Source organism: Vreelandella sedimenti (assembly GCF_013416325.1).
Classification (GTDB): domain Bacteria; phylum Pseudomonadota; class Gammaproteobacteria; order Pseudomonadales; family Halomonadaceae; genus Vreelandella; species Vreelandella sedimenti.
The window spans coordinates 227773-285443 of record NZ_JACCGK010000005.1 but is presented as its reverse complement, the minus strand read 5'-3'; the positions used below and the strand labels follow the sequence as shown (position 1 = coordinate 285443).

General features: G+C 52.8%; 54 protein-coding genes and 3 tRNA genes (1 of these 57 running past the window's edge). 14 read left to right on the top strand and 43 right to left on the bottom strand.

Going from position 1 to position 57671, the window contains the following annotated elements; genetic code table 11:
- From HZU72_RS07725 to HZU72_RS07685, 9 genes are all read right to left on the bottom strand, one after another.
- On the bottom strand, positions 1-1253 hold the 5' portion of the coding sequence (locus HZU72_RS07725) for an ABC transporter ATP-binding protein (RefSeq protein ID WP_180091244.1). Its footprint begins 577 nt before the window's first position; only the first 1253 of its 1830 coding nucleotides appear in the window; the start codon lies at positions 1251-1253; the stop codon falls past the left edge of the window.
- Positions 1253-2209, bottom strand: coding sequence for a hypothetical protein (locus tag HZU72_RS07720; protein ID WP_235976028.1), 957 nt, complete (start codon positions 2207-2209; stop codon positions 1253-1255). The genes HZU72_RS07725 and HZU72_RS07720 overlap by 1 nt, the downstream gene beginning before the upstream one ends.
- A 55-nt stretch (positions 2210-2264) precedes the next feature.
- Positions 2265-5285 carry a UDP-N-acetylmuramoyl-tripeptide--D-alanyl-D-alanine ligase gene (locus tag HZU72_RS07715; RefSeq protein ID WP_235976027.1) on the bottom strand — a complete coding sequence of 1007 codons (3021 nt, stop codon included), beginning with the start codon at positions 5283-5285 and terminating at the stop codon, positions 2265-2267.
- Between the two features lie 266 nt (positions 5286-5551).
- Entirely contained in the window at positions 5552-6184 is a 633-nt protein-coding gene (locus tag HZU72_RS07710) for a response regulator transcription factor (RefSeq protein WP_180091241.1), read from the bottom strand.
- Positions 6184-7614 carry an HlyD family type I secretion periplasmic adaptor subunit gene (locus HZU72_RS07705; protein ID WP_180091240.1) on the bottom strand — a complete coding sequence of 477 codons (1431 nt, stop codon included), beginning with the start codon at positions 7612-7614 and terminating at the stop codon, positions 6184-6186. The genes HZU72_RS07710 and HZU72_RS07705 overlap by 1 nt, the downstream gene beginning before the upstream one ends.
- Entirely contained in the window at positions 7614-9791 is a 2178-nt protein-coding gene (locus HZU72_RS07700; RefSeq protein ID WP_180091239.1) for a type I secretion system permease/ATPase, read from the bottom strand. The genes HZU72_RS07705 and HZU72_RS07700 overlap by 1 nt, the downstream gene beginning before the upstream one ends.
- Positions 9792-9915: 124 nt before the next feature.
- Complete coding sequence (locus HZU72_RS07695) at positions 9916-11436, bottom strand: TolC family outer membrane protein (protein ID WP_491385557.1); 1521 nt, start codon at positions 11434-11436, stop codon at positions 9916-9918.
- A gap of 355 nt (positions 11437-11791) precedes the next feature.
- The gene (locus HZU72_RS07690; RefSeq protein ID WP_180091237.1) at positions 11792-12664 is read right to left on the bottom strand and encodes a DMT family transporter; all 873 of its coding nucleotides are present in this window, start codon (positions 12662-12664) and stop codon (positions 11792-11794) included.
- Positions 12661-12930 carry an Rdx family protein gene (locus HZU72_RS07685; protein WP_180091236.1) on the bottom strand — a complete coding sequence of 90 codons (270 nt, stop codon included), beginning with the start codon at positions 12928-12930 and terminating at the stop codon, positions 12661-12663. Before HZU72_RS07685 ends, HZU72_RS07690 begins: the two co-directional genes overlap by 4 nt.
- Positions 12931-13065: 135 nt before the next feature.
- Here HZU72_RS07685 and HZU72_RS07680 point away from each other — a divergent pair, with 135 nt between their 5' ends.
- From HZU72_RS07680 to ettA, 4 genes are all read left to right on the top strand, one after another.
- Positions 13066-14379: an MFS transporter gene (locus HZU72_RS07680; RefSeq protein WP_180091235.1), complete on the top strand. Its 1314-nt coding sequence runs from the start codon at positions 13066-13068 to the stop codon at positions 14377-14379.
- Between the two features lie 234 nt (positions 14380-14613).
- A complete protein-coding gene (locus HZU72_RS07675) occupies positions 14614-15048 on the top strand; it encodes a PAS domain S-box protein (protein ID WP_180091234.1) in 435 nt (144 codons plus the stop codon).
- Positions 15049-15230: 182 nt separating this feature from the next.
- Positions 15231-15458 (top strand): PA3496 family putative envelope integrity protein, encoded by a 228-nt coding sequence (locus HZU72_RS07670; protein WP_180091233.1) that lies wholly within the window; start codon positions 15231-15233, stop codon positions 15456-15458.
- Positions 15459-15626: 168 nt separating this feature from the next.
- Entirely contained in the window at positions 15627-17288 is a 1662-nt protein-coding gene (gene ettA / locus HZU72_RS07665) for an energy-dependent translational throttle protein EttA (protein WP_009287680.1), read from the top strand.
- 95 nt (positions 17289-17383) lie between these two features.
- On the opposite strand, the gene HZU72_RS07660 is transcribed toward ettA, so the two are convergent.
- From HZU72_RS07660 to phaR, 7 genes are all read right to left on the bottom strand, one after another.
- On the bottom strand, positions 17384-17542 hold the full coding sequence (locus HZU72_RS07660) for a DUF1328 domain-containing protein (protein WP_180091232.1): 159 nt from the start codon (positions 17540-17542) through the stop codon (positions 17384-17386).
- 71 nt (positions 17543-17613) lie between these two features.
- Positions 17614-18255, bottom strand: a complete 642-nt coding sequence (coq7, locus tag HZU72_RS07655) for a 2-polyprenyl-3-methyl-6-methoxy-1,4-benzoquinone monooxygenase (RefSeq protein ID WP_180091231.1) — start codon at positions 18253-18255, stop codon at positions 17614-17616.
- 39 nt (positions 18256-18294) lie between these two features.
- Positions 18295-18636, bottom strand: a complete 342-nt coding sequence (locus HZU72_RS07650) for a histidine triad nucleotide-binding protein (protein WP_180091230.1) — start codon at positions 18634-18636, stop codon at positions 18295-18297.
- Between the two features lie 110 nt (positions 18637-18746).
- The gene (locus HZU72_RS07645; RefSeq protein WP_133730200.1) at positions 18747-19619 is read right to left on the bottom strand and encodes a phosphoribulokinase; all 873 of its coding nucleotides are present in this window, start codon (positions 19617-19619) and stop codon (positions 18747-18749) included.
- Positions 19619-20056 carry an acyl-CoA thioesterase gene (locus HZU72_RS07640; protein ID WP_180091229.1) on the bottom strand — a complete coding sequence of 146 codons (438 nt, stop codon included), beginning with the start codon at positions 20054-20056 and terminating at the stop codon, positions 19619-19621. The genes HZU72_RS07645 and HZU72_RS07640 overlap by 1 nt, the downstream gene beginning before the upstream one ends.
- A 40-nt stretch (positions 20057-20096) precedes the next feature.
- Positions 20097-21383: a phosphoribosylamine--glycine ligase gene (gene purD / locus HZU72_RS07635; RefSeq protein WP_180091228.1), complete on the bottom strand. Its 1287-nt coding sequence runs from the start codon at positions 21381-21383 to the stop codon at positions 20097-20099.
- A gap of 67 nt (positions 21384-21450) precedes the next feature.
- Positions 21451-21957, bottom strand: coding sequence for a polyhydroxyalkanoate synthesis repressor PhaR (gene phaR / locus HZU72_RS07630; RefSeq protein ID WP_180091227.1), 507 nt, complete (start codon positions 21955-21957; stop codon positions 21451-21453).
- Between the two features lie 136 nt (positions 21958-22093).
- Between phaR and HZU72_RS07625 the strand changes: the two genes are divergently transcribed.
- Entirely contained in the window at positions 22094-22807 is a 714-nt protein-coding gene (locus HZU72_RS07625) for a 16S rRNA (uracil(1498)-N(3))-methyltransferase (RefSeq protein WP_180091226.1), read from the top strand.
- Between the two features lie 19 nt (positions 22808-22826).
- Here the strand turns inward: HZU72_RS07625 and rloA3 are convergent, their stop codons facing one another.
- From rloA3 to hemH, 12 genes are all read right to left on the bottom strand, one after another.
- Positions 22827-23396, bottom strand: coding sequence for a retropepsin-like aspartic peptidase RloA3 (rloA3, locus tag HZU72_RS07620; protein WP_180091225.1), 570 nt, complete (start codon positions 23394-23396; stop codon positions 22827-22829).
- 41 nt (positions 23397-23437) lie between these two features.
- Entirely contained in the window at positions 23438-24706 is a 1269-nt protein-coding gene (locus HZU72_RS07615) for a lytic murein transglycosylase (RefSeq protein WP_180091224.1), read from the bottom strand.
- Between the two features lie 86 nt (positions 24707-24792).
- Complete coding sequence (locus HZU72_RS07610) at positions 24793-26238, bottom strand: DASH family cryptochrome (protein ID WP_180091223.1); 1446 nt, start codon at positions 26236-26238, stop codon at positions 24793-24795.
- A 71-nt stretch (positions 26239-26309) separates the two neighbouring features.
- Entirely contained in the window at positions 26310-26444 is a 135-nt protein-coding gene (locus HZU72_RS07605; protein ID WP_180091222.1) for a DUF2256 domain-containing protein, read from the bottom strand.
- A gap of 196 nt (positions 26445-26640) precedes the next feature.
- Positions 26641-27045 carry a monovalent cation/H(+) antiporter subunit G gene (gene mnhG, locus HZU72_RS07600; RefSeq protein WP_007113321.1) on the bottom strand — a complete coding sequence of 135 codons (405 nt, stop codon included), beginning with the start codon at positions 27043-27045 and terminating at the stop codon, positions 26641-26643.
- On the bottom strand, positions 27038-27307 hold the full coding sequence (locus HZU72_RS07595; protein WP_022522735.1) for an MrpF/PhaF family protein: 270 nt from the start codon (positions 27305-27307) through the stop codon (positions 27038-27040). Before HZU72_RS07595 ends, mnhG begins: the two co-directional genes overlap by 8 nt.
- Positions 27307-27780, bottom strand: a complete 474-nt coding sequence (locus HZU72_RS07590) for a Na+/H+ antiporter subunit E (RefSeq protein WP_180091221.1) — start codon at positions 27778-27780, stop codon at positions 27307-27309. Before HZU72_RS07590 ends, HZU72_RS07595 begins: the two co-directional genes overlap by 1 nt.
- Positions 27777-29378: a Na+/H+ antiporter subunit D gene (locus tag HZU72_RS07585; RefSeq protein WP_180091220.1), complete on the bottom strand. Its 1602-nt coding sequence runs from the start codon at positions 29376-29378 to the stop codon at positions 27777-27779. Before HZU72_RS07585 ends, HZU72_RS07590 begins: the two co-directional genes overlap by 4 nt.
- Positions 29375-29722 carry a Na+/H+ antiporter subunit C gene (locus HZU72_RS07580; RefSeq protein ID WP_007113325.1) on the bottom strand — a complete coding sequence of 116 codons (348 nt, stop codon included), beginning with the start codon at positions 29720-29722 and terminating at the stop codon, positions 29375-29377. Before HZU72_RS07580 ends, HZU72_RS07585 begins: the two co-directional genes overlap by 4 nt.
- Before the next feature lie 18 nt (positions 29723-29740).
- Positions 29741-30172, bottom strand: coding sequence for a Na+/H+ antiporter subunit B (locus tag HZU72_RS07575; protein WP_180091219.1), 432 nt, complete (start codon positions 30170-30172; stop codon positions 29741-29743).
- A complete protein-coding gene (locus tag HZU72_RS07570; RefSeq protein WP_180091259.1) occupies positions 30165-32531 on the bottom strand; it encodes a putative monovalent cation/H+ antiporter subunit A in 2367 nt (788 codons plus the stop codon). The genes HZU72_RS07575 and HZU72_RS07570 overlap by 8 nt, the downstream gene beginning before the upstream one ends.
- Positions 32532-32759: 228 nt before the next feature.
- Positions 32760-33839 carry a ferrochelatase gene (hemH, locus tag HZU72_RS07565; RefSeq protein ID WP_180091218.1) on the bottom strand — a complete coding sequence of 360 codons (1080 nt, stop codon included), beginning with the start codon at positions 33837-33839 and terminating at the stop codon, positions 32760-32762.
- Between the two features lie 134 nt (positions 33840-33973).
- Here hemH and HZU72_RS07560 point away from each other — a divergent pair, with 134 nt between their 5' ends.
- Positions 33974-35572 (top strand): cryptochrome/photolyase family protein, encoded by a 1599-nt coding sequence (locus HZU72_RS07560; RefSeq protein ID WP_180091217.1) that lies wholly within the window; start codon positions 33974-33976, stop codon positions 35570-35572.
- Positions 35573-35620: 48 nt separating this feature from the next.
- Entirely contained in the window at positions 35621-35968 is a 348-nt protein-coding gene (locus HZU72_RS07555; protein WP_328736620.1) for a thiol-disulfide oxidoreductase DCC family protein, read from the top strand.
- Positions 35969-35983: 15 nt separating this feature from the next.
- Here the strand turns inward: HZU72_RS07555 and HZU72_RS07550 are convergent, their stop codons facing one another.
- The 9 genes from HZU72_RS07550 to rnr all read right to left on the bottom strand — a co-directional run bounded on the left by HZU72_RS07550 (position 35984) and on the right by rnr (position 43928).
- Complete coding sequence (locus HZU72_RS07550) at positions 35984-36286, bottom strand: DUF6482 family protein (RefSeq protein ID WP_180091216.1); 303 nt, start codon at positions 36284-36286, stop codon at positions 35984-35986.
- Between the two features lie 185 nt (positions 36287-36471).
- Positions 36472-36765, bottom strand: a complete 294-nt coding sequence (locus tag HZU72_RS07545) for a hypothetical protein (protein WP_022522725.1) — start codon at positions 36763-36765, stop codon at positions 36472-36474.
- Between the two features lie 121 nt (positions 36766-36886).
- Entirely contained in the window at positions 36887-38275 is a 1389-nt protein-coding gene (gene dnaB / locus HZU72_RS07540; protein WP_009287667.1) for a replicative DNA helicase, read from the bottom strand.
- A gap of 260 nt (positions 38276-38535) precedes the next feature.
- Positions 38536-38982 carry a 50S ribosomal protein L9 gene (gene rplI / locus HZU72_RS07535; RefSeq protein WP_133730184.1) on the bottom strand — a complete coding sequence of 149 codons (447 nt, stop codon included), beginning with the start codon at positions 38980-38982 and terminating at the stop codon, positions 38536-38538.
- A 15-nt stretch (positions 38983-38997) separates the two neighbouring features.
- Positions 38998-39849: a hypothetical protein gene (locus HZU72_RS07530; protein ID WP_133730237.1), complete on the bottom strand. Its 852-nt coding sequence runs from the start codon at positions 39847-39849 to the stop codon at positions 38998-39000.
- 12 nt (positions 39850-39861) lie between these two features.
- Positions 39862-40089: a 30S ribosomal protein S18 gene (gene rpsR / locus HZU72_RS07525; protein ID WP_008958980.1), complete on the bottom strand. Its 228-nt coding sequence runs from the start codon at positions 40087-40089 to the stop codon at positions 39862-39864.
- A 33-nt stretch (positions 40090-40122) separates the two neighbouring features.
- Complete coding sequence (rpsF, locus tag HZU72_RS07520; RefSeq protein ID WP_007113338.1) at positions 40123-40500, bottom strand: 30S ribosomal protein S6; 378 nt, start codon at positions 40498-40500, stop codon at positions 40123-40125.
- Positions 40501-40719: 219 nt separating this feature from the next.
- On the bottom strand, positions 40720-41505 hold the full coding sequence (rlmB, locus tag HZU72_RS07515; protein ID WP_180091215.1) for a 23S rRNA (guanosine(2251)-2'-O)-methyltransferase RlmB: 786 nt from the start codon (positions 41503-41505) through the stop codon (positions 40720-40722).
- A gap of 2 nt (positions 41506-41507) precedes the next feature.
- Complete coding sequence (gene rnr, locus HZU72_RS07510; RefSeq protein WP_180091214.1) at positions 41508-43928, bottom strand: ribonuclease R; 2421 nt, start codon at positions 43926-43928, stop codon at positions 41508-41510.
- Between the two features lie 249 nt (positions 43929-44177).
- On the opposite strand from rnr, the gene HZU72_RS07505 reads away from it, so the two are divergent.
- The 6 genes from HZU72_RS07505 (at position 44178) to HZU72_RS07480 (ending at position 49440) form a co-directional block, all read left to right on the top strand.
- Positions 44178-44264: transfer RNA gene (locus HZU72_RS07505), tRNA-Leu, on the top strand.
- Between the two features lie 79 nt (positions 44265-44343).
- Positions 44344-44430: transfer RNA gene (locus tag HZU72_RS07500), tRNA-Leu, on the top strand.
- 45 nt (positions 44431-44475) lie between these two features.
- Positions 44476-44562, top strand: a tRNA-Leu gene (locus HZU72_RS07495).
- A gap of 318 nt (positions 44563-44880) precedes the next feature.
- Positions 44881-46431 (top strand): BCCT family transporter, encoded by a 1551-nt coding sequence (locus HZU72_RS07490; protein WP_235976026.1) that lies wholly within the window; start codon positions 44881-44883, stop codon positions 46429-46431.
- Positions 46428-48452, top strand: a complete 2025-nt coding sequence (locus HZU72_RS07485; RefSeq protein ID WP_180091213.1) for a CocE/NonD family hydrolase — start codon at positions 46428-46430, stop codon at positions 48450-48452. Before HZU72_RS07490 ends, HZU72_RS07485 begins: the two co-directional genes overlap by 4 nt.
- 82 nt (positions 48453-48534) lie before the next feature.
- Positions 48535-49440 (top strand): LysR substrate-binding domain-containing protein, encoded by a 906-nt coding sequence (locus HZU72_RS07480; RefSeq protein ID WP_180091212.1) that lies wholly within the window; start codon positions 48535-48537, stop codon positions 49438-49440.
- 35 nt (positions 49441-49475) lie between these two features.
- On the opposite strand, the gene HZU72_RS07475 is transcribed toward HZU72_RS07480, so the two are convergent.
- Positions 49476-50336, bottom strand: coding sequence for a DNA/RNA non-specific endonuclease (locus tag HZU72_RS07475; RefSeq protein WP_180091257.1), 861 nt, complete (start codon positions 50334-50336; stop codon positions 49476-49478).
- Positions 50337-50433: 97 nt separating this feature from the next.
- On the bottom strand, positions 50434-50709 hold the full coding sequence (locus tag HZU72_RS07470) for an Lrp/AsnC family transcriptional regulator (protein WP_008958975.1): 276 nt from the start codon (positions 50707-50709) through the stop codon (positions 50434-50436).
- 348 nt (positions 50710-51057) lie between these two features.
- Between HZU72_RS07470 and HZU72_RS07465 the strand changes: the two genes are divergently transcribed.
- Positions 51058-51372: a high-potential iron-sulfur protein gene (locus HZU72_RS07465; protein WP_180091211.1), complete on the top strand. Its 315-nt coding sequence runs from the start codon at positions 51058-51060 to the stop codon at positions 51370-51372.
- A 78-nt stretch (positions 51373-51450) separates the two neighbouring features.
- Here the strand turns inward: HZU72_RS07465 and HZU72_RS07460 are convergent, their stop codons facing one another.
- From HZU72_RS07460 to HZU72_RS07445, 4 genes are all read right to left on the bottom strand, one after another.
- Complete coding sequence (locus tag HZU72_RS07460; RefSeq protein WP_180091210.1) at positions 51451-53019, bottom strand: SpoVR family protein; 1569 nt, start codon at positions 53017-53019, stop codon at positions 51451-51453.
- Positions 53020-53063: 44 nt separating this feature from the next.
- A complete protein-coding gene (locus HZU72_RS07455) occupies positions 53064-54350 on the bottom strand; it encodes a YeaH/YhbH family protein (RefSeq protein WP_180091209.1) in 1287 nt (428 codons plus the stop codon).
- Positions 54351-54388: 38 nt separating this feature from the next.
- Complete coding sequence (locus HZU72_RS07450) at positions 54389-56311, bottom strand: PrkA family serine protein kinase (RefSeq protein ID WP_180091208.1); 1923 nt, start codon at positions 56309-56311, stop codon at positions 54389-54391.
- A gap of 292 nt (positions 56312-56603) precedes the next feature.
- Positions 56604-57650, bottom strand: a complete 1047-nt coding sequence (locus HZU72_RS07445) for a threonine aldolase family protein (RefSeq protein ID WP_180091207.1) — start codon at positions 57648-57650, stop codon at positions 56604-56606.
- Positions 57651-57671 lie beyond the last annotated feature (21 nt).

The window sequence follows — 57671 nt, the reverse complement described above, 5'->3', positions numbered from 1 at the left end:
AAAGGGACATAAAGCAGGCATTGACGCAGCTCACTCATCCAGGGTTTTCGTTCTTCTGAGTTTTTCCACTGAGGAAGTTGGTCGCCTATCTCCAACAATACAAAAGAGCACCACGGCAAACTACCACTCTCCAGCAAAATAGGCACAGTGGGAATAACGCCATGGTAATAGCCATTTACTTCGCTCAACAGCGCAGTTTCATGCAGGGCTTCATTTTCTCGCGCAGAGACATAACACTTGAGCAACAAATAACTTGAGACGCCGTTGATATCAGTATCACGAATCAATACTTGCGCTATTGCTCGCCCATGAATCAGGCGGCACTGTAAAATCTCAATGTCGCTGTTACAGTGGTTACGTTCAACCAGCCACGGTAACAACCACTGTTTGAGCTTCCCTTGTTCAAAGCGTTGAACAAAATCCGTGGTTGAAAAGAGGGATATTTGTTGAGAGCGCGGCAAAAGCAGCATGTTAATCTGCTGGAAAAACTTGATAATGCTCAAAAAACTTACTAGCCCATTAACACTCGCTGCCATTAATTGGCGCATACCCAGCAGCAATATAAATAGCGTCAACAGCGGCCGCATAGTGCCATTAAGATAATCCAGCACGATGATCAGAAAACCTAGGACAAAACTGATATTGATCACTGTGAGAACGTTGCCTTGCAACATATCCTGGATTTTTTGCACCCTTTCAAACCGGTAGTAAAAGGCAACCACCAACACCAACCCAAGCACACATAAAACAGCCAATAGTGCTAGCAGAGGATGTAGAAGAGCGATCATCAGACAGAACAGTATGGCAATCACAGCTGATGATAAGGCGCCTAACACAACACCCAGTACACGTTTACCAAGTAATCGATGGTTGGCAACTAACCGAGTTTTATTCAAGCGCTGCAGTATTGAAGCGGAAAAGCTGGCAATGGCTTTTTTAACCAGCCATTTGAGCAAGGCATAGGCGCAAAAACAGAGGACTGCCAATGCGATCAGAACCGCTATTTTTTCACTGTTAGCATCCGCTCCGGGGATCCATCCGTCGATGCGACTACGGCCGGTTATCAACATTTGGAGCAGTTGCCAGGGGAGCACTAGGCTTGCCAACAGCATGACTTGAGTGGCGATCTGCATCAAGAGGATAGTGGCCACCCGCCACCGAAATGGCCACAGCACCTCACGGGCCAGCGCCATCATTAAGTCACGAACCTGATCGCCATGGATCTCATTCGTTTCAGTCACCAAATTGCTCATCAATCAGTCATTGGCTCGATAAGTTGCATGAATACGCGTAACTCTTCCGGCTGATCTGCTACCGGCATATACGTTGAAACTGCATGATGCACTGCAGATAGGATGACCTCATTGTGGCGCAGACTGCTCTGCTCTGCCTCTGCCCAGCCGTACACTGGCCATTGTTCTTGTTTCGCAAGGGCCTCCCCGGTCTCGTTTAGTGAAGAGAATAGCAGTGGCAGAAAGGCGCTCCCATAAAACTTGGTCACTGCCACTACCTGGCTACCATCGTGATAGCGTTTACCTCGAAGCACATCAGGGATGGATACATTTGCTTGAGGATCAAGCAGGTAAAACAGTCGCTGCCAAAATGGCGCTGCGCCATAGCTCTCTTGCATCACCCTCTCAAGCGCCTCGTCACTCGCGGGCAAGGGAGACCCTTCTTGCACGTTCCCTCTCAATAGCGATTCCGACCAGCGAGCTAACCCTTCATGCACCCAACCTTGCTTGAACATCATGTGTGCGTTTTGGTATAGATGAAACAGTTCATGTGCAGGCGTTAAGCTCCGTGCTGCATTCACATGCCCACCCAGAGCCATGCGAATATGACAATCTGGCGAGGCAGCGCTGCGTACAACTTCGTCATAAGCCTGCCCGCCACGTGTATGGACAGCTCGTAAAATCACCATAATGAAGTGCGCACGCTGATAGCGTGGCATGAGCAAAGGTGGTGTGAGCCCCAGCACGTCGCGATAAAGCGCATCGGCAGCCGCCAACTGAAGCTCCAAGTCTTCAAGTTGCACGGCGTTAAGCGCCTCACTCTGGTCAGGGCTCTCGACAAAGAAGTGAATGCCATCAACACCCTTCGCAGGATTCGGATCATTTGCTAACTCCTCAAGCGATCCATCACGTTGCAGGTAGTAGCATTCACCAGCTTCGGGCTGCGGCTGAGCAACAGCAAGCGTTAGCTTCCCCATCGTTGCACAAAGCAATAGCAGAGCGCCCCACCAGTGCCGGATTGGCGATAAGTGTTTATCCACGGGTCAGGTGTGAAAAAAGCGTGTGTAACCCAATACCATGAGATGCCTTAACAAGTACACGATCCTGCGACATCAGATGGTCAGACAATGCTGCTTCAAGCGCTTTGACATCCGAGAAATGAAACACTCCGGCGGCCACCCCTCCCAATAGTGGCGCTAACGCTTGGCAATGTTGTCCGCACAGCAGTATTCGCCTGGCCGATAGCGCGGCAAGTATGGGAACAAGCTCCAGGTGCAACGCCTCTGATTCTGAGCCAAGCTCCAGCATATCGCCGATAATCAATAGTTTGTGCTCCACATCTACAGGTAGAGCGGAGAAAGCTTCCAGTGCCATACGCATCGATAGCGGATTGGCATTATAGGCTTCATCGTACACAGTGATCGCCACTCCGTGGTAATCAATGGCTCGCACCTCTCCCCGCCCTGCCACAGCCTGAAAAGAGGCTAGGCGGGCCATAACGGTGTCTAAAGGGAGGTTATCGTGCCTGGCCACTGCCAGCACGGCCACGGCGTTAAGCAGCATATGGCGCCCAGCGGCGCCCATGTATACTTCATACGAAGCGCCATCAAACGTAATGCGTCCACTATTGCCTGCAAACTCAAGTATGCGTATGTCAGCGTCAGCATGCTCGCCAAAGCTGACTACTTTTAGGTGGTAGCTCCTTGCTTGCTCCGCAAGATAAGCATACTGCGGCATATCACGATAGAGAATGGCAACCCCATTGGGTGGCATGCCTTGAAAAATAAGCGCTTTCTTGCGGGCAATTTCGTCCAATGAGTGGTGATATTCCAGGTGCGACGCAGCGATATTCGTAACGATGGCGATATCAGGGCGAACAATATCCGTATTCCGGGTCATGGAGCCGATGGCCATTTCGACAACCCAGTACGGCGCTTCTTGCGGCATTGAAGCGATATTCCAGGCAATACCAATCGGCAGGTTGGCACTGCCTTGCGTTTGCCCTACTGAACCGGTGTAGCTAAGCGCATGGGCTAGCATCGCCACTGCTGTTGTTTTGCCTGCGCTTCCGGTAATACCAATGACGCGACCAGCATAGCAACGCCGTTGCCACTGCCCTATGGCCAGTGTTGCTGCACGAATATCATGTACCTTTAACACGGGCACGCCGATATCACGATATACCTCGCCATCATCACAAAGCACTGCTGAAGCACCTTTAGCCACCAGTGATTTCACTGCCGCGAATGGCAAAAAACCTTTACTCATGCTCTTTCCCCGAGCGACAACCACTTGCCCAGGTTGAAAGGATTTCGGCCAGCAGCATAACCCACCCGCCAGCCATTCATCAGGCGGTACTACTATCCATGCTCCTCCAGTTGTCGAAGCCATAGCCTCAGCATCAAGCTTATTTTCTAACGGTGGCTTGATACTGGGATATTTACCCTTACACAAAAGTTGCTGATAGGCCACCAGCCCTGAAAGGTAGTGCTCTACATCGTCAATCCTTACGCGAAAACCGTGATGGCGAATAAAAAAACCATCCACGACAGTAGCAGGTGCCTTAAAGTACATTGCGACTTCCGGCCAGAAAAAACCATTCAAAAGATAGTTCGCTCTAGTGTGCAGTGCCTGATAAAACGCATTGACATCGAAACCGTTCAGCACATCGGCTAAATCAGGTCGGGTCTCCAACTTGAGCAGTGTCTTGTGAAACGCCATTGACAGTTCAAGCAGCGTTGGAAAAGTGGTCACCCGGTCGCGAATAAAATCGACATAGCCCGCGATATTGCGCACCGCAAACGCGAAATATTGTCGCTCTGGACAATGCATCACTAATTCATTTGAGCAATAAGCAAGCCAATGGTCATGGGCCTTTTCGTGCCCGTTGGCGATAAAATAGTCAAACGCTTTGACCACGCAATCCAGCCAGAGACTATTGCGGGTATGGTCGTAAAGCCGCATCAGAGCAAAGGCGGCTTCACCATCGTAATAAATTATCCGTGTCTTTTCCTTAACCGACAAATCCGCAGCATTGAGTACATGCACGAAGCTACCGTCGACTTCCTGCATTCTTAAAATCCCTAGCGCCAGCGCGTCCACCAAATCAGCATAACGATCATCCCCCATGACTTGGTGATACTTCAGCAACGCAAGAATGGCGACCGCATTGGCCCCCAACTTAATGATATCGCCCATGTCCACCACATAGGCTGCCCCTTGGCGATGAACAACAAACTCGGAACATAAACCCGAAAGCGCCCAAGATATCTGTTGGCGCACCAGTTCAAGCTGCTCATCACTTAAAAGCAGTTGATCTGCACAAGCCTCATACCCCTCCAATAAAGCATAAGTACTGCTGGCGTGGCGTAACACATTGTAAGTATCAATGCGGCGGTCAAAACAAGGAAAATAGCCATATACATAGCGACCATCCTGGCCAACCTGTTTGCCTAAAAAGCGTGTCGAACGGGCTATCAGCTCCCCAGTGGAAGCCACTGTCAGCGGTGGCACCTCCCGCCTACCCCAGCGCCTAGGTCGGGTATCCAGCGCATGTACACTTGCTGTCTCAGCGCTAACATCCACAAATATGCCGGTAGTGGAAAAACTCCACACCGGCATATTATCGGCGAAGTCAGGCATCTGGCTTGAGCCATGACGGGCCTTTATGTAGCACTCAAGGTGATGTTGGTTAACTTCAGCATGCTCAACGTGCCCGCCTGCGTATAAACAGGCATTGGCGTTTAGCTCCATCTCAGACAACAAAAGATGCGGGGATCTTTTACCAATAAATGCTAGGCCGCTGCGAAAATAGCTGCGTTTATAGCGCTTCATCTCCTGTTTTAACGTCTGCCACTGCCACTCTCGTACGGCAAAAGGCCATTCCAAACGACACCACACCAAAGGATGGGAGAACTTTCGCTCCAGTCGTGACAATGCTTGCTTCAAAGTGGGTAATAACGCCGCCCAGTTGCCTTCCTGCAAGCTGCTCAAATCAAGTAGCACAGACGTGACTTGGGCACGTTCATAGCCATCGCTTACTGAAATCAACATTACTTGCGAAAATTCCGCAAGCTGGGTGTGTCTGGCCAACCACATAGGCATCACAGTGTCGCCCAGGCTTTCCAATACATGGGAGATTTCAACCGCTCGGGCAGAATGTTCAGCACTCGGCTTACTTGATGGAGGCGAGCAATGCAGTGAAGAATCTTTAATACCCGGCATTAAGTTGCTCAGTAAAGAAGGCTAATATTGGGGCAGAAATTAAACGAATAAGTGCTGAAACACAGCGAGGCACCGCTCGCGCTAAGCTATAAACATTAAAAGCGTTCTGGAACACGTTCCACAATCGATGCTAGCTTCAAAATAAGCTGTAAGCGGTCTCGAACAGCCAACTTTTTGAAAATAGCGCTAAGATGCGCTTTTACTGTCCGTTCAGTAATATCTAACTGACGCGCGACTTCTTTATTTGTAGCGCCGCGCACCACAGCCAGTGCAACGCCACGCTCGCGGTCGGTTAAGCCCTCAAGCGGCGCTGTATTGACAGTATCGCCACCTTCAGCCCTTTGCTGAAGCGCTTTAAAAGAGCCTCCAAGCACTTTAGCAAGCAGCTCTTGCCCAACCCACACGCCTTGGTTAGTAACCACCAATGCCACCTGCTTAAGCACCTCGGGCGCAGCAAGCGTATGAACATATCCCCGCGCCCCCAGATCCAGTGACCTTAACGCTTCACGGTCATCCGGCGAATAACTTAGCACAACGACAATAGCTCCCTTGGAAGTTACAGCACCGATAAGCTCTGACCACCCTTCCACCGTCGTAGACAGCCAAATCACATCATCTGGTTGTGTTTTACCAACAAATACATCAGGTTTGGAGGCTACCATTTCGGGAAACGCTTTTTTCCATCGCGCTTTTAAGTTTCCGTCCGTTGTAATGAACCAATGCTTCATCAGCGTTCCCCCATGGAATCACGCCACGCTCTTAAGACAGGTTTCAGCATGAACTGCATCACTGTTCGCTTGCCCGTTACTATGTCCACTTGCGCCGTCATGCCGGGAATTACTTGTAGTCTATCGGCGACATTTTCGTTTTCTAAACTGCGCACCCGCACTTGATAGAAGGTATTACCGTCATCATCAGTAATGGTATCGGCACTAATACGCTCAAGCTCGGCCTGTAAGCCACCATAAATGGCATAGTCATAGGCCGTCAGTTTGATAGTCGCAGGCTGCCCTGGATGCAAAAAGGCGATATCTTGCGGGGCGATGCGCGCCTCAACCAGCAGTTGGTCGTCCGTAGGCACGATTTCAACAACCTCTTCCCCTGGCTGAGCAACACCACCTATGGTGTTGATGTGTATGCGCTGAACAATACCATCAACCGGTGAGCGAATTTCTGTCAGCCGTACCCTATCTTGCAAACCAGTTCCCGATTGTTGCAATGCATTTAAGTCGCCCAACGTTTGAGCGAGATCATTTCGCCATTCACTCCGACGTTCTGCGCCCAGCTCCAGCAGTTGCCCCTCGGCTTCTTCCACTCCAGCCTCTAAACGTGAAACAGCGGCATCTGCCTGGTTACGCTCCCCTGTGGCACTGGATACATCTCTCTGTAACCGCAACACCTCTACTTCAGACACAGCCCCAGAAGCCAGCAGCGGGCGCGTCAAATTAAGCTCTTGACTGGCCATATTGACTTCACGCTGGGCCGTATCACGTCGAGCTTGTGCTTCTCGCAGCTCTTCCTGACGCTGACGAATGCGGTCATTAAGCACATTTTCTTGTTCGCGCAGCTCTTCGCGACGACTTTCATAAACCTCGCGCTCCTGCATCACAATGTCAGGCACTTCTTGACGGAGCTCTTCGGAAGGCTCAAACGCAGTGCCCGTTGCTAGCGCACGTAGCCTTTCAGCACGCGCTTGAAGCGCATAACGCTGGGCACGGTTTTCACGAAAATCAGAGATAAAGCGTGTTGGGTCGATCTGCATCAGCACTTGGCCTGCATCGACGATCTGTCCTTCGCGAATAAATATCTGCTCAACAACACCGCCATCAAAAGACTGGATACGCTGTAGCTGGCTAGCAGGAATCACTCGCCCTGCCCCACGGGTTACTTCATCGATAGAAGCGAAATACGCCCACACTAACAACGCAACCACAGTGAGCAGGACGGTATAGAGGAATAACCGTGCACGAATGGGCTCCTGCTGCATACGCGCCCAGTCGGTATCGCTTGCCCAATCGCGGTTTAGGTGGGCAGAGGTCACACGCTTGGCAAACAACCGATCCATAAAAGGGCGAAATGGTTTTTGGCCTTTTTCTGAGAAACGGCCAATCGCGTCAAAGCCTTTTTGCTCGGTAGTGGAAGAGGGTTTACGCGCCATTACGATGCTCTCCCGATCTGGCCTTTACGCAATGCCTCTACCACGGTATCCCGCGGGCCATCCGCCACGACCTTGCCGGAATCCATGACAATAATTCGGTCGACCAATGAGAGGAGCGAGGTGCGGTGGGTGACCACTAAGATGGTTTTGCCAGCAGCCACGTTTTTCAGGTTGGCTTTAAACGCTTCTTCGCTAGCATTATCCATAGAGCTAGTCGGTTCATCTAACAGCAAAATAGGCGGATCCTGCACCAACGCACGGGCGATGGCAACAGACTGTTTTTGCCCGCCGGATAGTGCTTGGCCGCGTTCACCTACTTGCAAATCCACGCCATGTGGATGGTTGTTGACGAATGACTCTAGGCCTGCCAAGTCAATCGCTCTAAGCAACGCCTCATCATCCACGCGGTCGCTACCGCCACCCGCCACAATATTGTCCCGCAGAGATCCTGAAAACAGACTAACGTCTTGGGGAACATAGCCAATATGCCGGCGCAGCTGCAGTGGGTCTAATTGGCGAATATCCACGTTATCAACCAGCACTGCACCCGAGGTTGGCTGATAAAACCCTAGCACTAGCTTGTTTAATGAAGATTTACCGCAACCAATGCGGCCAAGTAGCGCAACTTTCTCACCGGCTTTGACAGTTATCGATACATCCCTCAGCGCCTCGCGCTCTTCATTGGGGTAACGAAGAGTGACTTTCTCAAGGCGTATATTGCCAGCGAAGCTGGGCTTTTCTACATAAGCCTTGCCTTCATGGCGCTCTACTTTCTTATCCATTACTGCGTTGAGTGACTCAAGCGCCGTGGAGGATTGATGATATTGCGCCAGCAACGCTGCAGCCTGACTTATAGGTGCCATTGCCCGGGAAGAGAGCATATAAGCGGCAATCAACCCGCCCTGGGTGAGGTTGCCTTCGATGATTTGATATACACCTACGATAATGACGCACACCGCCACGCTGTGCTGCGCCCACTGAGCTACGTTGGACACTGACGTACTGACCATTCGTAGCTGCGCTCCGGTACGGGAAAGGAAGGCTGACGATTTTTCCCAGTGGCGCTGGATACGACTTTCAGCCCGCAGGGCCTTAACATTTTCTAATTGGGAAATCGACTCCACCAACAGTGAGTTGCGCTGTGCGCCGACTTCCCAGGTAGTTTGAGAAAGTTCATGAAGCTTACCCTGAGCAGCCAGCGCGTAGAGCAACACAAATACGATGCCCACCAATACCGGCAGCACTAGCCAGGGATTAATCAGCGCGATAATCGCCGCAAACATCAGTACAAACGGAAGATCGACAATCCCCAGAATGGTCGCAGAGCCAATAAACGCGCGTACCGACTCAAAAGACTGGAGCGTCGAGGTGAACGACCCGGTTGATGCAGGGCGCTCTTCTAAACGCAGGCCCAATGCTTTGGCCATAATAGAGGAAGAGAGCTTCACGTCCGCCCGGCTAGCGGCTAAGTCGACAAAGCTGCTGCGCATGAGCCTGAGTACCAAATCAAAGCACAGCACTATGAAGATGCCTATCGCGAGCACCCATAGCGTTTCCGTTGCCTGATTGGGCACTACTCGGTCATAGACGTTAAGCACGAACAGCGGCATGGCGATGGCGAACACATTGATCGCCACCGACCCCAACACGATATCGCGATAGAGAGGTCTGTTTTCGCGAATGACGCCCCAAAACCAGTGCTGGTCGCGGCGTTTCTTGACGCCTGGCTCAGACGCGTTATCCGCTAGAAACTTAGGACGAACATAAATAGCTTCGCCGCTATAGCCCGCGTAGAGCTCTTCCAGGGGCAGTTCAACGTTTGATTCAGATAGTTCAGGAAAAATGACGTTCGCTTTTTGTTGTTTGAGATCAATCCCCAACAGCACGCACGCCCTACCTGGTTCCAACAATAGAATAGCGGGAAAGAGTGCTGGGTTAAGCGCCGACAGCTTACTTTTAACAATCCGCGCCGTCAGTCCAGCACGGGCGGCAGCCCTACCAAATACGGAAGGCGTTAGCATGCCCTGCTCCAAGGGCAAACCAGCTCTAAGGGCCTCTGATGACACCTCATGCTGATGAAATGAGGCAACTGCTTTCAAACATTCGAGTAACTCATCGCCTACTGGCTGCTCGCTAGCATTTGCAGCGGTCGGCCTTTCCAGCTTGGTTTGTGTCACAGAGACCTCATTCCCCTAATGCCTATTTAGGCATCTATTTCCCCTATGATTAGCGAAAGCCGCTAATCCTTCGCCGCCAAACGACGAATAACTCTGTTTCCGCACAGCAAACTATTCAAATACATTAGCCGTTAGTGACCAGCGCATCCTCGTGGCCCAATTGCAGATATTGGGAAGTCATGACTGGCTGCTCATTAGCGGCATAATAAGACGACGCTAGCATATCAACCTGAGCGGGTAGCGAAGAAATACCGCGCGTAAAATCTTCTAAATTAAAGCCACGAGGCCCTTCCGTTCCACAAGCCATCTCAGCGCTAAGCGTGGTGTCGCCGTAACCCAATTCGTCAAGAGTGGGAATATCGTCACGCACCACTTCAAGGGTGTGCATAAGTTGCCCCATTGCTGCTAACGTACGCGCTTGAGCCAAGGTTAAGTCAAACTCTGCATTCGCGTAGGCTCGGCTGGCCTCGAAATACTCGTTTTCACTATCAAGCACGTCCAACAAAGTACGCTGGCCAATATCAAATTGCTGCTGATAAGCCCCACGAACCCGGTTAATCGATTGGCGATGATCATTCAGATAGCTCAATTGTTCACCCAAACGCTGTGTATCGTTGTAAGCAATTTGCGTGGTTTGACGTACGTTTGTACAGGCCGTTTCGCGCTGATTGACGGCTTGTTCAATGCGCGTGGCCGCCGCATCAAAAGCTGCACTATCAGAACCACCGCGATAGAGGTTCATGCTGGCAACCAGTTGAATACTGTGCTCATCACTGCGCCCAGCTATCGAGTCGTCTTGATTATTGGTGCCCGTGCGTCCCTGTATATCCAGGCGGGGCATAAAGGCGGCCTTCGCAGCCTCTTGTTCCGCACGTTGCACAGCAATATTTTCAATCGCGGCATGGAACTCTGGGTTCCCCTCAAATGCCATTTCGATCGCTTGGTTGACACCAGCGGGCAGTTCATCGGCCAAGCTAGGTGCAGGTGACATATTCTGAGGAGGAAGTTCACCTACGATACGCTGATAGCGAGCCGTAACATCGTGAAGGTTCGACGCCTCGGTCATCAAGTTGGATTCGGCTAACGCTAAACGGCCGCTAATTTGCTCTAAGTCAACGCCACGGCCCGCCCCGGAAAGCGCACGCTCTTCAATTTGCGAGAACACACGCTGGTGTTCGCGGTAGTTATCTTGAGCTAAACGCACCATCTCGCGGTAGCGAAGCACATCAAGGTAGGTTCGAAAAGCTTCAAGCGTCACCTCTTCACTTGCACCCAGCAGCTCAAAATAGGCAATCAGTCGAGTGCGATCCAAACGTTCTACTTCACTACGGGTGGCAAATCCATCAAACACCATTTGGGTGAGCGTGAGCTCAGCAAAGTCACTGCTATAGCTGCCGCGCCCATCATTTTGCTGGTCTTGCCGACCTACACCTGCAGAGATATCAATCGAAGGTAAATAATTACCCTTTGCGACTCTAACATCGCTCCCAGAAGCGCTAAAGTTCGCCCAAGCAGCGTTTACATCGGGATTAGTAATGATCGTTTGTTGAATAGTGCTGGGGAGATCAGTGGCGCCTGGCGCGTAGAGGCTAGTGGGAAGAGACTGCGCTAATGCCGTAAGCGGGACACAAGCTAACGTGGTCACTGTCAGCGGCTTAAAAACATGGTGACAGAAGATTTTTTTTAGTCTCGATACAGCATTTTTTTTCATCGTCAGCGTTCCCTATGATGTGGCACTCATTGCACGCAGCTCATTATTCGTGTGACCCATTGAGCTATGTTGCACTATTGCTTCAAGCGTAAGCTCGCGAAGTCTCATCGCTAAGTGAGCCTGAGTCCCTACGAGCGCCCAATTTTTGAAGTAAACACATGGTAGGTAAAACTTAATTAGCTGAGCTTAGCCTAATTTAGTTAATTTCCTACTCATCGTGAGGTCATAAAACCAAATGTCACAAAAAATTACAATAAGAACATCATTAAAACACAAAATAAATTCAGAATTATTCGTTTTTCTGTGCTTGTTGCAGCCCGAGCCCCAGCAGTATCAGCACTAGCCCAATCAACGTCGAAGGCAAAATAGGCTCTCCCACTACCAGGAAAAGTAACAGCAGCGATACTGGAGGTGAGAGAAAAATCAGGTTGGAGACTTTGGCCGTGCGCGACACCTTATGCATTGCCAATTGCCACAGAATGAAGGCCACCCCCATTTCAAATAGCCCCACATACACACCAGCGCCAAAGGCAGGCCAACCGTGCCACTGGTAACCGGGGCCCAGTAGTAGCAATAGGGTCAACACAGGTAGACCAACACTAAAATTTTGCCACTGGCCGACAAGGGGCGGCCGGCTATCCCGCGCATTGAGCAGCCAATACAACGCCCAAAGAAGAGTCGAAGCGAGTGCCAGCACGACTCCTAGCGGGTCGGCGAAAGAGACATTAAAAACCGCGCCTCGTGTTGCTATCACCCATACGCCTGCGTAGGCGACCAGCCCAGCAACAATATCCATACGCGTTAAGCGCTGCCCGAGCAAAGGCACAGCCAAAAACGCCATTGCTAAGGCCCAGGTGTAATTCAGTGCCATCGCCTCTTGCCCTGGGAGGCGGTCATAGGCGGCGAAGAGCACCAAATAATAGGCCACTGGGTTCATAAGTCCCGCCCACGCTGCTGTCTTCCAGCCGGTGCGCAACGCTGTGGCGATATTTCCCTGCTTGATGACCAGCGCCCCCATCAGTGCCCAGGAAACAAGCGCTGCGAGCCACATCAGCTCTAGAGGACTCATCCAAGCGAGCGCCACTTTGAAGGCCGTAGCCACCGTCGACCATAATGCGACGGCCCCTAACCCAAACAGGATCGCTTGCCTATCTTGATTCATCGGTCGATATGCCCTAAATCGCGATCCGGCTCCAACTGGTCGCGTACACGCTGTTTAAGAAGCTTGATATCTGGGAAACCGCCATCGCGCTTGCGCTCCCATAACAGCAGATCATCAAACCAGATCTCGAACGTACCGCCATGGGAAGGGGCTAATGAGACCTCGCTTAAACCTTCACCAAAGGTTGAGAGCAATTCCTGTGCATACCAACCACTGCGCAGCAACCATTGGCATTGCGTGCAATAACGGATTTGAATACGTGACATCCCTGATCTCCCAGGCAAGTTAATGTGGCATTCTAAAAGGATATTCTGTCATTTTGAGATGGTTTGAGATAGCTCTCTTGAGATAGCTCTCTTGAGACAGGTCGCTTGAGATAGGTCGATTAAGAAGGAGTCCCAATGGCCGAACATAATGTTTCACAAACTCGCCTGTATGAGTGGCTAACGGGCGATGACGACAGCCGCATGTGCGACGACATACCTGAAAGCGCCTGCGACGAACAACCGCGTAATTTTTTTCTACATATATGGGCCTCTTTGGGCAATAAACTGGCTGACGAGCTGTCGAGCGCGCGTTTAGTCTTACCCTGGCTGATGGGCATTATTGGCGCTCCCATCTGGATGGTAGGTCTGCTGGTTCCCATCCGAGAATCGGGTGCCCTGCTGCCGCAAATCTTCGTAGCGGGGTTTATCCGCTTAAAACCTAAGCGCAAATGGGTATGGGTGGCCGGCGCGCTGACCCAAGCCTTAGCTGCCTTAGCGCTTGCCGTACTGACGTTGTTCGCCCGCGGCACCTCGGGAGGAGCGTTAGTGCTCGCAGCGTTAGTTCTGCTCTCACTGGCACGGGGATTATCCTCAATCGCCACAAAAGATGTGCTGGGCAAAACCATTGCCAAGCGCCGCCGCGGTACGCTAATGGGCTGGAGCGGCAGCATTGCTGGTGGTGCAACGCTGGTCGCTGGGGCGCTGCTAATGCTGTTTGAGAGCCGACCCGGTCATTTAGTGGTAGCGATACTGCTGGCCATAGCGGCCTGCGGGTGGCTAATAAACGCCATTGCCGCCGCACGCATCGAAGAAACCCCTGGGGCAATAGAAGGCGGTGAAAACAGCTGGGACAGTATTAAACTGGGACTATCGCTGTTAAAAGATGACCGTACTTTTTTACACTTCAATCTTGCCAGGGCGTTGCTGCTCTCAAGTGCACTCGCCCTGCCCTACATTGCCCTGCTTGGGCAAAACCAAAGCGGCACCGACCTGGGAGGCCTGGGCATACTGATTGTGGTATCGGGGCTGGCCGTGATGGTGGCTAGCCCGGTATGGGGCAAACGGGCGGATCAGTCAAGCCGTGGCGTGATGCGCGATGCGGCGATCGGTACCGCTATCTGCTGCGTAATGGGTGCTAGTTTAGCTTGGTTACCCGGCGAGTGGACACACAGTGTATGGCCCTATGCGGCGGTTTATGCACTACTCGTGATTGTTCACCACGGTGTACGCTTAGGGCGTAAAACCTATCTCGTCGATATGGCCAGCCAAGATAATCGTGCGCTTTACGTGGCCCTCTCGAATACTTTAACCGGCGTCTTAATGTTAATTGTAGGTGGCCTTATTGGCGCCTTTGCTCAGTGGTTTGGTAGCGGCACATTACTCCTCATGCTAGCGGCTACCGCCGTGGGGGCCATACTGAGCACCCATCAATTACCTGAAGTCGAGTGACGCGCCACTGGTAACCACATGTATTCAAGCGTGCTATCGAGAGCTCTACCTACATTAGCATCGCGTTCGCGATTGCAATGCGTGACAACGCTCGCCATGATAGGGCCGAATAGCAGTGATGTAGTGGCGCCTTTGCTATGCTGCCTATAATAAGTGATTGGAAATTCTGTTAGCTCATGGGCGAAAGCGACTGTGAACAACGGAAAGGATTGGAGCTGCAACAGGAACCCCTTGATGAAACGATCTCCATTGATCAGTCCAGAACTGCTCGAACGTATTGTTGACGCCTCGGAAGACGGCATTGTCGTTGCCGAACAGGAAGGGGATGAAAATATCCTCATCTACGTCAACAAAGGCTTTGAGCGCTTAACGGGCTATAGTGCTGATGAAATTCTGTATCGCGATTGCCGCTTCTTACAGAACGAAGACCGCGACCAGGACGCGCTTGTCGCCATTCGAGATGCGCTAAACGAGGGTCGGCCTTCTCGAGAAGTACTGCGCAATTATCGCAAAGATGGCACCATGTTTTGGAATGAACTTTCCATTACGCCGGTCTATGACGAAGCAGACAAGCTGATGTATTACATTGGCGTGCAAAAAGATGTAACGGAGCGTGTAGAAGCGCAGCTTGCGCTAGTGGAGTTACAAAAGCAGCGAGAAAACAGCTAAACTTTCTCACTAAAAAAAACTATAAAGCTTGAACTTCATCCCAACTGGCGTTATATAGCGGCAAGGCGCTTGAATTGCGCTAGGCGCTTCACTTTACAGTTGGCATGTGTTTAATAAACTGCACATGTACTCACGTGAAGCCGTTGTTACGCCGGCACGCCGGCTGGGTTGGAGGACATCACATGAGCCGTGATCCCCTAAGTCGTGAGACCCTAAGTCATGAAACCTTAGGCAACGAAACACTCGACTCAGATGAGTTCGAAAGCTTAGACGCCGTCAATGACGACCACTACGGCAGAAGTAAACCGAGCAAAGCTGACAGCTTACGCGCGCGGCGCCAAGTCGAAGCGTGGTTGGAAGAGCGACGACTTCAGCGCGCCATCGAAGATGACTGGGATGAAGAAGAGTAATCCTTGAGCAGCTTGGCCTTCTCAGCAAATGAGTAGGCCTGGCTAGCCAACACCTCAAGTAACCTAGCCTTTCCTGGTGCAGACCACTATCATCACTCTTCAGCCAGCAATAAGAGTCAGCAGCCTGCTGCTGTCGCTTTCTTCTTTTCAACAACTTAACGGATCTCCATGGCGCAATACGTTTTCACCATGAACCGGGTTGGCAAAGTAGTGCCGCCCAAAAAGCAAATTCTCAAGGATATTTCGCTCTCGTTTTTCCCTGGCGCCAAAATCGGCGTGCTGGGGCTTAACGGTTCGGGCAAATCCACACTGCTGCGCATTATGGCCGGTGTCGATAAAGAGTTTGAAGGTGAAGCTCGTCCGATGCCTGGCATCAATGTTGGCTACCTTCCACAGGAGCCGCAGCTAGACGACGAGAAAAACGTCCGCGACACCGTCGAAGAAGCACTGGGGGCGATCAAAGATGCACAAGAGAAGTTGGATGGGGTGTATGCGGCCTACGCAGAGCCCGACGCCGACTTTGATGCGCTAGCCAGCGAGCAGGCCCGGCTTGAAAATATTATTGAAGCTGCTGATGCGCACAACCTGGAACGCAAGCTTGACGTTGCTGCCGAAGCACTGCGACTCCCCCCCTGGGATGCCAAAGTGGGTAACCTCTCAGGTGGTGAGCGCCGTCGTGTAGCACTCTGCCGCTTACTGCTCTCCAGCCCCGATATGCTGCTGCTTGACGAACCTACCAACCACCTAGACGCAGAATCGGTGGCTTGGCTAGAGCGCTTCCTTCACGACTATAACGGTACAGTAGTGGCGATCACCCACGACCGCTACTTCCTGGATAACGTGGCGGGTTGGATTTTGGAGCTTGATCGTGGCCAAGGTATCCCTTTCGAGGGTAACTACTCCCAGTGGCTGGAGCAGAAAGATCAGCGTTTGAATCAGGAAGCCAAGCAGGAAGCCTCGCGCCAGAAAGCTATCAAGCAAGAGCTTGAGTGGGTGCGCAGTAACGCCAAAGGCCGCCAGGCCAAAAGCAAAGCACGCCTAAACCGCTTTGAAGAGATGCAGTCTGGCGACTTCCAAAAGCGCAATGAAACCAATGAAATTTATATTCCGCCTGGCCCACGCCTGGGTGATAACGTCATTGAGTTTCGCGATGTGGCTAAACGCTTCGATGACAAGCTGCTCTACCAGAACCTCTCCTTCACCATTCCCCAGGGTGCGATCGTTGGCATCGTCGGTGGTAACGGTGCGGGTAAATCGACGCTCTTTAAACTGATCACCGGTAAAGAGCAGCCGGACGAAGGCGAAGTCCTGGTGGGTGAAACGGTCGATATCGCTTACGTCGAACAGCTACGCGACGGCTTAGATGACAAGCAGAGCGTGTGGGAAGCCGTTTCGGATGGTCAGGATATTCTTAATATTAACGGCTACGAAGTCTCCTCGCGTGCCTATGTGGGTCGCTTCAACTTTAAGGGTAACGACCAGCAGAAGCGTTTGTCGGAGCTTTCCGGTGGTGAACGCGGTCGCTTACAGCTTGCCCAAACGCTCAAGCAAGGCGCTAACGTGTTGCTGCTCGATGAGCCCTCTAACGACCTGGATATTGAAACCCTGCGGGCACTGGAAGACGCGCTTCTGGCCTTCCCAGGCTGCGCTATGGTGATCTCTCACGATCGTTGGTTCCTTGACCGTATCGCCACGCACATTATGGCCTTTGAAGGCGACTCTGAAGTGGTCTTATTTGAAGGTAACTACGCGGAGTACGAAGAGGATCATAGAAAGCGGGTCGGAAACGATACACCTAAGCGCATGAAGTATAAGCGTATTGATGCTTAATCATTAGCATCACGCTGGCAGTCAATACTGACAGCAAAAGGCCCCGCCCTGCGGGGCCTTTTAGTTTGTGTTTTCACTGACATTAGCGCAAAGCCCTAACGACTGCGGCCTGTAAAAAATGACACAAGAAACAAAATAAGAAACAGCACAAACAAAATTTGCGCAATGGTGGACGCCGCCCCAGCAATGCCAGAAAAACCGACCGCCCCGGCGATGATCGCGATAATTAAAAACAGCACTGCATTGCCTAGCATCTTCTTACTTCTCTCCTTGGTAACGACTTCCCTGCACCGCCACTTAACCCATTATGCAGCGTGAATATGTCTCAGAGATGATAGACGCTTTTAGTCATTACCTTAGAGGCCAGCCGTATGCCCCACTTCACCGGTGCCGGAAAGCGAACGCCCCCTGCTTCTAAGGCAAGCTGCGCGTGGTGGGCTTCATCAATGGCCATCTGGCGCAGTATGGCGTGGGAGCGGTTGTCGCCACGGGGTAGCGACTGTTGGTGTGAATCAAGATGCTTACCTGCTTGCTCTTCGGTCGCGGCAACCAATCCCAAACTAATACGATCACTGACCGCCCCAGTAGCCGCGCCAATGCCAAAGGAAGCGGCATAAAACAGCGGGTTTAGGCAGCTTGTTCGGCTCTGCAACTGCTCTAGACGCTCAGCACACCAGGCGAGATGATCGATCTCCTCTAGCCCCGACTGCTCCATCTGGTGGCGCACATGCGGAAGTTTAGCGGTCATGCCCTGCCCTTGATAAAGCGCTTGAACACACACCTCACCAGTATGGTTAATACGCATTAAACCTGCGGCATGGCGGCGTTCTTGATCATCGAGCGTTCCCTCGGCCACACCTTCAGCAGGGCTGGTGCGCTGCGGCGAAGCAGCGTGCGGCATAAGCGTACGTAAAACGGTATCGAACTGATGTATCAGGCGATCTGAACGACTCTGTTGACGATCCATGGCAACGCTCCATTGACTTGCGATAGCGATCTGCTGAGCTCAACCGGCAGGCCATGTGAATGCGCGCCCACCGAGTAAATGCATATGAATATGGTAGACCGTTTGTCCGCCCATTTCGTTGCAGTTCATCACCACGCGATAGCCATCTTCAGCAAACCCCTGCTCGCGGGCAAGCTTGGCGGCGGTAAACTGAAGCCGCCCTACTGTGGCAAGATCAACCTCATCGATATCATTGAGCGTGGCAATATGCTTTTTAGGAATGATCAGTTGATGAGTAGGCGCCTGAGGACCAATATCATTGAATGCCAACACGTGGTCATCTTCATAAACAATATCAGCGGGAATTTCACGGTTAATGATTTTGCAAAAAAGACAATCCATACAGCTCTCCTTTATTAACTACTTGCCACTTAAGTGTCGAACTATCTCTGCCAGTCTGATGATTGCTACGATGGATTGCATCGGTGGGAGTAGCTTCAACTCGCGACCTTTTAACGAAAGCGTCTCTGCGCAAGAAGATGCCTAACCAAGGGGGCAAGAATCAACTCCATCGCCAGCGACATCCGCGCCCCCGGCACCACCAACGTGTGGGGACGGGTCATAAATGAGTCCTTAATCATCGCCAGCAGCCAAGGGAAATCAACGGTGGAGGGATCACGAAAACGGATGACCACGAATGACTCAGCGTCGGTGGGAATATCCTGCACTTCAAAGGGGTTAGAGGTATCGACAGTGGGCACACGTTGAAAATTGATGTGAGTACGCGAAAACTGCGGTTGTATGTAGCGCACATAGTCATCCATCCGACCCAGGATAGTGTCAATAACCGCTTCTTGTGAGTAGCCCCGCAGCTTGGTGTCACGGTCGATCTTTTGAATCCACTCAAGATTCATGGTTGGCGCCACACCAACCAACAGATCCACATGGCGGGCAATGTCATACTCCTCAGTGACCAGCCCACCGTGCAAGCCTTCATAAAACAGCAGGTCGGTACCACAGGGCAGCGACTGCCACTCGGTGAAAGTACCTACCCGACAGCCTGCTTCAATTTTTTGCTTATCTTCAGCATGGATATAGTGCCGAAAAGTACCCGAACCGTGTTCACCATACTCACTAAACAACCCTTCCAGACGATCCAGCAAATTCGCCTCTACGGCAAAATGCGAAAGTTCGTCTTTGCGCTCTGGCTCTTCTCGGAAGATGCGGTGCAGGTCATCACGGGTATAGCGGTGAAAGGCATCGCCATCGACCATTGCTGCATGCACATCTTCGCGCAGAAACATGCGCTCAAAGCTGCGCTTCACGGTGGTGGTACCCGCCCCAGAGGAACCGGTTACCGCGATAATCGGATACTCCCGAGACATCAGCCACACCTCGCGTGGGAAAGCGCTTGTTTAACCTGCTCAGGTACTTCGACAGGACGAGTAGCAAGGTCAATCAGTAGCTGATTGATCTGTGCGGTAGCGACTAACTGCTGAGAATCTGCCTGGTAAATGCGCTGATAGATCGTCAACGCCTTGCCTTGAGGTTCGAGTACAGCGGTGGCAATCGTTAGCCCATCGGGCCAGCGCGCTTCACTTTGATACTGAACGGCGAGATCAGCAACCACCGAAGGGTATCCATGCATATCCCACTCAGGTAGATCCAGTGCAGCAAAGGCTTGAATGCGCGCCTCGTGGAGCAGTGATACCAGCGCATCATGCCCCAAATGACGGCCATAGTTCATATCGGTTACCCGCACGGTCAAGGGGTGACGGTGTATAACCGCCTCAGCGGGAAAGTCCAGCTTGACACGCTCCATGCCTGTTTCCTCGTCAGTATTAGCTTAGCGTAAGGCGTGCTTACTCCTCTCGGGCAATCGCCCTGAAGGCGATATCACGGCGACACTCGACGCCGTCCCAGTGAATAGCATTAACGCCTTGGTACGCTTGCTGCTGCGCAGCTGACACGCTATTGCCTAATGCCGTTATACACAGCACACGGCCACCTGCCGTGATAATCTCGCCCTGGGAATTTTGCGCGGTACCGGCGTGAAACACTTTGCAGCCCGTTTCTTCAGCCGCGGCTAAGCCGTGAATCACATCACCCTTGCGATAGCTGCCAGGGTAGCCTCCGGCCGCCAGCACAACGCCCACCGCTGCACGGGAATCCCATTCGCAGCGTTGCCCGGCCAGCTTGCCCTGGGCACCCGCTAAGCAAAGCTCAGCGAAATCAGAGGTTAAGCGCAGCATGATTGGCTGAGTTTCAGGATCACCAAAGCGGCAGTTGTACTCAATAACCTTGGGGTTACCCGCCGCGTCGATCATCAGGCCTGCATATAAGAACCCTGTATAAGCATTGCCCTCCGCAGCCATGCCCCGCACGGTGGGCAGAATGACCTGTTCCATGATACGTGCATCAACCTCGGGTGTGACCACAGGCGCTGGTGAATAGGCGCCCATACCGCCGGTATTAGGGCCGGTATCACCATCATAAGCGCGTTTGTGGTCTTGGCTGGTAGCCATGGGTACAACATGCTCGCCGTCCACCATGACAATAAAGCTCGCCTCTTCGCCCTCCAGAAACTCTTCGATAACCACGCGAGCGCCTGCATCGCCGAAGGCATTGGCTTCCAGCATATCGCGAATAGCAGCCTCAGCTTCGGCCTCACTCAGCGCCACAATGACACCTTTGCCCGCTGCCAGGCCATCCGCTTTAATCACAATGGGTGCGCCCATTTTGCTTAAATAGGCAAGCGCAGGGTCTACGTCAGTAAACGTTTGGTAGTCAGCCGAAGGAATATCATGACGGGCCAGGAAGTCCTTGGTAAATGATTTTGAGCCTTCCAACTGAGCGGCCGCCTGAGTAGGGCCAAAGATAGTCAGACCGGCCGCTTGGAAACGGTCAACAACACCTTCGACCAAGGGAGCCTCCGGCCCCACCACGGTCAAGCCAATCTGCTCATCACGGGCAAAAGCGACCAGGCTGTCGAGATCCGTTGCTGCAATCGCTAAGTTGGTCAGCTTCGCTTCCGTCGCGGTGCCAGCATTACCAGGAGCGACAAAGACCTGCTCAACCTGGGTAGATTGCGCCAATTTCCAAGCCAGAGCGTGCTCGCGACCACCGCCGCCTATCATCAAAACCTTCATGTGCATCCTTCTCAAACGGGAGAGCCTATATCGGCGGCATTATGCCACAGCGCAGCACCAAGTGGGGTCAGGAGGAGGGTTTGTTATCTTTGCTGGTATCGTTGCTATCGTTCTCAGGCTGCTCAGTATCACTCGACTCATCGGCTTGACCCGGCTGATTCAAGGTATTTTGCCAAAAGCGCATGTTCTCTTCGGCGAGCTCACGCATAAATTCTAACGGCGTGTTGCGCATTGCCTGTTTCCACTGGCTCTGCAAACGTTTCTGCTGCTCCAACATCAGTTGCGTACCCTGTTCGAGGTAACGCGACAGCGGCAACGGTGAAGTCATATCGTAAACCCGGATCAACTGCGCTAGCAGGTCGTTTGAAAACACTTCCGCTTCGCTATCCGCTTGCTCCTGCTCAATAATGATAGAGAGCAGAATAGTCCTCGTCAGGTCTTCTCCGCTTTTGGCGTCTTCCACTCTGAACGGCTCTTCTTCGATAATTAAACGACGCAGGTCTTCCAGCGTCACATAACGACTCTGCTGAGTATCGTACAACCTGCGGTTTGCATATTTACGAATTACGCGCACGGCGCATCTCCTTAAACGCGATAGGGACTTTTTATTCCCGTTACTGATATTGTGCCTGCACCACGCGCCTATGCAAGCCACCTTAATAGTTTAGCAAGGCGTACCGTGCCTGCTTTGTGACCAATAGACCATCATTATGAATTTGATTCTGCTCAATCCCAACGATCTCACCAGTGACGGCCACGTCTGCATCACCGATCCACGCCGACTAAAACACCTTCGCGATATCCATCGATCGGCACCCGGCGACCTGCTCACTGTGGGTGTTCAAGGCGGCGCCATGGGCAAAGCGAAGATAAAAGAGCTCACCGCTGAGCGCGCGTATTTCCAATTGGAAAACCTTGATGAGTTACCGCCGCCACCGTTACCCGTTCATTTGGCATTGGCTCTGCCTCGCCCACGTATGTTGGCGCGTACGTTAGAGCATGTGACGGCGCTAGGCGTCAAAGACATCACCCTGCTACATACTAAACGGGTTGAGAAGAGCTACTGGCAATCCCCTGAGTTACGCCCGGACAAAATCCACCAGCACTTGGTACTCGGCTTAGAGCAAGCGCGCGACACCCAGCTACCATCCGTCACCCTGAGTAAAGGCTTTCGTCCTTTTTTGGAGCAGCAACTGCCTGGCTTACTCAGCGAACGCCGCGGACTGGTAGCCCATCCTGGCATGCCCAACGCCTGCCCAAGAGGCATAAATGAACCTACCCTGCTACTGGTAGGCCCAGAGGGTGGTTTTATTGCTTGGGAGGTAGAGCAACTAATGCTAGCAGGCTGCGAGGGCATGCATCTTGGCCCGCGCATTCTACGCGTTGAAACAGCCGTGACCGCGCTTCTATCACGGCTGTTTTAAGCGTTTATCGATAGGCAAGTTAGGACTGTTCATCTTCTGGATCGTGGGGCACAACGGTCGCATTTTCCCCACACTCTGGCTCCTGCAAAAAGGTCTCACGCACATCCAGCATGCCAAGGTGGCTAATGGTACGACGACCGAGCAGCAGCGGATAGTTCATTTCTTCACGGTCACGTAGGCTAAACTGTTCTTCGTAAATGGTGTCGCCCATACACACTTCCAACAACACCACAGGGCGCTCGTCGCGACCGCCTGCACCACGCACGGATAGCTCTCGATAGAGCGGGCGTTCAATCTGATCGCTGAACACTTCACCGCTTGCCTGATCTTCAAGCTTCAACCGAAAGCGAACCCATTCCTCGTCATCCTGCTCAAACATCTCAATATCCCGGGCGTCTAACGAGGAAGTTAATGCCCCGCTATCGAGCTTGGCTTTCACCTCGATATCCCAGGGTTGCAGGGTGGCCTTTTCAACCCAGCCGAATACCTGATCATCATCTGCCATCGCTGTGGAAGCGGACAGCCCAGAACCTACCAACACGGCACCTAACATCACTCTGTTAAAAAACATCTTTCCTATCAACTGCATAACATCATCCTTGGAAAGTAGAAGCACCCTTTAAACACTGCCTACTGCGAACGCTGACGTAGCTGTTCAAGCAACGCCTGGGTCGCAAACCCATCCGGTATTAACCCTTGATCACGCTGAAAGTTCCGCAAACCTTGCCGGGTGTTGGGCCCCATAACGCCGTCAGCACCACCTACTGAGTATCCTACACGGTTCAGCGCGCGCTGAAGTTCTTGAACATCATCACGGGTGAGTGGCGCTTGATCCCGCGGCCAGCTGTGCTGAATGCCTTCGCGTCCAGCGATCGCATCGCCTAAAGTCGCGACGGCCAGAGCATAACTGGTGGCATTGTTATAGCGTAAAATCGCACGGAAATTAGCACCTACTAAAAATGCAGGGCCATTAGCGCCAGCGGGTACCACGATAGCGGCGCTATCGAAGTTCGGCAATTCGCCCTGCTGCGCCTGAACGCCTTGGTTGCGCCACTCGGCACTGCTGCGTCGTTCGGTCTGGGCGTAATCAAACCCTTCGGGCAGGCGTACCTCAATACCCCAGGGTTGACCGGTTTGCCATCCGGCTCGGTCAAGATAGTTGGCCGTTGATGCCATGACATCGGGGATGCTGTCCCAAATATCGCGCCGACCGTCACCGTCGCCATCGACGGCATAGGCTTCAAAGCTACTGGGAATAAACTGAGTATGTCCCATCGCCCCAGCCCAGGAGCCCTTCATGTCTTCAGCAGCGATATCACCTTGATCAATAATCCGTAACGCCGCGAGCAGCTCACCTCGGGCAAAATCACGGCGTCGACCATCGTAAGCCAGCGTGGCCAGGGACTCCAACGTCGAAAAATCGCCAAAATTACTGCCATAGTTACTTTCGATGCCCCAAATGGCGACGATTATTTCTGCTGGCACCCCATAGCGCTGCTCCATTTGCTGAGCAGTGTCACGGTGATCAGCCAGCTTTTCTTGACCGTTAGTAATACGCGTGGATGAAACCGCGGTATCCAGATACTCCCAAATAGGGCGAACAAATTCGGGTTGGTAGCCGTCGAGTTCAATCACACGCTCACGATAACGAACACCATCCAGGGCGTTGCTTAGCGTGGCTTCGCTGATCCCTTGGCCTGCAGCGTACAGGCGAAAATCTCGAAGCCACTGCTGAAAATTAGCGTAGCTAACCTCAGAAGCAGCCTGGGTATCGACTTCTGACATTAGCTGAGGGTTAGCGACCGCCACGCTTGCCGCAAAAGGAGCGCTTAGCGCTGCGACTATGGAAACATAAACAAGAGGGCTGCAACGCCACCCAATAGTGAAATTACGAGACATTATATCGATCCTTAGGCAGTCCTTGGCATATCTGGAATGATGGCCTAGAAAAGAGGTAGATACTAGGGTCTGACCGAAGGTGATAATTACTTTATAGCGCTCGCCACAGCGGGCGACTCGGCTAAAGTGCCTACTTCACAGAGAGGAATTAGCCATCTCTCCCACTGCTCGGGCACAACGCAGGGAGCATCAAACCCTAAGGGGTCTGCACGCCATGGCTGATGGCGCTCCAGGCCATTGGGCAGTGTTTCGAGCTGCTCCAGCCAGTGAGCAACATAGAGCCCCTGGGGATCGTAATGGCCCGCCTGTTTGAGCACATTAAAGTAACGATCCTGACGCGGGTCACGCCCAACGCCAGCAATATAGCGCCAATTGCCCCAGTTACTGGCTACGTCATAATCAATTAAGCAGTGCTCGAACCATAGCGCTCCCATGCGCCAATCAACCTTTAAATCGTTAACCAAAAAACTGGCCACATTTTGTCGTGCGCGATTGGATAGCCAGCCAGTGTGGAGTAGTTCCCGCATCGCGGCATCCACAAACGGCAACCCCGTGGTGCCGTTACGCCAAGCATCGAAAGCGACACACGGCTGGTCAGTCTGGCGTGAGCCAAACATTTGCGCCCCTTCCAACTGAGCGGCGTGGATAAAATACTCCCGCCAGAGCAGTTCGAAGCTAATCCAGTAGCTTGACTCATTACTGCCGTTTTCCGCTTCCCACGCTTTCACAGCCTCATAGACTTGACGAGCTGACAGGCAACCCCGCGCCAGCCAGGGTGAAACGCGGGTTGAAAAATTAGCCCCCAATAGCCCGTTGCGGGTTTTCTTGTACGCTTTACCACCCTGCTGGCGCCATAGGTAGTTGTCCAGGCGCACATGCGCAGCCGTCTCTCCCCCCCCATAGGCGTAACCTTGACGCGAATCGGGCTGCCAGGTAGCACTCATTTCACAAACCGCTTTTAGCGGTGGGAATCCCCTTGCCGCTTCCGGCCAGGGGGGCAGCGTGACAGGAGCGCAGCGACTGGCAGGAACCGTGCATACACCCTCCACGCTGCGCCTGAAGGCAGAAAAACTCCCAGGCAGCGCTTCCCGCTCAAAAGGCAGTACCTGTCGATCAATCAGCCGCCCACTCTCTATGCACTCCAGCGCCGTCTGACTGGGCAAGCCTTGCTCAACCGCTTGAATATGCGCAGCTTCATCGACCCCCGCATGGTCAGCAACACGTACCTGTCTTACGTTAAGCATTGTCGCCAGTTCAATCACCACATCACTGGGCTTACCAATCCGTACCAGCAGGTCACTGCCACGTTTCAGAAGCTCACCACGTAACTCCATTAAGCTCTGCCATAAAAAGCGCAAGCGGGCAGGTCCAATGCGCGGTGTCGATTCACCATCAAATAATGGGGAGAACCACTGCTCGTCTAACACATAGAGACACAGCAGGTAGCTAGGAGGAGAGGTGAAGTGCAAAAGAGGGTTGTCAGCAATGCGCAGATCATCTTGCAACCAGACAATATCAATCGTGCTGTACATGCTTGTGCCTCCTAGGGGTACATGACTGCCCAGAACTTGGTGCTATCACCTTGGCTTGCGTGGCTACTTAGCTACTTGGCACTACGACGGCACCGCTCGCTGCAGTAGCGCACCTCGTCCCAGCAGCGCGCCCATTTTTTCCGCCAGGTAAAAGGACGCTGACAATGAACGCAATTTTTCTGCGGAAGATGTTGTTTGCTTCGCATGGTCACACTTTTCGCATGGCTTGGTGTAAAACATGGACAAATTATCTTATACAGTACAATTATTGTACATTATTTATTATACACACTATACTTCGATTGAACTCATTAGACATGCTTTAGGTATCCCTGCCCCAGACGCAAAAAGCCACCCGAAGGTGGCTCAATAGTGGTTGTCAAAATGTTGGCCGCTGAGAGGCTAGTCAGGGTCTGTCTCGCGGGGTTGGCGCTTGGCGTTTTCCTGGGTTTCCAGGCCACTTTTAAGCTCATGGGTTAAGGGATCATAGTTCGGGCGCAACTCATCCTTTACGGTACCACTCCACAGCTTGGAGCCGACAAAATACCCAGCTCGACCAATCACGTGAGCCGCCACTGGGGCGGTCATCAGGATAAACACGATGATAGCGAACGAGCGTGCCACGATACCCACTTCGGCGAAGTGCATGGCTGCCGCCAACATAATTAAGATGACACCCAGCGCTGCGGCCTTGGTAGTGGCATGCATGCGGGTTAACAAATCAGGCAAACGCAGCAATCCGACTGAGGCAAGCAGTATAAATAGTGCACCACCAATGATTAACGCGCCCTTTATGAAATCAATCATCCCTTGGGCCTCCCCTTTCCAAAAAGCGCGCAAACGCAATAGCCGCTAAGAATCCCATTAATGCGATCACAATGGCGGCATCCAGAAAGCTAGCCACGTCAGACTTAATGGCATAAACCCCAACCAGGCCCACTACGGTGGTGGAAAATAGCTCTAAAGCTACGACGCGGTCAGGCAGACTCGGGCCGCGCACTACGCGAACAAAGGTGAAGATAAGTGCCAGACTCATAATCACCTGGCTGATAAGAATAACGGTATCCATTAGCGAAACAGCTCCAAAGCCCGGTGCTCCATCTCTTTTAAGTTGCGCCGTAGTTCTTCCTCGTTGTCTAAAAACATCGCATGGATATACAGCACCTTACGATCATCAGACACATCCAGGCTCAGCGTGCCGGGTGTCAACGAAATGAGATTAGCCACCATGGTGATTTCCATTTCAGTGCGTGCGGAAAGCGGCATCGCGATGACCCCAGGCTTCATATGCCAAGGCGGGGTTACAATGTCAAAAGCGACACGCAAATTGGCTTGAACTAGTTCCTTAAGAAAAAAACCAATAAAACCAATAAAGCGCGGCACGCGTGCTGGGTAGCCCTTCAAAGAGTCGAGTTGAGGCTCAATCAGTACCAGGGTGATATAGCCAAATATTAACCCGACAAGGAGATTTAAACCGCTGAAATCGCCGCTTAACAACACCCATGCGAGCCCTAACAATAGGTTCCAAATGGCCCCGGTCATGGCGCTTCCTCCTCGGCATTAACCTCAGGTGCAGCTCCCCCTGATGCCGGCTCCAGCAGCACATCATCTGCACTGGCTGCAACCCCTAGCACCGCCTCAATATACCCTGAAGGTTCGAACAACTGATCACCAATGCCCATCATCACCCACATGATAGGCTCTGCAAGCACACCAATGAGCAGTGAAAATAACGCCAACACCATTACCGGCAAATACATCATCCACAGGCTGGGCTTTAACAACCGACCGTCGTCACCAGTGGGCGTAGCAGTCTCAGGCACGTCGTTATCTTCGGGTAACGATTTCCAAAACACTTCATTCCAAATTTTCACCATGGAATAAAGCGTCATTAATCCCACCGCCAGTGCAATACCGGTCACCACATAGGCTTCAACTTCCAGGCCCGCACGCACAATCACGAATTTGGCAAAAAAGCCTGACAGCGGCGGTATCCCCGCCAGCGAGAAGGCAGAAAGAAAAAACGCCACGGCAAGCCAAGGACGTTCTCGGTATAAACCGCCCATTTTTTTAAGCTGATAGGTTCCCTGCAAACGGTGGGTGATACCACTGATCAAGAAGAGATTGGTCTTCACGACCATGTTATGCACGATGGCAAACACGCCACCGGCGATCGCCAAAGGTGTGTAAAGAGCTAAGCCTAAGATCATATAGCCAATCTGGCTGACGATATGAAACGACAGGATTCGCCTAAACTCATGCTGGGCGGCGGCGCCGAGCACGCCTGTTACCATGGTGAAACCAGCACCCCAGAGCATAATCTCCTGGAGATAGCCCATGGTTTGATCGAACATCAGGGTGAAGACACGGAACATCGCATACACCCCCACCTTGGTGAGCAACCCGGCAAACAGTGCTGAAACAGCGACCGGTGGAGTGTGATACGAAGCTGGCAACCAGAAGAATAGCGGAAAGGCGGCGGCTTTGATGCCAAAGGCCACCATAAACATGACCGCCAGCACTTCCACCATACCGGTGTGCTCTGCCTCATCCATACGCAACGCAATGTCGGCCATGTTGAGTGTACCCACCATGCCATAGAGTAGCCCCACCGCGGTCAGGAAGATGACCGATGCCAATAGGTTCAAGGTGACGTACTTAATCGCCCCTTCCATCTGCGCGCGCTCTCCCCCCAAAATCAGTAGCGCAAAGGAAGCCACCAGCATTACCTCAAACCATACATAGAGGTTAAAGATATCGCCGGTCAAAAAGGCACCCATCACCCCAGCAAGCAGCAAATGCATTAACGGGTAATAACCAAATTTTTCGTGGCCGCGGCCAGTGGTGGCCAGCGAGTAGATACCCATTGCCAAGCCGATAATCGAGGTCATTAATACCATAACCGCACTCAGCAAGTCGGCAATTAAGGTAATCCCAAAAGGTGCTGGCCAGCTCCCCATCTGCATCGTGACGTAGCCATCCGACAGCGTGGATACAAACAGCCACAAGCTAACTACTAGCAGTGCAATATTGCCTGCTACGGCCACAAAACGCTGCATTGCACGTGAGCGCCAAAACAACAAAGAAATTGCCCCTGATAGCAAGGGCAAGAGGACGGGAAGAGCAACTTCAGGCCTCACGTATCAGTATCCTTCATCTTATCGAGATCATCGGCCTTAACGACTTCATAGGCGCGTCGAATCAATACCACTGCAAAGGCGAGCACCCCGAAAGCAATCACAATCGCCGTCAGCACAACTGCTTGCGGTAAGGGGTCGGCCACGCCGCTAGGCGGCTGCATCATCCCTTCTGGGATAAGCGGAGGTGCTCCACGGGTCATACCCGCCGTGGTAAAAATCAGTAAATTGGCGGCATTAGAGAGCAGCATTAAGCCAATCACCAGCTTGACGATAGAGCGGCGCAACATCATAAAAATAGCCGTCGCATACAGCAGGCCAATCGCCACTGCCATTAATGGTTCCATGCTGTGCCTCCTGTTAACTCAAGGTTCATCCTTGTCGACCTCCATAAGTGTCATCACCATACCGGTGACCGAACCCAGCACAGCGAAATAGACGCCTATATCGAAAATCAGCGGCGTGGAGGCCTTAAAGTCGATAACGGGAATAGTCCACCACTGAGCGGTCAAAAAGGGCTGGCCCATAAACCAAGCCGGAACCACTGAAATCATTCCCAGCAGCAAGCCAACGCCGATCAAATCGCGAGAGTCGACCATGCGCAGCACTTCTTTGGTGGCACTTACACCAAAGGCAAACAGATACAGCGTAAACGCCCCCGCCGCCACTAACCCGGCGATAAATCCACCGCCCGGCTCATCGTGCCCTCTCAGCAGCAAGAAAACAGAAAACAGCAATTGCAGCGGCATTAAAAAACGCGCAGCGGTATTAAGAATAATCGTGCCTGACTTAACCATCGTAAGGCTCCTTGGCAGCCACTTTACTGCTGTCGGTGGTTTTCGTGTTGTTGCTTTCGCCATTACGTTCATCTCCATGACGTAGCTTTAACATGGCGATAACACCGATTGCAGCAAGGGCTAATACAAACATCTCGCCTAGCGTATCCAAGGCACGGTAATCGACCAAAATGACGTTAACGATATTGCGGCCATAAGCCAAAGGCGCGCTGTTCTCAATCATATAGGTCGAAATCGGTTCAAATTGTTGAATGCTCCACGAGGTCATAATCAGTAGACATATCAAGATACCCACCATAGCGGCCACCGCGCCGTCGCGTATGCGCTCCAGACTGGTGGAAAGATTCGAAAAACGCGGCAGGCGGAACAGCACCAGCACCAGCAAAATTACCGTCAAGGTTTCCACTAGCAGCTGGGTAATCGCCAAATCCGGCGCACTAAACAGAATAAAAATCAGTGCAATAGAGAACCCCATTATCCCAACAGATACCACTGCCCCCAGCCGAGATCGAGAAATAGTCGCGAACAGAGCCCCCATCACCATACTCCCCGCCACGACTACCTCATGAAAGCGTACATCCAGGTCAAAGGCGAATTGCGGTGAGTGGCGCAGCAGAATTGAATTACCGATGAGCGCGATGAGCGTGATTAACATCACCAGAATATAGTTCCGCATATAGCCGTTTTGCAGTATCCGCGTTTGCCACTCCGAGAAGTGCACAATGCCATTCATGATGCTTTCATATCCGGCCTCGGGGCCATGACGCATCACCGGTGCCAACACAGAAAGCTTGCCACGTACAGTGTCCCAACGCTTAAACAGTAAGAAGCCTAAGCCAAGGCTAACGATCGACATTATCAACGCGACATTAATGCCATACCAAAGCGACAGCGCCACTTCTACTGTTTGCCCGGATATAGCGGTGGCGGTTGCCGTTAACAACGCATCGGCACCCAGCACAGCGGGGATCAAGCCCAACAGGAGCGACACCATCGCGAGCAATGCAGGCCCTATTAGCATGCTAAACGGCGCCTCATGAGGTTCAAGCGGGGTTTGGTGACGTTTACCGTAAAAAGGACGTAACGCCACAATAAAAGCAACGGCGATAGTCAAAATAGATGCCAGAAAGGCGAACAGTATCAGTAGTGTCCGGAAGCTATCAGCGCCAAGTACTGATTCAAGCATCAGCTCTTTACCGATAAAGCCGAGTAGCGGCGGCACACCAGCAAACGAAAGTGCGGCAACCAAGGCAATAGTAGCGGTTACCGGCATCAGCGAGCGTAGCCCCCCCATCTGAGTGACATCTTTAGTGCCGGTTTCATGATCCAGAATACCGGCAACCATAAACAGCGCCCCTTTATAGAGAGAGTGCGCCAAAAGAAACGTAACAAACGCGGTCATCGCGTACTCGGTACCGATGCCCAATAGCATCGTCAGCGTGCCCAGCGCCATAATGGTCGAGTAAGCGAGCAGCTTTTTAATATTGGTGTGATGAATCGCTAAAAACGCGCCGACCAGCATAGTGGTCGCGCCGACCACAGAAAGAATGCCGACCCACATTGCTGTGCCACCCAGCTCCGGATGCAAGCGCGCCAACAGATAAATACCCGCTTTCACCATGGTTGCCGAGTGCAGGTAAGCCGAAACCGGAGTCGGCGCCGCCATGGCGTTGGGTAACCAGAAGTGAAACGGAAATTGAGCCGATTTGGTGAAGGCACCCAGCAGCAAACAGATCAGCATAGGCGTATAGAGTGCGTGTTCACGCAGGTCAGCCTCCTGATCGAGAATCTCTGCCAGAGACCAGCTACCGCTGGCAATCCCTAGCAGCACCAGCCCAGCCATTAATGCTAACCCGCCCGCCACGGTAACGAATAAGCCCTGCCGCGCTGATTTACGTGCATTGATATCAGCGTGGTTAAAACCAATCAGCAAATAGGATGTAATGCTGGTCAATTCCCAAAAAACGAATAGCGTTAATAGGCCATCAGCTAGTACCAGCCCCAGCATCGACACCATGAAGGCGACCAAGGCGATGTGAAATCGAGCAAGATCAGGGTGATTTTTAAGGTAGCCGCCGGCATATACCAGCACGCAGGCCCCCATAACGGTAATCAATAGCCCAAAGAGCAACGATAGACCGTCCAACAGGAAGGTAAGACTGATTCCCAGAGAAGGCACCCACTGCCACTCTAAAAGCAGGCTACCGTTCTCAATGACCTCAGGGGCTTGAAGTGCCAACCACGCCGCCAATCCGGCAGGAAATAGGGCCAGTACTAGGCTGGTACGCTGACCGAACCAGTGGTTTAACATTGGCGATAGCGCCGCCAGTACGAAACCCATTAAAACGACGAATTGTATCAAGCGAAACCTCCTGAATAACGAAAGGCTCACCATCAGACAGCGGCTAAAGCCCAGGCATCGTGCCTTATCACTGGCATGCCAGCGTTGAATAATAGTGATTCTAAAGTTGTACACCTTATAACAGTCAGTTTTGGCTGACCAGCCAAACCCTTAAACGCAAACAGCCGCAGGCGCCCTAATGCACACTGCGGCTGTTGTGAGCTGATGTTCACGGCAAATAGTAAGCTAGGGGGCCGATAGCCATCCTGCTAATTCAATATTGATGACTGCTAACAGTGCCTCGATATGGTCATCGCGATCATTCAGGCAAGGTATATAGCTGAACGTTTCGCCACCCGCTTCCATAAAGCTATCGCGGATCTCCTCTTCGATCTCTTCCAAGGTTTCAACACAGTCGGAAGAGAAGGCAGGCGACATAATCGCAATGTGTTTATGCCCCTGCTCGGCGAGTTCGGCCACATGCTTAACGGTTTGCGGGCCGACCCATTTCTCGGGGCCAAACTGCGACTGGAAAGCGGTATCCACTTCCTCTTTGCTAAAACCAAGTTTCTCGCGGAGCAGGCGCGTCGTTTTCTGGCACTGACAGTGGTAAGGATCACCCTCCATCAGGTAGCGCTCGGGAACGCCATGGTAGCTGGCAACCAGCTTGGTCGGCCGGGTCGAGAAACCGTCGTAGGCTTCTTGCACAGAGTTGGCCAAGGCCTGAACGTAGGCAGGATGTTCAAAATAAGCGGGCACCGTACGTATGTAAGGCTGCCACTTCATCTTCATCAGGGTGCGAAACGCCTGATCATTCGCAGTCGCCGTGGTGGGCGAACCGTACTGAGGATAGAGCGGGAAAAACACGATTCGCTCGCAGCCCTTCTCTTTTAAACGCGTTAGCACGCTTTCCGTCGAGGGGTTACCGTAGCGCATGCAGAAATCGACCTCGACATCATCACCGTAAAGCGCCTTTAACCGTGCGGTCATCTTCTCGGTCTGAGCGCGCGTCGTTGTTAGCAGCGGGCTTTCGTTTTTCTCGTTATTCCAAATTCCCCGGTAGGCCTTGCCCGATGAGAACGGACGCTTAGTTAAAATAATCAGCTGTAGCAACGGTTGCCACTTCCAACCGGCATAATCGACCACGCGCTTATCAGAAAGAAACTCATTGAGGTAACGACGCATTGACCAGTAGTCGGTGGCATCCGGGGTTCCCAGGTTTGCCAGCACAACACCCACCTTCGCGCGCGCTACCGGCGGATGATCGCTGGGTGCATGGGCCAGGCGGCCCTCGCCCGGCTGATCCTTGACGACATTCTCGGTCATTACTCATGCTCCTGAAAAATAACGATGGTGCTCAGTACATCTATCTATCAATTAATTAAATCTTATCACTTTTCGGCAAAGTGGCGGTATAAAGTTATACTATCGGCATTATTTGTATAACTAAAGGCCAACTTATGTCCAAGCCTTTGCTTTTGGTGCTCGGCGACCAGCTCTCGTTTTCACTCACAACGCTGCAAGACGCGCCCGCCAATGCCGTGGTTGCCCTATGCGAAGTTGCCGAAGAGGCGCGCTATGTACCCCATCATATCCATAAAATTGGCCTCTTTTTGGCCGCTATGCGTCACTTTGCTCAAGCACTGCGCGAAAAAGGCTTTCAAGTACATTACAGCGCGCTGGATGATGCGGATAACTGCCACTCCCTTATTGAGGAAGCTGAACGCATCGCCCAACAGTATGGCTGCGCTGAGATACGCGTTGCCCGACCTGGCGAATGGCGGCTATGGGAGACGATGCAGCAGCGCGAAAACGCAACGATTCCGTGGCGACTACTTGAGGATGAGCGCTTTTTCACCACACCCGATGACTTTAGCCAATGGGCAAGCGGACGCAAACAGCTGCGCCTTGAATACTTTTACCGAGAACAGCGCAAACGTACCGGGTACTTGATGGAGGGTGACGAGCCCATCGGCGGCAAATGGAATTTTGACCACGACAATCGCCAACCTATCAAAGCCGCACTGGATTTCCCTGAGCTACCTCAACATCGTCAGGATGCACTCACCCAAGAAGCGCTCAACGATGCCAAACGTCATTTTGGCGATCACATGGGGTCTTTGGATAATTTCAATTTGCCCGTCACCCGTCGACAGGCGCTGGTGGATTTACACCATTTTATAGACCATGGGCTGGCTGATTTTGGCCGCTATCAAGATGCGATCAGCGACTCTGCGCCGTATCTGTATCATTCGCGTCTCTCAGCTGCGATGAACATCGGCTTACTGTCACCCCATGAAGTCTGCGAAGCCGCCGAGCAGCGCTACCACGACAGCGATGTTCCGATCAACGCCGTCGAAGGGTTTATCCGTCAAATTCTTGGCTGGCGCGAGTATGTGCGCGGACTCTACTGGACGCAGATGCCCAGCTACAAAGGTGCTAATCAGCTAGGTTTTGAGCGCGATCTGCCAGCGTTTTACTGGGACGCGGATACCGATATGCGCTGCTTGCAGAGCGCTATTCAGATGACCATCGACAATAGTTACGCCCACCATATTCAACGACTGATGGTCACAGGCAATTTCGCCCTGCTATGTGGGGTTACACCTGAGGCGCTATGCGACTGGTACTTGGCGGTTTATGCCGACGCCAGTGAGTGGGTAGAGCTGCCTAATACCCTGGGGATGGTGCTCCATGCCGACGGTGGTTTAATGGGTTCTAAGCCTTATTGTGCTTCGGGTAAGTATATCGACAAAATGTCCGACCATTGTCAGCTCTGCCGCTATTCGCCCAAACAGGTCACGGGGGCAAAGGCCTGCCCTTTCAACAGCCTTTACTGGCACTTCCTTGAAACCAACGCTGAGCGCCTGAGTAAGAACCCACGTATGAAGCTGATTTACGGCTCCCTCAACCGCATGGCCGATGAGAAGCGTGAGGCTATCCGCCAACAGGCTGAGCATTTTTTGGATCAACTGGAAACATCGCCTGGCTATGGGCAGCCCTGCCACACTGCAGGTTATGCGGCTACCACAAGTAATACCAAACAGGAGTCACCATGAGCCGCTACACGCCGCTTCATGCTGCCCCACCGGTTACGCTATTTCACGATGGCCACTGCCCCCTTTTGCCAGCAGGAAGTCGCGTGGCTGGAAAAGCATCGCCCTCGGGAACACATCGCGTTAGTAGATATTCAGGCACGTGATTTTAACGCTCAGGTGTATGGGCAAGAATTTAACGCCATGATGGGCCAGTTGCACCTGCGTGATAGCCCAGGGAAATGGTATATCGGCATGGATGCCAGCCGTGCCCTCTATGCAGTGTTGGGCTATCGGCGGCTGGTGAGGTTTTCGTGCTTACCGGGAGTACACAGCATAATGAATGCCGGTTACCGATTTTTTGCCCGTCGCCGAATTTGGCTTGGGCAGTGGTGGGAAAAGCGTCAGACTAAATGTTGATGGATGTGAACAGCGTTAAAAAACAAGCGGCATACGCGATGTGAGCGGCTCACTATAATGTGCATCGCGGCCTATCACTTCATCGTGTGGCACATGCTGTACCAGGTAAGCACGATGAATCCCGGCGCGCTTGAGATCCATATAGGCATCATCCAGCGAGCGAAACAGCATCGGCTTGGCACGCTGCGTCAACATATGGCGCTCGCCTTCAACGTCTTCCAGCTCAACCTGATAAAAACGGCTGCCCGAATGGGTAATCACGCGAATTTCAAAATTGTCGTGATTGGCGACAAATTGCTTAAGATCCTTAAGTTCCATGGCTCCCTCCTATTATTTGGCTATTTCATACGTTATGTCATCAGGGCACAGCATGACTGCGCCCCATGACACTTCTGTTGCCCCGTCATTGCAATGTAATGAAAATAAGCAATAACTAGACATTAATAGCTAGGAGGTCAATATCGCAAGAGAGTTCCTGACCGGAAGGTCAAGATATCAATCAATCATTGATATTCAGAGGGGTCGATGGCTTTACCAAGCGAATTACGGTCAATCCAGTTGCCGCCTTTAGTCTCTTTGTAGCGGAATACGACCTTATCTCCCACCGTCACAGGCAGCTCACCATCTTCAGTCTGGTAACTATACTTCTCGCCCGCGACCACTAAATGGTAGCGATAAAGATCCGGCATACCCAGCCACTCTTTAAAAGGGCCTTCGCGCTCTATCGCCTCTAGCTCACCGCGACCTTCTAACTTAGGAAGACGCTGCCGGTTACCGCGCCGAAATCCACCTGCCATTTGCTGCTCCCGTTTTTACATATCGTGGGTGGGGCATTATACGAGTTCGTCCCCCATCCTCAAGTGACTCATCACAAAGCTGTCTTTACAAACTCGTCTTCACAAACCAGTCTTTAAAAACCTAATCGCCGAACGCTTGACCATAACTATCCGGGGCCAAATCCTCAAAGCGGGTATATTTGCCGATAAAGGCCATATGCACCGTGCCGATAGGGCCATTACGCTGCTTACCGATGATTAACTCAGCAATACCCTGGTTGTCGGGGTTATCTGGATTATAGACTTCATCGCGATAAACGAAGGCAATAACGTCCGCATCCTGCTCAATCGCTCCAGACTCCCTCAAATCCGACATGACCGGACGCTTGTTGGGACGCTGCTCCAAGGAACGGTTCAACTGCGAAAGTGCCACCACTGGGCAGTTAAACTCTTTCGCCAACCCCTTCAAGGACCGTGAAATCTCGGAAATCTCACCGGTACGGTTTTCACTAAAACCTGGAATCTGCATCAACTGAAGATAATCGATCATAACCAGCGCGATATTGCCATGTTCACGCACCACACGGCGCAACCTTGAGCGCATCTCGTTGGGTGACAAGGCCGCGGTGTCGTCGATAAACAGCTGTTTGTCTTTGAGCAGATTAACCGCGGAGGTTAAGCGCGGCCAATCCTCGTCTTCCAGTTGCCCGGTCCGCACGCGGGTTTGATCGATCCTGCCCAGGGACGACAGCATCCTCAGCATAAGCGACTCTGCGGGCATCTCCATGGAGAACACCATGACCGGCTTGTCGCTGGAAATAACAGCATGCTCAACCAGATTCATAGCGAAGGTCGTTTTACCCATCGAGGGCCGTCCAGCGATGACCACCATATCTGAAGGCTGTAACCCGGTGGTCATTTCATCCAGGTCACGAAAACCAGTGGAAAGTCCGGTCATTTCACCTTTCAGATTAAACAGCTCATCAATACGATCAACCGCTTTGGTCAGTAGATCGCTCATGCCAATAGGGCCACCCGTTTTGGGACGCTCCTCGGCAATCTGGAACACTAATCGCTCGGCTTCATTGAGCAATTCATCAGCCGGGCGACCCTGGGGGGTAAAGGCACTATCGGCAATTTGATTAGCCGCACGGATCAGCTTGCGCAGCGTTGCCCGCTCACGCACGATATCAGCATAGGCGCGAATATTACTGGCAGAAGGCGTGTTACGGGCAAGTTCGGCCAGAAACGCCAAGCCTCCTACGGTATCCAAATGATCGCGCGCTTCCAACGCTTCAGAAAGCGTCACCACATCCAGCGGCTGACCGGCTTCAGCCAGATGAATCATCACGTTGAACACTAAACGGTGCTCATAGCGGTAGAAGTCATCAGCGACCAACCGCTCGGAAACGTTATCCCAGGCCTGGTTGTCTAGCATGAGCCCGCCTAGTACCGATTGCTCCGCCTCTAATGAATGCGGCGGCAGTTTTAGCGCTGCCGTTTCTGTATCAGCAGAAGGCTGGTCCTGCATAGCGAGCTCCTTTAAACACTACTGCGTAGCCGGTGAAGATACTTATCTTAGCCGCATGCGGTGCGACTACCAACATGATCAAGACGTTGTCTTAAAATACCCAGCGGGGGATGGGCTGGATAGTTTTGGCAACGTCCAAAAAAATAGCGAATATCCAGAAAAACAAAAGGCGCGGGAGAAACCCCGCGCCTTTTGAGGCAGCTGTATTAGCTGCAGTTAGTAACGACTTTACGTCGTTACTAACTTAATTACTCTCTCAATTACTCTGCAACTACCACTACGCGTACAACGGCATCCACTTCAGCGTGCAAGTGAAGGGCGATGTCGTATTCGCCGGTTTGGCGAATCGGGCCATTCGGCATACGGACTTCACTTTTGGCAACATCGATGCCAGCAGAAGAAATCGCGTCGGCCAGGTCACGCGGACCAATAGAACCAAACAGCTTGCCTTCATCGCCTGCTTTGGAAACCAAAGACAGCTCGATGTCGTTTAGCTGCTCAGCGCGCGCTTCGGCTTCTGCCTTACGCTCAGCGGCTTGCGCTTCGAGCTCAGCACGCTGCGCCTCAAACGCTTCGATGTTGTCTTTGGTGGCCGGTACGGCTAAGCCGTAAGGCACCAAGTAGTTACGACCATAACCAGGCTTCACGGTGACCTTGTCACCCAGGCCGCCCAGCTTACCAATGTTGTCGAGCAGAATGACTTCCATCTCGTAAACCTCTTGTCAGTTGCTGCGGGCAAGGCGTGCGCGAACGTTCGCGAATGTATCAATCAGCCCCAACAGCAGCACAATGAGAATCGTGGGCCAGGTCGTGATCAGTAGCACATAAAATGCTACCAGCCACAGCCCGTTCATCCCCTTTATTCCAATAAACCCGTGCACTAACGCAACGCCAGCTACCAACAGCGGAATCCAACCAAGCATCGCCAGCGCATGAGCGCCTAGCAGCATACCTATCACCCCAATGACGACCAGCACGGCCAGCTCTTTAGGGGTCAAGCGCAGTGCGTGAAACTCTTCACGAAAGCCACCTGGATTGTACAACCCAGCTTGCCAACTCCGTGCAAGAGCCAAGCACACTATGGCTGCCAACAGCACCACAAGGCCGGTTACTCCACCCACCACCAGTGCGGCAATGGTTTGAGTATCGTAGCCTTGATTGGCAAATTCCGTGAGCATCCGATCCACTTCTTCTGAACCTTCTCGCAACTGCTCAAGCATTAGCTCAGTGCCACCTGGCGGACTGAAGATGCCGAGTTGAACCATGACAGCGGCGACCAACGTCCCCACAATCAAGGTTTCCCCCCAACGCATCCTCTCGCGCAGGATAACGGCCATCAGCGTAACCAGCAGTAAGCTGGCAAGCGGAATCACGTCACCCTGAGCCCACCACCAACCGGCTGGTAGTGCTGCAGCGATGATGACCGGTAGCGCAGGGGCAAAGCCTCTGCGCAGCGTCATCAATGCGGCTATGGCTGCACCTAACCAGAACAGCCAAGGCACTAGCGTTGCTAAGGCCGCCCCGCCTGCAGCGTAAGGCGTGCCCCGCATTAGCCATCGGGCTAGTGCCAGCATCACGTTAAACGCTTACTGGTGGCTATCGGAGTAGGGCAGCAGTGCCAGATAACGCGAACGCTTGATAGCGGTCGCCAACTGACGCTGATAGCGTGCTTTGGTGCCGGTAATACGGCTTGGAACGATCTTGCCGGTTTCGGTGATGTAAGCCTTCAGCGTGTCCAGATCTTTGTAATCGATCTGCTTGATGCCTTCAGCAGTGAAGCGGCAAAACTTACGGCGACGGAAAAAACGTGCCATGGACTAGCTCCTTAAAACGTGCAGTGAATAAAATCAGGCAGTTTCTTCTTCTTCAGCGCGCGGTTTTTCTTCGCGACGCGGACGTTTTTCTTCTGCCGGTTTCATCATCGGGGAAGCTTCGGTAACAGCTTCTTTGCAGCGAACAACCAAGCTGCGGATAATGGCGTCGTTGTAACGGAAGATATTCTCGATCTCGTCGAGGGTCTCGCCGCTACATTCAACGTTCATCAGCACGTAGTGGGCTTTGTGGATCTTGTTGATCGGGTAAGCCAAGTGACGACGGCCCCAATCTTCTAGACGATGCACAGTGCCGCTGTTTTCGGTAACGATGCTGGTGTAGCGCTCGACCATTGCCGGCACCTGCTCGCTTTGATCCGGGTGGACCATAAACACGATTTCGTAATGACGCATGGGATCTCCTTGCGGTTTGACAGCTTCCTTTGTGTGCCATTGCTTAACGCAATAAACGACGACAGGGAAGCAAGGAGTTAACTGAAGTGCTCCGCCACCGCGCTAGGCGGCCACAGGGGCATCAAACAGAACTTTTCATTTCAGCAAAAGCTAATACTTCAACGACAGCTAACACCCGCTTGCAGACAAACGGGCGCGTGTATCTTAGTAGCACGGCGGTTAACTTGCAAGCTGGCGCTGACGGACAGCCTCGAACAGGCAAATTCCAGTGGCCACCGAGACATTAAGGCTAGAGACCTCCCCCGCCATAGGAAGCTTGGCAAGATTATCGCAGGCTTCGCGAGTTAAACGCCGCATGCCCTTGCCTTCCGCTCCCATCACTAGCGCTGTGGGGCCGGTCATATCAATGTCAAAGACACTGGCCTCAGCCTCGCCAGCCGTGCCGGTTATCCAGACGCCGGCATCTTTTAGCTTGGCCAAGGTCCGCGCCAGGTTAGTCACTTGATAAACCGGCACCACCTCGGCGGCGCCACAAGCGACTTTACGCACCGTTGCATTGAGCGGTGCAGCTTTATCTTTTGCCACAATCACGCCGTGGGCACCGGCGGCATCCGCGCTACGCAGGCAAGCACCAAAGTTATGTACATCCGTCACGCCATCCAAAATCAGCAACAGCGGTGGTGTAGAAGAGGGCCAGGCGCGCAGCTTAAGCCAGAGCGACTCTTCACCTTCAGGAGTTAACGGCGGACAAAACGCCACCACTCCCTGATGAGCCGCACCCTGGGTTAGCTGATCAAGCAAATCTCGCGGCTGCTCTTTTACTCGAGCGCCATGCGTCTGGGCCTGGGCGATCAGCTCTTTTAAGCGGCTCCCTGCCCCCTGCTGCACCCAAAGCTCTCGGGGCGCTTCGCCTCTGTCTAACAGGCTTTGCAATGCATGAACGCCATATACCTGATCTAAACCATCAGGGGTCTTGGGGCCCCGCCGTGAAGACGCCGACTTCATACTCAGCCCTTATTCGGTGATGGTTTGCGTGGGCCATTTCGCGTACGGCGTGGGCCGCGACGCGTAGCAGGCTTTTCGCTATTGGATGGTTTGTTACCAGACGCCTTAGCACCACCACCTTTAGCACCTCCAGCGCCCTCTTCCCCGCCGCGGCTCTTACGCGGCTGGCGGCGTGGGCGCGGCTTTTCATCACCCAGTCCAAAGTCAATCTTACGATCGTCCATATCGACACGCGCCACTTGGACGGTAAGACCATCGCCCAAGCGGTAGGTCGTGCCGGTGCGCTCACCTTTAAGACGATGCTTCTCAGCTTCGTAGTGGTAGTAATCCGACGGCAGCGACGTCACGTGAACCAAGCCTTCCACGTAGAACTCATCCAGACGCACAAACAGACCGAACTGAGTGACGGAGGCGATGGTACCTTCGAACGTCTCGCCGAGCTTGTCGGACATAAACTCGCACTTCAGCCAGCTCTCTACATCACGAGTGGCCTCATCGGCACGGCGTTCAGTCATTGAGCAGTGTTCACCCAGTTCAAGCATCTGCTCAAAGGTATACGGGCACCACTTGCTGGGCGGCTCAACCGGCGCACCTTCTACGCGCAACACCGTGTTGGTCTGGCGCGGACCGCGGATCACCGAACGAATAGCACGGTGTACCAGCAGGTCGGGATAGCGGCGAATCGGCGAGGTAAAGTGGGCGTAGGCTTGGTAGGCCAAGCCAAAATGGCCTTCGTTTTGCGGTGAGTAGACCGCCTGATTCATCGAGCGCAGCATGACCGTCTGAATGATATCGAAGTCAGGACGGTCGGCAATCGTTTCACGCAGCGCCTGGTAGTCCTGCGGGGTGGGCATATCACCGCCGCCGACAGCCAAGCCTAACTCATTCAAGAACAGACGCAGCTTATCAAGCCTTTCCGGCGTCGGCCGCTCATGGATACGGTAAAGCGCTGGCAAATCATGCTTATCCAGGAAGCGCGCAGTCGCCACATTGGCCGCCAGCATGCACTCTTCAATTAACTTATGCGCATTGTTACGGCTACGTGGAACGATTTTTTCGATTTTTCGCTCATCATTGAAGATGATCGCCGTTTCAGTAGTATCAAAATCGATCGCACCACGCTCGGCACGCGCTTCGCGCAACAAGTAATAAAGCTCTTCCAGGTTTTTCAGCGGCTTAACTAGCTCGCTGTGCTCTGCCCTTAGCGCCTCCCCCTCTTCGCTCTTCTCGTCGAGAATCGCGGCCACCTTGTTATAGGTCAGGCGAGCATGGGAATTCATGACGGCTTCGTAGAAGCGGTAGCGGCTAATCGCACCGGTTTGCGAAATATTCATCTCGCACACCAGCACCAGGCGATCCACGTGGGGATTCAGCGAACAGAGCCCGTTGGACAGCAGTTCCGGTAGCATGGGAACCACTTGGCCAGGGAAGTAGACCGAGTTGCCCCGGGTGCGACCCTCGTCGTCCAACGGCGTGCCTGGGCGTACATAGTGGGAAACGTCCGCGATGGCGACGAGCAGTTTCCAACTGCCAGACTTGGTTTTCCAGGCACACACAGCATCATCGAAGTCTTTGGCAGACTCGTCATCGATAGTGACCAGCGGCACATCGCGCAGATCAACGCGGTGCTGCTTATCCTCTTCCAGCACTTCCGCTGAGATGCCAGCGATCTGATCAAGCACTTCAGGCGGAAATTCTGCGGGAATATCGTAACTGCGAATCGCAATATCAATTTCCATACCGGGGTCCATACGCTCGCCCAGCACTTCGATCACTTCACCCACCGGCTGCACTCGGGTGGCCGGCTGCTGAACGATTTTGGCCGAGATCACTTGACCATCTTTAGCGCCACCGCAGGCGCTATGAGGAATAATCACCTCCTGAGTAATACGCGGATTTTCCGGTATCAGAATGCCAAACTCAGGAGTGTTGCTACGGTAAACGCCGACGATAGTTTGCGTGTTGCGTGCAATCACATCGGCAATGGTCGCCTCATCACGACCGCGGCGATCGCGGCCGCTAATGCGTGCAAGCACGTGGTCACCGTGAAAAACGCGGCGCATTTGGCGCGGGGGCAATACCAAGTCTGGCTTTTTGCCATCATCGCGGAGTAAAAAACCAAATCCGTCTCGATGACCAAGGACTTTACCTTTGATGAGATCGAGTTTGTCGATCAGCGCATAGGCGCCACGACGGTCACGCAGTACCTGACCATCGCGTTCCATCGCCGCCAAGCGGCGCCTGACGGCTTCTATAAGTTCTTCGTCTTCCAGCCCCAGCATGCGGCTCATATTTTCGTGAGTGATCGGCTTGCCATAGCTTTCTAAGGCTGCAAGCAAATACTCCCTGCTTGGTGCTGGGTTGCCATATTTATGCGCCTCGCGCTCGGCGTGCGGATCATCACTTAACGTCCAATACTTCATGCGATCAACATCCTTGATGGCGTCATTTGCGAGAGGCATAAAAAAGGCGCAAACGCGTTGCGTTGCGAGCTGGATATTTCAACACTTGATAGGCTGAAATGAATAGGGTTTTGTTTAGTCATAGGCGCAGTATAGCGCTGCACGTTCAATCACCCAACCGTCTTAGGCGTTGTTTATACAATTTGCTTTATAAAAAGCGCATAAGGGGTCTTGCATTTAACCATCACCCCGGTATTATACGCGCCACTTGCCCAGATGGCGGAATTGGTAGACGCGCTAGCTTCAGGTGCTAGTGTCCGTATGGACGTGGAGGTTCAAGTCCTCTTCTGGGCACCAAGCTGCTTTTATGCTATTTATTTGTATAAGCAGGACGGTGCTAAGGCAGGTGGTAACAAGTAAGGCAAGGTTTGTGTTCGCCCAGGTGGCGGAATTGGTAGACGCGCTAGCTTCAGGTGCTAGTGTCTGTATGGACGTGGAGGTTCAAGTCCTCTCCTGGGCACCATACGAACACAAACGGTAAGCAGTTAATCCAAGCGTTAGATGATGCGCCCAGGTGGCGGAATTGGTAGACGCGCTAGCTTCAGGTGCTAGTGTCCGTATGGACGTGGAGGTTCAAGTCCTCTCCTGGGCACCATGACTTACATGGGCAAGTCCGCATCATCATAGTATCTTCAGTTTTTCGCTACTCTCACTCCCCCCCCCTTCTATCTCCTATACACTCCTTTATCTCCACCGGATTTAAGTCGCCTCAAACCCTGGCTTCCCGATCGCGCATATTTTAGATTTTAACTCCAAGCGTTTGCTGTCTTTAATGGCTGGCTAATCTATCGGCGGCTCATGCATTCAGCGCATACCCCCATTCCGAGTCTTCGCTTTATGTCAGGATTGGAATGGCGTTAGGTTGTTATGCCATGAAATTCATGCATAGCAATAACGATAAAGGGAAAACGGTATGCCGATGAAATCGCTGCGACCGTTGGTCTTCTGGCCAACATTTCTTGTTCTATTTGCTGCAGTCATTGCCAGCTATATCAATTTAGAGGCCTTTCTAGCCGTTGCGAGTGGACTAAATGAAGCAATCCTGAATAATTTTTCATGGCTGTTCAGTCTAGGTAGCCTTTACCTTCTCGTTATTGCGGTTATCGTTTATTTCTCTCCAATCGGCCATGTTCGCATTGGGGGTTCTTCCGCAAAGCCTCTTTTATCACCTTTACGTTGGTTCTCGATCACCCTTTGCACCACCTTGGCCGTCGGCGTTCTATTTTGGACCACCGCCGAACCGCTTTATCATTTCATGAGCCCTCCCAGCTCAAGTGGGCTGGAAGCTGGTTCAAGCGATGCCATGGTGTTTGCGATGTCGACCGTGTTTTTACACTGGACGTTCACGCCTTACGCTATTTATGCCGTACCTGCACTGATCTTTGCCCTAGCGTTTTACAACCTGCGTCTTCGCTTCTCTATTTCCAGCATGTTAGAGCCGCTTTTCGGCCCAGAAATCAGACGCTTTGCAGGACTTATTGATGCGGTTTCTCTCTACGCCCTGGTAGCCGGCATGGCTTCTTCGCTCGGCACCGGCGCCCTGACGCTTGCGGGTGGCGTAGGCCAATACATGGGTGGCGAAACCAGCCCTCTACGGCTCGGTGTTATCGTTGCCATTATCGTGACCACGTTCGTTCTTTCCGCAGCCAGCGGGCTGCAAAAAGGCATTGCTCGATTTTCATCACTTAATGCTGCCCTGCTGCTTATTTTGGGTGTGTTCGCTTTCATCGCAGGCCCCACCATTTTCAGCCTGGCTCTCGGGGTAGAGTCGTTTGGCGTGTTTATCGATAACTTTTTCACTAAGAGTCTGTTTACCGGCACCGCGGGGGAAGATCAGTGGCCACAATGGTGGTCGATATTTTATTGGGCCGTTTGGTTCTCCTGGGCCCCCGTTGCCGCCCTGTTTCTCGGCAAGATATCCTGCGGCTACACCGTGCGAGAGTTTCTTCGCGTCAACCTACTCTACCCCGCGCTATTCGCCAGCGTCTGGATTCTAATCTTTTCTGGAACTGCGCTTTACTATCAAGCCCACACCGGGGTCGATCTTTACACCATTCTCAATGACCGCGGGGTGGAAAACGTTCTTTATGAGCTGTTCCAGCAGCTACCCCTTTCAGGGCTATGGATACCAGTACTGCTGTTCATTGCGTATATCTCTTATGTGACAGCTGCCGACTCTCAAACCGATGCCATTGGCAATCTCTGCACCCGTGGGCTGACAGCTGATTCAGACCTCAATGCAGGTATTACCATGAAAGTAACCTGGGGGGTGATTGTCGGTATCGTCGCCTGGGTGATGGTGAGTTTTGTGGGCATTGATGGCGTCAAGATGCTGTCAAACCTGGGCGGACTTCCTGCACTTTTCATTGTGCTGATGGCAACCGGTTCGCTTTGGGTCTGGCTAAAAAATCCGGATCAACTTAGTCGTGTTCCAACACTCACCAGCAACAAGCGTGACTCATGATTATCAAGCAGGATTTCCCGCATCGCACCCGCAAAATAGACAACATTTGGATCCCACTGGCTGACGGTACCCGCTTAGCTGCACGTATCTGGTTACCGGTTGACGCTGAAGCACAACCCGTTCCAGCCATCCTGGAATATCTCCCTTACCGAAAAAGAGATGGTACCGCAATTCGTGATCAACTGACCCACCCCTACTTCGCGGGTCACGGCTATGCCTGTGTTCGAGTAGACATGCGTGGAAACGGCGAATCAGATGGCCTGATGGAAGATGAGTACGCCCCTCAAGAGCAGGCAGATGCCCTTGAAGTGATCGAGTGGATTGCCAGCCAGCCTTGGTGTAACGGCCAGCTCGGCATGATGGGAATATCCTGGGGTGGTTTTAACAGCCTGCAAGTAGCCGCCCTGCGCCCCGAACCGCTCAAAGCCATCATCACGCTCTGCTCAACCGATGACCGCTACGCTGATGATATTCATTACAAGGGCGGCAATATGCTGCTGGAGAACCTAGGCTGGGCGGCCACTATGCTAAGTTTTTCTGCGGCGGTGCCAGACCCCGCACTGGTTGGCGACAAATGGCGCGATATGTGGATGTCTCGCCTCGATAATATGCCGCTGCTAGCTGAAACTTGGCTCTCTCACCAGCATCGTGATGAGTATTGGAAGCATGGCTCTATCTGCGAGACGTATGCCGACATTAATGCGGCCGTTTACATGATAAGCGGCTGGGGCGACTCCTATATCAATACGATCCCTAGAATGATGGAGCATCTTCAATGCCCGAAAAAAGCGCTGCTGGGCCCCTGGATGCACAAGTATCCACACTTTGCGCTGCCTGATCCGGCAATTGGCTTTCTACAAGAAGCGCTGCGCTGGTGGGATTACTGGCTCAAAGGTATTGAGACCGGCGTAATGGACGAACCTACCTGCACCTTTTACCTTCAGGATGGCGTTCCGCCCGCTCCGAAATATAAGGAGCGGCCGGGGCAGTGGGTTCGCACTCATGGCTGGCCAGTCCCGGACGACGAGAGTGAATCCACTACCCTAACCATGGGTGACCATGGCCTTTTACTCGGCACCCGCCTCAGCCAGGATCAACTGATTGCATCACCGCTTACTACTGGCGCACTGCAGGGAGAGTACATTCCGCTCTGGTTTGGAGCCGACTTCCCACCCGACCAGCGCCGAGACGATGCGCTGTCACTGACATTTGACTCCGAACCTTATGCACATGGGCTCGATATCCTGGGGCAGCCTTGCATTTCACTAACGCTGGCAAGTAGCGAGGCGTGCGGCCAACTGCACGCACGCCTATGCGACGTATCGCCTAGCGGTGAAAGTGCTTTGATCACCTACGGCACACTTAACCTAAACTTGCGCGACGACACGGGCACAGTTGCCCCTCCCGTACCTGGTGAGCCCATGCAGGTAAGGCTTGCCATGGATCTTATTGGCTACCGGTTGCCCAAAGGCCACCGTTTGAGGGTTGCTCTCTCCAGCGCCAGCTTCCCGTTAGTGTGGTCGCCTAAAAAGCGCGCAGATCTGACCCTCAAGGCAGGTACGCCTAGCCTGGAACTGCCACTATCCAAAGCGCCCTATATTTCCATGCCTTTTGAGCCGCCAGAAAGCGCCCCACCCTGCCCTGTAAAGACACTGCGTACCGGCCATCCCAAGCGCACAATCAGCGAAGATGTGGGCAGCGGCGAGGTCAGCGTCATCATTGAAGATGACATGGGAGATATTCAGTTTCTTGAACACGGCTTGCAGGTTGAACAGTACGCCAAGGAGACTTACACCAGTCATCCTGACGATGCTACCCGAACACGTGCAGATATCGAGTGGGTGTACCGCGCTCGCCGTGAAGGAGAAAAAAACAGCTTTGCCGTCACCGTATTTAGCCGCTATCACCTGCACTGTGATGAACACAGGTTTTACCTGAATGCCGAGCAGCACGCTTATGAAGACGATAAGCTGGTGAGCGATAAATCGTGGCAGCGAGAGATTCCTCGTACGGCCGTCTAGCCTCTGCAACCCGGCCGGGCGGCAGTCGCCGCTCGGCAGTGATATGCTTGAAATCACTGACTCCTATATTAAGGCTTGATCCATGCGTGATGCTTTACCACCGCTATCTTGTCTGCGCGCCTTTGAGGTTGCCGCGCGATACTGTAGCTTCACGCAAGCTGGAAACGAGCTAAATCTCTCGCAAAGCGCGATTAGTCGGCAAATCAAACGTCTTGAGCATGACCTAGGTCGCCTACTTTTCGAGCGTCATCATGAAGGACTGCGACTCACCCCAACCGGAGAGCACTACTTTCGAGTCGTGCAACGCCTTCTTCGCGATTTAGGCGATGAAACTGCACGCCTCAGACGTCGAGGAGACGATAGACAACTGATCCTCGCCTCAAGCCCGACCATTGCGTCAATCTGGCTGGCGCGCCAATTGCCCGACTTTCAGCGAGCGTACCCTAACATCGAAATTCGCATTTTGACGGTAGAAGACCCACATCGCCTTGACCTGGCGGAGTTCGACCTGGGTATTTATTACCATGTGCCCAATGAAGTTGATCCACCGGGCCTTGTAGCTGATGCCATTTTTGAACATGAAAGGGTAGCAGCCGTTTGTAGCCCCATTTACCTGGAACGCCATGGAAATGGCATTGAGCCTGCGCATCTGCTGGTGAATCACACACTTATGGTGGTGGAAGATCATTACCACGACTGGCTAAGCTGGGAAATATGGTTCCGTGAACTAGGCCTGAAATGGCAGCCTCCCCTGCATACGTTGCGCGCCAACAGCTTCCAACTCCTGATGAATGCTACTTTGGCCGGTCAGGGAGTGACCCTAGGCTGGATGCGGCTTTTAGATGCCGAGCTTCGACAAGGAAACCTTGTTCAAGCACTACCACTCACCATCCCCAGCCGAGGAAAACTATCGCTTTTTACGCCACAGCATCGACACCTGACAGAGCCCATGCGTGCCTTCCGCCATTGGGTGCTGGATACAAACTAAATCCCAGGCATGCCAGCTACTAAGTACTTAAACGGCTATTGATACCGTCCCGGACGTCGTGCCACTTCTTCAAGTGCCCACCCCTGTATACGTAACTCTCCTTCCAATACAGACTCTACTTCCGTTGTTAACTCTGGGAAGAAGTTAAGTCCTGTGCGCGCCTCAATCTCATCGATGGTCACCAAATAGTCATCCAGCGCCTCATTGCCCTGAACGTCTTGTGGCATGATAAACGCCAACGCCAATGGTGCCTCGTTGTGCGGCGCCACGATGATCTTGTAAAAAGCCGAAGGCACTTCGACCAGCCCCACCCGGTTGAACACGTTATCCATAAAGTGTTCTGGGAAAATGGGGCCGGTAATCACCTGCAACCGGTCAAAGCGTGGCGCAAAATGATCCATTACCGCTTCTTCCAATCGCTGCCAGAGCTGCCGGTTCAGGTTGGGTCGCTGCGGGGTCATATTGCTCATTAGGAAGGTATCGACCTGAGCGCTGCGCCCATGCACCGCCGCAATGGCGTAGTTTGGTGCTAAATGGCCTCGGTCGTAGCCACTACCTGCGTAGCTGTCGGTGCCTACCGGCCATAGCGTGCGCCAATCGGCTTGAAAATTTGGCCGTGAGCCAATTCTCGAATCGTCTACTGCTTCAACTTGATAGCTTACCCATAGCGGATTGACCCGCACATCGGACCAGCCTACCAAGTAGCCATCATTGCGCAGCACTCGGTGCATCGTAGTGGGGCGAAACGCCTCCCAGGTGGGCACCCCCATCCAGGTGTAGGCATCTTTATGCTGGCGCTCCTGAAATTCCCACAGCCCTGTGCCGACCACAACAAACAGCACGGCGATGCCCAGGCGTCGACCCTGCCGACGCCAGCTCGAAAGCGATATTCCCAACACTCTTACTCCCTGGCTAGCGCTGACGAGCGCCTATCGTTTTATGCCACTCTTATAATGAAAATAACTACAGCAAAGGCGCTAAAAGCTCTTCAGCTTACCAGCCTAATGAAAACATCGTTTCGAGATCGTGGCGGGAGTGAACCTGCATGGCATTCAGGGTTTCTGTATCGCTGATACCTTCTACGGCGTTCAGGCGCTCAGTCACCAATTCAGCCAAGCTTTCAAAATCACGGGTGCGAGCAATTGCTACTAAGTCGTAGCGGCCGCAGGTGGAGTACACCTCGCTAATGCCCTCTACATCGGCCAGTCGCTCGGCCACGGCCTTAACCTGGCCTTTATCGGTATTGATTAAAATGACTGCGTTTTGCATGGCGCGCCCCTTAAGAGAAAATGATCATAAAAGTAGTGTCAAAGCTGGGCAGAGTATAGCAGCGACGAGGAAGCGAGCGCAGCACCCGGCGACAGCGTGACTAATTGTCGCTATTCCAGCAGCACTATTCGCACACCCCTTATACATCCGCTAGCATGTAGTTGAAGAATAGGGTTGAAAACGGCTGACCTAAATTGTAGTTGGTTGAAAAATGTAGTAGGTCAAAAATACAACTGATTGAAAGATGTAGGACAGAGCTCCGGCTTATAAGACTACGCGGAGCGCAAAGAGGTGGTTAACCACCCAACAACGTGACCAAACGTCAGACCGTGACGATAAGGAGAAATCATGGCTAATAAGAGCCGTCGTGACTTTATGCGCAACAGCATGTTGGGCCTTGCAGCCCTTCCACTGGGAGTTGGCATTCTTTCTAAAACTGCTTTCGCCCAAGAGCTGCCGCGTCTTGATCCTTCCGCAAGCAACGCCCAAGCGCTTAACTATGTAGAAGACGCCAGTGAAGCCAGCGATCATCCTGCTTATGAAGAGGGCGAACGCTGCGATAACTGCATGTTCTTTAACGCAGACACTGAGGGTTGCCAGCTATTTCCGGAGAATAGCGTAGCACCCGCTGGCTGGTGCCAATCCTGGACTGCCCAAGCTTAAGTATTTAAAACTTGATCCGTATAAGCACCTCTACCCCGCCATATGAGCGGGGTAGTTTTGTTTAAGACACACTAGCAGCTAAGAAGCCGGGGTTTCATCCTCTACCGGCCAATGAAAACGCCGCGTTACCCGTCCCTCTTCCAAAGAGACAAGATGAACAGGGAAGCCCCATAGCTGCTGTAGATGACGAATCACCGGATAAACACTGCGGCCTAATGGACGACGACTATCCTGCACATGATGAAGTGTTAGCGAGCGATCCCCACGAATGGCCGCTTCAACCACTTGAATATTGGGTTCGCGGACAGAGAGCGCGTACTGAGTGGCAAGCGCTTCCCGAACCTGGCGGTAGCCCTGTTCGTTATGAATCGCTGCGACTTCAAGGGTCTCCACCTGATCGTCATCCACCACCAAAAACAGCTTATGGTCACGCATCACTTTCGGCGATAAAAACTGCTGAATAAACGACTCATCCTTGAAGTTGCGCATCGCAAACTCTAGTGTTTCCCGCCATGGAGTGCCAGCAATATCAGGGAACCACTCGCGATCTTCATCGGTGGGCGCGTCGCAGATCCGCTTAATATCCATAAAGATTGCAAAGCCGAGGGCATAGGGGTTAATCCCACTGAAGTGAGGATTATCAAACGCCGGCTGGTTAATGACCGCCGCATGAGACTGCAGAAACTCCAGCATTAATCCCTCATCGACATTGCCATCGTCGTAGAGCCGGTTCATCAGCGTGTAGTGCCAAAAGCACGCCCAGCCCTCATTCATTACCTGGGTCTGCCGCTGAGGATAAAAATACTGCGCCAACTTGCGCACAATCCGCACGATCTCACGCTGCCAGGGCGCCAGCAGCGGCGCATTTTTTTCAATGAAGTAGAGCAGGTTCTCTTGAGGTTCCGAAGGATAGTGGCCGCCGCTGTGCAAGCCCAATGGGTCTTCGTCAGCATGCGGGCTCCCCGTTGCCAGCGGTGAATCGCTGATAGGTGCCTCAGGAATGGTACGCCAGAGCATATTCACCTGGGTTTGCAGGTAGCTTTCACGCTCCTCCTGGCGCTTCGCTTCCTCTTCGGCGGAGATCGGCGAGGGCCGCTTGTAACGGTCGACCCCATAGTTTTGCAGCGCATGGCAAGCATCCAGTAATTGCTCAACCGCCTGCACGCCGTGGCGCTCTTCACACTTGGCGATATATTTGCGCGCAAACACCAGGTAATCAACAATTGAAGAGGCATCGGTCCAGGTGCGGAACAGGTAATTACCCTTAAAAAAGGAGTTGTGGCCGTAGCAGGCGTGAGCCATCACCAGCACCTGCATCATCAGCGTATTCTCCTCCATTAAATAAGCGATGCAGGGGTCGGAATTGATCACCAGTTCATAGGCCAACCCCATCTGGCCGCGCTTGTACGCCTGCTCCACGGCCAGAAACTGCTTGCCGAACGACCAGTGGTGATAGCCCACCGGCATGCCTACACTCGCATAGGCATCCATCATCTGCTCGGTAGTGATGACTTCTATCTGATTAGGATAGGTATCCAGCCGATACTCATCAGCGAGCCTGGCCAACTCCGCATCAAAACGCTCCAGTACACTGAAGTTCCAATCGGAGCCGGTGGCAATCGGCTTACGCTTGCGGGTCGCACTCATAGCCCACTCCTCTACACGCGGTCACTAGCCTCTACACAAGGTCACTAGGACTGGCTTAAGCGGCGTTTAAACAGTTCACGAAAGACCGGATAAATATCGCCCGCCTCCACAATTTGGCGCATGGCAAAGCGTTCGGGGAACTCTTTCACCACACTTTCGTACTCATGCCACAGTGACTGATGGTCATGGGGCGTGATCTCCACGTAGGCGTAGTACTGCAGCTGCGGCATTAACTGTTTAACCAGTAAGTCGCGGCAAATATTCGAGTCATCGTCCCAGTTATCACCATCGGACGCTTGGGCCACATACAGATTCCATTGGCCAACGGGATAGCGCTTTTCGATGATTTTATTTACCAGGTTCAGCGCGCTGGAAACAATCGTACCGCCGGTTTCCCGCGAGTAGAAAAACTCCTCTTCACTGACTTCCCGGGCAGCCGTATGGTGGCGCACAAAAACCAACTCGACTTTCTCGTAGTGCTTCTCCAAGAACAGATAGAGCAGCAGGAAAAACCGCTTGGCGATGTCCTTATGGTTTTGGGTCATCGAGCCGGAGACATCCATAACGCAAAACATCACCGCTTGATTGGAAGGCTGGGGCTGTGCACTTAGCTGGTGGTAGCGCAGGTCGTAGGTGTCAATAAACGGTACGCCCGCGATGCGCTTCTCCAGGCGCTCAATTTCGGCTTTCAGCTCGGCAATGCGGGTGGGATTACGCAGCACCGTATCCTTGCGTTCTTCGGCTTCCAGAGCCTCAACCGCCTCTTTTAACGCCCGTTTAATCGGCGCGCGCATCGCGATGCGCCGAGCATAGGCTTCACGCATAGAGCGGGTAATGCTAATCCGCGACGGCACACCGTCCCGAGAGAGCCCCGCCCGCACCATTTTGACCTCTTCAAGCGATTTCAACGGTTTGCGCTGTAAATGGGGCAGTTCTAAGCCATCAAACACAAATTCCAAAAACTCCTCGCGGCTCAGCGTAAAAGCGAACTCATCGACGCCTTCACCCTGATTAGAGGGGCCGCCCTCGCCTGCGCCACCACCGCCCCCCTGCCCACTGGGGCGGCGGATTTTATCACCGGCGACAAACTCTTTATTACCGGGCGAAACGATATTACGCGCCCCACCCGGGCCATGCTGGAAGACCGGTTCGGAGATATCCTTTGCCGGAATCGACACTTTCTCACCGCGCTCCATATCAGTAATCGAGCGGCGGTTAACGGCCTCTTCAACCGAGCGCTTGATATGCTTACGGTAGCGCTCCAAAAAGCGCTGCCGGTTCACCGCGCTTTTATGTTTCGCGTTCGGCCTTCGATCAATAAAGTAGGTCATACGACCTCCTTAAACGCTCATCTTAAGCACGCCATCCATTACTGGGACTTGCGCACGCGCAGATACCACTCGGATAGCAACCGCACCTGTTTTTCGGTGTAGCCGCGATCGACCATCCTCGCCACAAAGTCTTCGTGCTTTTTCTGATCCGAGCGAGAAGCCTTGGCATTGAACGAAATCACCGGCAACAGCTCTTCGGTATTGGCGAACATTTTGTGCTCAATAACGCCTTTAAGCTTTTCATAGGACTGCCAGCTCGGGTTCATGCCGTTGTTTTGTGCCCGCGCCCGCAGAACAAAATTGACCACCTCGTGGCGGAAGTCTTTAGGATTCGAGATACCCGCGGGTTTTTCGATTTTCTCCAGCTCTTCGTTGAGCGCCTGGCGGTCTAGTAACTCGCCGGTCTCGTGATCACGATACTCTTGATCCTGAATCCAGAAATCTGCGTAGGTCACATAGCGGTCAAAGATATTCTGGCCATACTCGCTGTAGGATTCGAGGTAAGCGGTCTGAATCTCCTTACCAATAAAGTCCACGTAACGAGGTGCCATATACTCTTTGATAAAGCCCAAGTAGCGCTCAAACACTTCCGATGGAAGCTGTTCGCGCTCCAACGCCTGCTCAAGCACATAAAGTAAATGGACTGGGTTAGCGGCCACCTCGGTGCTGTCGAAGTTAAATACCTTAGAGAGAATCTTGAACGCAAAGCGGGTGGAGAGGCCCTGCATACCCTCGTCAACACCTGCGGCGTCGCGGTACTCCTGAATCGACTTGGCGCGAGGGTCAGTGTCTTTCAGATTTTCACCGTCGTAAACGCGCATTTTCGAGTAAATATTGGAGTTTTCCGGCGCTTTTAGCCGTGACAGTACCGAGAACTGGGACAACATGCGCAGCGTGTCCGGTGCGCAGGGCGCGGCGTTAAGCGAAGAGTCTTCGAGCAGTTTTTGATAGATCTTGATCTCTTCGGTAACCCGCAAACAATAAGGCACCTTGACGATATAAACCCGGTCAAGGAATGCTTCGTTATTGCGGTTATTGCGAAACGCCTGCCACTCCGACTCGTTGGAGTGGGCCAGAATCACGCCATCAAAAGGTATCGCCCCCATGCCTTCGGTAGGGTTGTAGTTGCCCTCTTGCGTCGCGGTAAGCAGTGGATGCAGCACCTTGATCGGCGCCTTGAACATCTCCACAAACTCCATCAGCCCCTGGTTAGCACGGCATAAACCGCCAGAGAAGCTGTAGGCGTCCGGATCATCCTGGGAGTAAAGCTCCAATTGGCGAATATCGACTTTACCCACCAGCGACGAGATATCCTGGTTGTTCTCATCCCCCGGCTCGGTTTTGGAAATAGCGATCTGGTTAAGCCGTGATGGGTACAAACGCACTACCCGGAACTGAGAGATATCCCCGCCGTACTCTTTCAGCCGTTTTGCCGCCCAGGGCGACATTACGCTGCGCAAATAGCGCTGTGGAATACCGTACTCTTTCTCGATCAGTTCGCCGTCCTCTTCGGGTGAGAACAAGCCAAGCGGCGACTCGTAGACCGGCGACCCCTTAATGGCATAGAACGGAATCCGCTCCATTAGCAGCTTAAGACGCTCTGCCAGCGACGACTTACCCCCGCCCACAGGGCCAAGCAGATAGAGAATCTGTTTGCGCTCTTCAAGCCCTTGAGCCGCATGGCGGAAGTAGGAGACGATTTGCTCAATGGCCTCCTCCATACCGTGAAACTCGGCAAAGGCTGGATAGCGACGAATCACTTTATTGGAAAAAATACGTGATAGACGCGGGTCTTTCGCCGTGTCGATCACTTCAGGCTCGCCTATGGCTTCCAGCATGCGCTCGGCGGCGCTGGCATAAACCTTCGGATCACGGCGACAAAGCGCCAAGTACTCCTCCAGGCTCATGTCCTCTTGCTGAACGCGGGAAAAACGGTCTTGAACGTGATCAAAGATGCTCATGGAACTCTCCTGTGGCCCATCCCCAGGCAGTCACCGTCAAGCCAAGTGTTTCGCAACGGCGTGCCAAACGAGGTGTCGCTTTTTTAGCGTAGTCAGCATTAGCAAAAAGTGATGACTAAACCTTCAACGCAGCAGCGATATAGATAAGAGAATTATTCAGACGAATAGTTGCGTTAATCCAAGCATCTCAAATAAACGCAAAGCGCTAAAGCAGTGACGCCGCTGCATTAGGCAGCGGCATCACTAGGTCGAAGGCGCCAAACAGCGGCAAAAAAGAGAAAAACTGACGACTTTAACGCTCAAGTACCTCGCGAATATCGGCCAATAGACCGTCTAGCAATTCAACGGTGGTGTTCCACGCACATACAAAACGCGCGCCACCTGCGCCAATAAAGGTATAGAAGGTCCAGCCTTTAGCTTTCAACGCTTCAATAGCGTGGGGCGGCAATTCAACGAACACGCTATTGGCTTGGGTAGGGAACATGAGCGATACGCCGGGTAGCGCTTGCAGCCCTTCAGATAGGTAGCGCGCCATCTCGTTGGCATGCTGTGCGTTGGTTAACCAGGCACCGCTTTCTAGTAGCCCTAACCACGGCGCAGATACAAAGCGCATCTTGGAAGCCAACTGCCCTGCCTGCTTGCAGCGGTAGGAAAAATCTTCGGCTAATTCACGGTTAAAGAACAAAATCGCTTCGCCAAATGCTAGACCGTTTTTGGTACCCGAAAAACACAGCGCATCCACTCCCACCTGCCAGGTAAGTTCTGCCGGTGATGCATTTAGGCTGGCGCAAGCGTTGGCAAAGCGGGCGCCGTCCATGTGCAGGCGCAAGTCATGTTTATCGGCAATGGCGCGAATCGCCATGAGCTCTTCCCGGGAGTAGAGCGTGCCTACTTCGGTGGCTTGCGTGAGCGATACGACTTTAGGTTTTGGGTAGTGAATATCGCTGCGCTTGGTGACCAATGCTTCAATGCCTTCCGGCGTTAGCTTGCCATTGGCTCCCGGAGAGGTCAGCAGCTTCGCTCCGTTAGAGAAGAACTCTGGACCGCCGCACTCGTCGGTTTCGATATGCGCCAGCTCGTGGCAAATAACGCTGTGGTAGCTGCGTCCCATTGCAGAGAGTGCCAGTGAGTTGGCGGCGGTGCCGTTGAAAACAAAGAAGACATCGCAGTCGTAATCAAACATTTCGCGAAAGCGATCCGCGGCACGGGCTGTCCAGAGATCATTACCGTAGGCCAAGTCATCGCAACGATTGGCTTCTAGTAGATATTCCATCGCCTCCGGGCAGATACCGGAGGTGTTATCACTGGCTAAAAAACGCGGGCTACACTCCGAGGTCATGACGACAGTCCTTTTATCTGG

Coding starts and splice junctions, on each gene's coding strand:
- HZU72_RS07720 (WP_235976028.1), bottom strand. CDS start 2,209: ATGGGGAAGCTAACGCTTGCTGTTGCTCAGCCGCAGCCCGAAGCTGGT.
- HZU72_RS07715 (WP_235976027.1), bottom strand. CDS start 5,285: ATGTTGATTTCAGTAAGCGATGGCTATGAACGTGCCCAAGTCACGTCT.
- HZU72_RS07710 (WP_180091241.1), bottom strand. CDS start 6,184: ATGAAGCATTGGTTCATTACAACGGACGGAAACTTAAAAGCGCGATGG.
- HZU72_RS07705 (WP_180091240.1), bottom strand. CDS start 7,614: ATGGCGCGTAAACCCTCTTCCACTACCGAGCAAAAAGGCTTTGACGCG.
- HZU72_RS07690 (WP_180091237.1), bottom strand. CDS start 12,664: ATGAATCAAGATAGGCAAGCGATCCTGTTTGGGTTAGGGGCCGTCGCA.
- HZU72_RS07685 (WP_180091236.1), bottom strand. CDS start 12,930: ATGTCACGTATTCAAATCCGTTATTGCACGCAATGCCAATGGTTGCTG.
- HZU72_RS07680 (WP_180091235.1), top strand. CDS start 13,066: ATGGCCGAACATAATGTTTCACAAACTCGCCTGTATGAGTGGCTAACG.
- HZU72_RS07675 (WP_180091234.1), top strand. CDS start 14,614: ATGAAACGATCTCCATTGATCAGTCCAGAACTGCTCGAACGTATTGTT.
- HZU72_RS07670 (WP_180091233.1), top strand. CDS start 15,231: ATGAGCCGTGATCCCCTAAGTCGTGAGACCCTAAGTCATGAAACCTTA.
- ettA (WP_009287680.1), top strand. CDS start 15,627: ATGGCGCAATACGTTTTCACCATGAACCGGGTTGGCAAAGTAGTGCCG.
- HZU72_RS07660 (WP_180091232.1), bottom strand. CDS start 17,542: ATGCTAGGCAATGCAGTGCTGTTTTTAATTATCGCGATCATCGCCGGG.
- coq7 (WP_180091231.1), bottom strand. CDS start 18,255: ATGGATCGTCAACAGAGTCGTTCAGATCGCCTGATACATCAGTTCGAT.
- HZU72_RS07650 (WP_180091230.1), bottom strand. CDS start 18,636: ATGGATTGTCTTTTTTGCAAAATCATTAACCGTGAAATTCCCGCTGAT.
- HZU72_RS07645 (WP_133730200.1), bottom strand. CDS start 19,619: ATGTCTCGGGAGTATCCGATTATCGCGGTAACCGGTTCCTCTGGGGCG.
- HZU72_RS07640 (WP_180091229.1), bottom strand. CDS start 20,056: ATGGAGCGTGTCAAGCTGGACTTTCCCGCTGAGGCGGTTATACACCGT.
- purD (WP_180091228.1), bottom strand. CDS start 21,383: ATGAAGGTTTTGATGATAGGCGGCGGTGGTCGCGAGCACGCTCTGGCT.
- HZU72_RS07625 (WP_180091226.1), top strand. CDS start 22,094: ATGAATTTGATTCTGCTCAATCCCAACGATCTCACCAGTGACGGCCAC.
- rloA3 (WP_180091225.1), bottom strand. CDS start 23,396: ATGCAGTTGATAGGAAAGATGTTTTTTAACAGAGTGATGTTAGGTGCC.
- HZU72_RS07615 (WP_180091224.1), bottom strand. CDS start 24,706: ATGTCTCGTAATTTCACTATTGGGTGGCGTTGCAGCCCTCTTGTTTAT.
- HZU72_RS07610 (WP_180091223.1), bottom strand. CDS start 26,238: ATGTACAGCACGATTGATATTGTCTGGTTGCAAGATGATCTGCGCATT.
- HZU72_RS07605 (WP_180091222.1), bottom strand. CDS start 26,444: ATGCGAAGCAAACAACATCTTCCGCAGAAAAATTGCGTTCATTGTCAG.
- mnhG (WP_007113321.1), bottom strand. CDS start 27,045: ATGATTGATTTCATAAAGGGCGCGTTAATCATTGGTGGTGCACTATTT.
- HZU72_RS07595 (WP_022522735.1), bottom strand. CDS start 27,307: ATGGATACCGTTATTCTTATCAGCCAGGTGATTATGAGTCTGGCACTT.
- HZU72_RS07590 (WP_180091221.1), bottom strand. CDS start 27,780: ATGACCGGGGCCATTTGGAACCTATTGTTAGGGCTCGCATGGGTGTTG.
- HZU72_RS07580 (WP_007113325.1), bottom strand. CDS start 29,722: ATGGAACCATTAATGGCAGTGGCGATTGGCCTGCTGTATGCGACGGCT.
- HZU72_RS07575 (WP_180091219.1), bottom strand. CDS start 30,172: ATGGTTAAGTCAGGCACGATTATTCTTAATACCGCTGCGCGTTTTTTA.
- hemH (WP_180091218.1), bottom strand. CDS start 33,839: ATGACCGAGAATGTCGTCAAGGATCAGCCGGGCGAGGGCCGCCTGGCC.
- HZU72_RS07560 (WP_180091217.1), top strand. CDS start 33,974: ATGTCCAAGCCTTTGCTTTTGGTGCTCGGCGACCAGCTCTCGTTTTCA.
- HZU72_RS07555 (WP_328736620.1), top strand. CDS start 35,621: ATGGCCACTGCCCCCTTTTGCCAGCAGGAAGTCGCGTGGCTGGAAAAG.
- HZU72_RS07550 (WP_180091216.1), bottom strand. CDS start 36,286: ATGGAACTTAAGGATCTTAAGCAATTTGTCGCCAATCACGACAATTTT.
- HZU72_RS07545 (WP_022522725.1), bottom strand. CDS start 36,765: ATGGCAGGTGGATTTCGGCGCGGTAACCGGCAGCGTCTTCCTAAGTTA.
- dnaB (WP_009287667.1), bottom strand. CDS start 38,275: ATGCAGGACCAGCCTTCTGCTGATACAGAAACGGCAGCGCTAAAACTG.
- rplI (WP_133730184.1), bottom strand. CDS start 38,982: ATGGAAGTCATTCTGCTCGACAACATTGGTAAGCTGGGCGGCCTGGGT.
- HZU72_RS07530 (WP_133730237.1), bottom strand. CDS start 39,849: ATGCTGGCACTAGCCCGATGGCTAATGCGGGGCACGCCTTACGCTGCA.
- rpsR (WP_008958980.1), bottom strand. CDS start 40,089: ATGGCACGTTTTTTCCGTCGCCGTAAGTTTTGCCGCTTCACTGCTGAA.
- rpsF (WP_007113338.1), bottom strand. CDS start 40,500: ATGCGTCATTACGAAATCGTGTTTATGGTCCACCCGGATCAAAGCGAG.
- rlmB (WP_180091215.1), bottom strand. CDS start 41,505: ATGAAGTCGGCGTCTTCACGGCGGGGCCCCAAGACCCCTGATGGTTTA.
- rnr (WP_180091214.1), bottom strand. CDS start 43,928: ATGAAGTATTGGACGTTAAGTGATGATCCGCACGCCGAGCGCGAGGCG.
- HZU72_RS07490 (WP_235976026.1), top strand. CDS start 44,881: ATGCCGATGAAATCGCTGCGACCGTTGGTCTTCTGGCCAACATTTCTT.
- HZU72_RS07485 (WP_180091213.1), top strand. CDS start 46,428: ATGATTATCAAGCAGGATTTCCCGCATCGCACCCGCAAAATAGACAAC.
- HZU72_RS07480 (WP_180091212.1), top strand. CDS start 48,535: ATGCGTGATGCTTTACCACCGCTATCTTGTCTGCGCGCCTTTGAGGTT.
- HZU72_RS07470 (WP_008958975.1), bottom strand. CDS start 50,709: ATGCAAAACGCAGTCATTTTAATCAATACCGATAAAGGCCAGGTTAAG.
- HZU72_RS07465 (WP_180091211.1), top strand. CDS start 51,058: ATGGCTAATAAGAGCCGTCGTGACTTTATGCGCAACAGCATGTTGGGC.
- HZU72_RS07460 (WP_180091210.1), bottom strand. CDS start 53,019: ATGAGTGCGACCCGCAAGCGTAAGCCGATTGCCACCGGCTCCGATTGG.
- HZU72_RS07455 (WP_180091209.1), bottom strand. CDS start 54,350: ATGACCTACTTTATTGATCGAAGGCCGAACGCGAAACATAAAAGCGCG.
- HZU72_RS07450 (WP_180091208.1), bottom strand. CDS start 56,311: ATGAGCATCTTTGATCACGTTCAAGACCGTTTTTCCCGCGTTCAGCAA.
- HZU72_RS07445 (WP_180091207.1), bottom strand. CDS start 57,650: ATGACCTCGGAGTGTAGCCCGCGTTTTTTAGCCAGTGATAACACCTCC.